The 41,144-nt window shown below is 68.3% G+C and carries 50 protein-coding genes and 1 tRNA gene; 26 read left to right on the forward strand and 25 right to left on the reverse strand.

The window, feature by feature from the left end:
• The first annotated feature begins 160 nt into the window (after positions 1 to 160).
• Positions 161 to 562 (forward strand): PASTA domain-containing protein, encoded by a 402-nt coding sequence (locus tag AC069I_RS43845; RefSeq protein WP_478229950.1) that lies wholly within the window; start codon positions 161 to 163, stop codon positions 560 to 562.
• Here AC069I_RS43845 and AC069I_RS43850 read toward each other — a convergent pair.
• Positions 505 to 1,443: a cation diffusion facilitator family transporter gene (locus AC069I_RS43850; protein ID WP_478268039.1), complete on the reverse strand. Its 939-nt coding sequence runs from the start codon at positions 1,441 to 1,443 to the stop codon at positions 505 to 507. The genes AC069I_RS43845 and AC069I_RS43850 overlap by 58 nt on opposite strands.
• Before the next feature lie 145 nt (positions 1,444 to 1,588).
• Here AC069I_RS43850 and AC069I_RS43855 point away from each other — a divergent pair, with 145 nt between their 5' ends.
• The 4 genes from AC069I_RS43855 to AC069I_RS43870 all read left to right on the forward strand — a co-directional run bounded on the left by AC069I_RS43855 (position 1,589) and on the right by AC069I_RS43870 (position 4,790).
• On the forward strand, positions 1,589 to 2,425 hold the full coding sequence (locus tag AC069I_RS43855) for an ion transporter (protein ID WP_478229952.1): 837 nt from the start codon (positions 1,589 to 1,591) through the stop codon (positions 2,423 to 2,425).
• Between the two features lie 233 nt (positions 2,426 to 2,658).
• Positions 2,659 to 3,621 carry a sporulation protein gene (locus tag AC069I_RS43860; protein WP_478229953.1) on the forward strand — a complete coding sequence of 321 codons (963 nt, stop codon included), beginning with the start codon at positions 2,659 to 2,661 and terminating at the stop codon, positions 3,619 to 3,621.
• 150 nt (positions 3,622 to 3,771) lie between these two features.
• Complete coding sequence (locus tag AC069I_RS43865) at positions 3,772 to 4,185, forward strand: SRPBCC family protein (RefSeq protein ID WP_478229954.1); 414 nt, start codon at positions 3,772 to 3,774, stop codon at positions 4,183 to 4,185.
• 332 nt (positions 4,186 to 4,517) lie between these two features.
• Positions 4,518 to 4,790, forward strand: coding sequence for a GlsB/YeaQ/YmgE family stress response membrane protein (locus AC069I_RS43870; RefSeq protein ID WP_478232554.1), 273 nt, complete (start codon positions 4,518 to 4,520; stop codon positions 4,788 to 4,790).
• Between the two features lie 28 nt (positions 4,791 to 4,818).
• Here the strand turns inward: AC069I_RS43870 and ypfJ are convergent, their stop codons facing one another.
• From ypfJ to AC069I_RS43910, 8 genes are all read right to left on the reverse strand, one after another.
• Positions 4,819 to 5,715: a KPN_02809 family neutral zinc metallopeptidase gene (ypfJ, locus tag AC069I_RS43875; protein ID WP_478229956.1), complete on the reverse strand. Its 897-nt coding sequence runs from the start codon at positions 5,713 to 5,715 to the stop codon at positions 4,819 to 4,821.
• 125 nt (positions 5,716 to 5,840) lie between these two features.
• Complete coding sequence (locus AC069I_RS43880; RefSeq protein ID WP_478229957.1) at positions 5,841 to 6,914, reverse strand: HupE/UreJ family protein; 1,074 nt, start codon at positions 6,912 to 6,914, stop codon at positions 5,841 to 5,843.
• Between the two features lie 72 nt (positions 6,915 to 6,986).
• Complete coding sequence (locus tag AC069I_RS43885; RefSeq protein WP_478229958.1) at positions 6,987 to 7,535, reverse strand: hypothetical protein; 549 nt, start codon at positions 7,533 to 7,535, stop codon at positions 6,987 to 6,989.
• A 59-nt stretch (positions 7,536 to 7,594) separates the two neighbouring features.
• Positions 7,595 to 7,963, reverse strand: coding sequence for a hypothetical protein (locus AC069I_RS43890; protein ID WP_478268040.1), 369 nt, complete (start codon positions 7,961 to 7,963; stop codon positions 7,595 to 7,597).
• 203 nt (positions 7,964 to 8,166) lie between these two features.
• Complete coding sequence (locus AC069I_RS43895) at positions 8,167 to 10,110, reverse strand: APC family permease (RefSeq protein WP_478268041.1); 1,944 nt, start codon at positions 10,108 to 10,110, stop codon at positions 8,167 to 8,169.
• 401 nt (positions 10,111 to 10,511) lie between these two features.
• Positions 10,512 to 10,742, reverse strand: coding sequence for a hypothetical protein (locus tag AC069I_RS43900; protein ID WP_478268042.1), 231 nt, complete (start codon positions 10,740 to 10,742; stop codon positions 10,512 to 10,514).
• 107 nt (positions 10,743 to 10,849) lie between these two features.
• Complete coding sequence (locus AC069I_RS43905) at positions 10,850 to 11,485, reverse strand: HupE/UreJ family protein (protein ID WP_478229962.1); 636 nt, start codon at positions 11,483 to 11,485, stop codon at positions 10,850 to 10,852.
• 100 nt (positions 11,486 to 11,585) lie between these two features.
• Positions 11,586 to 11,936, reverse strand: coding sequence for an ArsR/SmtB family transcription factor (locus AC069I_RS43910; protein ID WP_478229963.1), 351 nt, complete (start codon positions 11,934 to 11,936; stop codon positions 11,586 to 11,588).
• A gap of 48 nt (positions 11,937 to 11,984) precedes the next feature.
• Between AC069I_RS43910 and AC069I_RS43915 the strand changes: the two genes are divergently transcribed.
• The 3 genes from AC069I_RS43915 (at position 11,985) to AC069I_RS43925 (ending at position 13,899) form a co-directional block, all read left to right on the forward strand.
• Positions 11,985 to 13,328 carry an MFS transporter gene (locus AC069I_RS43915; RefSeq protein ID WP_478268043.1) on the forward strand — a complete coding sequence of 448 codons (1,344 nt, stop codon included), beginning with the start codon at positions 11,985 to 11,987 and terminating at the stop codon, positions 13,326 to 13,328.
• A gap of 165 nt (positions 13,329 to 13,493) precedes the next feature.
• Positions 13,494 to 13,787, forward strand: coding sequence for an ion transporter (locus tag AC069I_RS43920; protein WP_478268055.1), 294 nt, complete (start codon positions 13,494 to 13,496; stop codon positions 13,785 to 13,787).
• Complete coding sequence (locus AC069I_RS43925; protein WP_478268044.1) at positions 13,690 to 13,899, forward strand: hypothetical protein; 210 nt, start codon at positions 13,690 to 13,692, stop codon at positions 13,897 to 13,899. Before AC069I_RS43920 ends, AC069I_RS43925 begins: the two co-directional genes overlap by 98 nt.
• A 12-nt stretch (positions 13,900 to 13,911) precedes the next feature.
• Here the strand turns inward: AC069I_RS43925 and AC069I_RS43930 are convergent, their stop codons facing one another.
• Complete coding sequence (locus AC069I_RS43930; protein ID WP_478229966.1) at positions 13,912 to 14,100, reverse strand: hypothetical protein; 189 nt, start codon at positions 14,098 to 14,100, stop codon at positions 13,912 to 13,914.
• A gap of 131 nt (positions 14,101 to 14,231) precedes the next feature.
• Positions 14,232 to 14,792: a CGNR zinc finger domain-containing protein gene (locus AC069I_RS43935; RefSeq protein ID WP_478229967.1), complete on the reverse strand. Its 561-nt coding sequence runs from the start codon at positions 14,790 to 14,792 to the stop codon at positions 14,232 to 14,234.
• A 103-nt stretch (positions 14,793 to 14,895) separates the two neighbouring features.
• On the opposite strand from AC069I_RS43935, the gene AC069I_RS43940 reads away from it, so the two are divergent.
• On the forward strand, positions 14,896 to 16,176 hold the full coding sequence (locus tag AC069I_RS43940) for an MFS transporter (RefSeq protein WP_478268045.1): 1,281 nt from the start codon (positions 14,896 to 14,898) through the stop codon (positions 16,174 to 16,176).
• Here the strand turns inward: AC069I_RS43940 and AC069I_RS43945 are convergent.
• Together AC069I_RS43945 and AC069I_RS43950 are read right to left on the reverse strand one after the other, a co-directional pair.
• A complete protein-coding gene (locus AC069I_RS43945) occupies positions 16,091 to 16,558 on the reverse strand; it encodes an HAD-IC family P-type ATPase (protein ID WP_478268056.1) in 468 nt (155 codons plus the stop codon). The two genes, AC069I_RS43940 and AC069I_RS43945, sit on opposite strands and share 86 nt — an antisense overlap.
• A 334-nt stretch (positions 16,559 to 16,892) precedes the next feature.
• Entirely contained in the window at positions 16,893 to 18,086 is a 1,194-nt protein-coding gene (locus tag AC069I_RS43950; protein ID WP_478268046.1) for an HAD-IC family P-type ATPase, read from the reverse strand.
• A 66-nt stretch (positions 18,087 to 18,152) separates the two neighbouring features.
• On the opposite strand from AC069I_RS43950, the gene AC069I_RS43955 reads away from it, so the two are divergent.
• The 3 genes from AC069I_RS43955 to AC069I_RS43965 all read left to right on the forward strand — a co-directional run bounded on the left by AC069I_RS43955 (position 18,153) and on the right by AC069I_RS43965 (position 20,101).
• Positions 18,153 to 18,527 carry an ArsR/SmtB family transcription factor gene (locus AC069I_RS43955; RefSeq protein WP_478229971.1) on the forward strand — a complete coding sequence of 125 codons (375 nt, stop codon included), beginning with the start codon at positions 18,153 to 18,155 and terminating at the stop codon, positions 18,525 to 18,527.
• Between the two features lie 10 nt (positions 18,528 to 18,537).
• On the forward strand, positions 18,538 to 19,095 hold the full coding sequence (locus tag AC069I_RS43960; RefSeq protein WP_478229972.1) for a hypothetical protein: 558 nt from the start codon (positions 18,538 to 18,540) through the stop codon (positions 19,093 to 19,095).
• Positions 19,096 to 19,246: 151 nt separating this feature from the next.
• Positions 19,247 to 20,101 carry a methyltransferase domain-containing protein gene (locus tag AC069I_RS43965; protein WP_478229973.1) on the forward strand — a complete coding sequence of 285 codons (855 nt, stop codon included), beginning with the start codon at positions 19,247 to 19,249 and terminating at the stop codon, positions 20,099 to 20,101.
• A 736-nt stretch (positions 20,102 to 20,837) separates the two neighbouring features.
• Here the strand turns inward: AC069I_RS43965 and AC069I_RS43970 are convergent.
• Positions 20,838 to 20,911 (reverse strand) — tRNA-Leu (locus AC069I_RS43970).
• 172 nt (positions 20,912 to 21,083) lie between these two features.
• Between AC069I_RS43970 and AC069I_RS43975 the strand changes: the two genes are divergently transcribed.
• Positions 21,084 to 21,695: an ANTAR domain-containing response regulator gene (locus AC069I_RS43975; RefSeq protein ID WP_005157321.1), complete on the forward strand. Its 612-nt coding sequence runs from the start codon at positions 21,084 to 21,086 to the stop codon at positions 21,693 to 21,695.
• A gap of 50 nt (positions 21,696 to 21,745) precedes the next feature.
• On the opposite strand, the gene AC069I_RS43980 is transcribed toward AC069I_RS43975, so the two are convergent.
• Both AC069I_RS43980 and AC069I_RS43985 read right to left on the reverse strand, forming a co-directional pair.
• Complete coding sequence (locus AC069I_RS43980; RefSeq protein WP_478268047.1) at positions 21,746 to 22,963, reverse strand: alkaline phosphatase; 1,218 nt, start codon at positions 22,961 to 22,963, stop codon at positions 21,746 to 21,748.
• Between the two features lie 63 nt (positions 22,964 to 23,026).
• Positions 23,027 to 23,143 (reverse strand): LuxR C-terminal-related transcriptional regulator, encoded by a 117-nt coding sequence (locus AC069I_RS43985; protein WP_478268048.1) that lies wholly within the window; start codon positions 23,141 to 23,143, stop codon positions 23,027 to 23,029.
• A gap of 624 nt (positions 23,144 to 23,767) precedes the next feature.
• Between AC069I_RS43985 and AC069I_RS43990 the strand changes: the two genes are divergently transcribed.
• The 7 genes from AC069I_RS43990 to AC069I_RS44020 all read left to right on the forward strand — a co-directional run bounded on the left by AC069I_RS43990 (position 23,768) and on the right by AC069I_RS44020 (position 27,307).
• Positions 23,768 to 24,232 carry an Asp23/Gls24 family envelope stress response protein gene (locus AC069I_RS43990; RefSeq protein WP_478229723.1) on the forward strand — a complete coding sequence of 155 codons (465 nt, stop codon included), beginning with the start codon at positions 23,768 to 23,770 and terminating at the stop codon, positions 24,230 to 24,232.
• Between the two features lie 41 nt (positions 24,233 to 24,273).
• Positions 24,274 to 24,450, forward strand: coding sequence for a hypothetical protein (locus AC069I_RS43995; RefSeq protein ID WP_185927356.1), 177 nt, complete (start codon positions 24,274 to 24,276; stop codon positions 24,448 to 24,450).
• Positions 24,451 to 24,455: 5 nt separating this feature from the next.
• Positions 24,456 to 24,839, forward strand: a complete 384-nt coding sequence (locus AC069I_RS44000) for an Asp23/Gls24 family envelope stress response protein (RefSeq protein ID WP_478229722.1) — start codon at positions 24,456 to 24,458, stop codon at positions 24,837 to 24,839.
• Positions 24,836 to 25,363, forward strand: coding sequence for a DUF6286 domain-containing protein (locus AC069I_RS44005; protein ID WP_478234602.1), 528 nt, complete (start codon positions 24,836 to 24,838; stop codon positions 25,361 to 25,363). Before AC069I_RS44000 ends, AC069I_RS44005 begins: the two co-directional genes overlap by 4 nt.
• The gene (locus AC069I_RS44010) at positions 25,360 to 25,926 is read left to right on the forward strand and encodes an Asp23/Gls24 family envelope stress response protein (RefSeq protein WP_478268049.1); all 567 of its coding nucleotides are present in this window, start codon (positions 25,360 to 25,362) and stop codon (positions 25,924 to 25,926) included. Before AC069I_RS44005 ends, AC069I_RS44010 begins: the two co-directional genes overlap by 4 nt.
• Before the next feature lie 68 nt (positions 25,927 to 25,994).
• On the forward strand, positions 25,995 to 26,360 hold the full coding sequence (locus AC069I_RS44015) for an ATP-binding protein (RefSeq protein ID WP_478268050.1): 366 nt from the start codon (positions 25,995 to 25,997) through the stop codon (positions 26,358 to 26,360).
• Positions 26,361 to 26,371: 11 nt separating this feature from the next.
• Entirely contained in the window at positions 26,372 to 27,307 is a 936-nt protein-coding gene (locus AC069I_RS44020; RefSeq protein WP_340687776.1) for an SDR family NAD(P)-dependent oxidoreductase, read from the forward strand.
• Here AC069I_RS44020 and AC069I_RS44025 read toward each other — a convergent pair.
• The 3 genes from AC069I_RS44025 to AC069I_RS44035 form a co-directional block, all read right to left on the reverse strand.
• Positions 27,304 to 28,020 (reverse strand): anti-sigma factor, encoded by a 717-nt coding sequence (locus AC069I_RS44025; RefSeq protein ID WP_478234604.1) that lies wholly within the window; start codon positions 28,018 to 28,020, stop codon positions 27,304 to 27,306. The genes AC069I_RS44020 and AC069I_RS44025 overlap by 4 nt on opposite strands.
• Positions 28,017 to 28,613 carry an ECF RNA polymerase sigma factor SigK gene (sigK, locus tag AC069I_RS44030; protein ID WP_340687774.1) on the reverse strand — a complete coding sequence of 199 codons (597 nt, stop codon included), beginning with the start codon at positions 28,611 to 28,613 and terminating at the stop codon, positions 28,017 to 28,019. The genes AC069I_RS44025 and sigK overlap by 4 nt, the downstream gene beginning before the upstream one ends.
• Before the next feature lie 92 nt (positions 28,614 to 28,705).
• On the reverse strand, positions 28,706 to 29,173 hold the full coding sequence (locus tag AC069I_RS44035) for a MarR family winged helix-turn-helix transcriptional regulator (RefSeq protein ID WP_478268051.1): 468 nt from the start codon (positions 29,171 to 29,173) through the stop codon (positions 28,706 to 28,708).
• An 88-nt stretch (positions 29,174 to 29,261) separates the two neighbouring features.
• On the opposite strand from AC069I_RS44035, the gene AC069I_RS44040 reads away from it, so the two are divergent.
• Positions 29,262 to 30,368: a cytochrome P450 gene (locus tag AC069I_RS44040; protein WP_478268052.1), complete on the forward strand. Its 1,107-nt coding sequence runs from the start codon at positions 29,262 to 29,264 to the stop codon at positions 30,366 to 30,368.
• Between the two features lie 48 nt (positions 30,369 to 30,416).
• Here the strand turns inward: AC069I_RS44040 and AC069I_RS44045 are convergent, their stop codons facing one another.
• The 3 genes from AC069I_RS44045 to AC069I_RS44055 all read right to left on the reverse strand — a co-directional run bounded on the left by AC069I_RS44045 (position 30,417) and on the right by AC069I_RS44055 (position 32,106).
• A complete protein-coding gene (locus AC069I_RS44045) occupies positions 30,417 to 30,623 on the reverse strand; it encodes a CsbD family protein (protein ID WP_478229715.1) in 207 nt (68 codons plus the stop codon).
• Between the two features lie 98 nt (positions 30,624 to 30,721).
• The gene (locus AC069I_RS44050) at positions 30,722 to 31,606 is read right to left on the reverse strand and encodes an alpha/beta fold hydrolase (RefSeq protein ID WP_478229714.1); all 885 of its coding nucleotides are present in this window, start codon (positions 31,604 to 31,606) and stop codon (positions 30,722 to 30,724) included.
• Positions 31,606 to 32,106: an ATP-binding protein gene (locus AC069I_RS44055; protein ID WP_478229713.1), complete on the reverse strand. Its 501-nt coding sequence runs from the start codon at positions 32,104 to 32,106 to the stop codon at positions 31,606 to 31,608. Before AC069I_RS44055 ends, AC069I_RS44050 begins: the two co-directional genes overlap by 1 nt.
• 147 nt (positions 32,107 to 32,253) lie before the next feature.
• Between AC069I_RS44055 and AC069I_RS44060 the strand changes: the two genes are divergently transcribed.
• Together AC069I_RS44060 and AC069I_RS44065 are read left to right on the forward strand one after the other, a co-directional pair.
• On the forward strand, positions 32,254 to 32,865 hold the full coding sequence (locus AC069I_RS44060; RefSeq protein WP_478229712.1) for a LysE family translocator: 612 nt from the start codon (positions 32,254 to 32,256) through the stop codon (positions 32,863 to 32,865).
• 11 nt (positions 32,866 to 32,876) lie between these two features.
• Positions 32,877 to 33,524: a B3/B4 domain-containing protein gene (locus tag AC069I_RS44065; RefSeq protein ID WP_340687768.1), complete on the forward strand. Its 648-nt coding sequence runs from the start codon at positions 32,877 to 32,879 to the stop codon at positions 33,522 to 33,524.
• Here the strand turns inward: AC069I_RS44065 and ku are convergent.
• Positions 33,511 to 34,440 carry a non-homologous end joining protein Ku gene (ku, locus tag AC069I_RS44070; protein WP_478229710.1) on the reverse strand — a complete coding sequence of 310 codons (930 nt, stop codon included), beginning with the start codon at positions 34,438 to 34,440 and terminating at the stop codon, positions 33,511 to 33,513. The two genes, AC069I_RS44065 and ku, sit on opposite strands and share 14 nt — an antisense overlap.
• 58 nt (positions 34,441 to 34,498) lie before the next feature.
• On the reverse strand, positions 34,499 to 34,777 hold the full coding sequence (locus AC069I_RS44075; RefSeq protein ID WP_340687766.1) for a YggT family protein: 279 nt from the start codon (positions 34,775 to 34,777) through the stop codon (positions 34,499 to 34,501).
• A 432-nt stretch (positions 34,778 to 35,209) separates the two neighbouring features.
• On the opposite strand from AC069I_RS44075, the gene AC069I_RS44080 reads away from it, so the two are divergent.
• The 3 genes from AC069I_RS44080 to AC069I_RS44090 all read left to right on the forward strand — a co-directional run bounded on the left by AC069I_RS44080 (position 35,210) and on the right by AC069I_RS44090 (position 39,447).
• Complete coding sequence (locus tag AC069I_RS44080; protein WP_478268053.1) at positions 35,210 to 38,116, forward strand: AfsR/SARP family transcriptional regulator; 2,907 nt, start codon at positions 35,210 to 35,212, stop codon at positions 38,114 to 38,116.
• 81 nt (positions 38,117 to 38,197) lie between these two features.
• Positions 38,198 to 38,320 (forward strand): hypothetical protein, encoded by a 123-nt coding sequence (locus tag AC069I_RS44085; protein ID WP_340687764.1) that lies wholly within the window; start codon positions 38,198 to 38,200, stop codon positions 38,318 to 38,320.
• Between the two features lie 53 nt (positions 38,321 to 38,373).
• Positions 38,374 to 39,447 (forward strand): SagB/ThcOx family dehydrogenase, encoded by a 1,074-nt coding sequence (locus AC069I_RS44090; protein WP_478268054.1) that lies wholly within the window; start codon positions 38,374 to 38,376, stop codon positions 39,445 to 39,447.
• A gap of 291 nt (positions 39,448 to 39,738) precedes the next feature.
• On the opposite strand, the gene AC069I_RS44095 is transcribed toward AC069I_RS44090, so the two are convergent.
• On the reverse strand, positions 39,739 to 40,965 hold the full coding sequence (locus AC069I_RS44095; protein WP_478268057.1) for an HNH endonuclease signature motif containing protein: 1,227 nt from the start codon (positions 40,963 to 40,965) through the stop codon (positions 39,739 to 39,741).
• Between the last annotated feature and the right edge of the window lie 179 nt (positions 40,966 to 41,144).

The raw sequence follows: 41,144 nt of genomic DNA on the forward strand, positions 1-41,144 counted from the left end.
CCGCCGCGAAGGCACCTTCGTCTATTACTCCGCCGCGAACGAGCACGTCGGCAGGCTGCTCAAGCAGGCCCTCTTCCACGCCGACCACATCGACGGTGAGCAACCCGGCAGCAAGCCGCGGGCAGCCGCACACTGACACCCTGCACCAGGGGCGGCGTCGATGACAGCCAAGGAAGTCCGGGTCCCCGATCTGGTGGGACTGTCCGTTCCCGACGCCCGCGCGGCGACACACCGGCTGGGGCTCGTCCTCGCGTCCAAAGATCTCGACGGACCGTCGCTGGGAGCGTTGACGTGGCCGGGAACATGGATTGTCGTAGGGCAGGAACCCAATGGCGGCACCATGATCGCGCGCGGAGAGTACGTGCGAATCGAGTTCCGGCGATTACCCGACGGCGGCGACGCGGATGACCGGGAACCACGAGATCCGCTCCCTCGACCACAGGAGCTCAAAGAGGCCGCCGAACCGGCGCATGAGCCCGCGCCACAGGAACGGGCTGCCGACGATCAGCGTGTTCCCGGTGTCCGCTCTTCGGCCGGGCGCCGGAGGTCGGGTTCGAGATAGATGACGCGCGCGATCGGCACCGCGGTCCGCACGCGCTGTTCGGCGGCGTCGATGGCGCGGGCGACATCCGCACCGCTGACCACTGCCGGCACTGCGATCTTCGCGGCCACCAACAACTCCTCGGGTCCCAGGTGCAGGGTCCGCAGATGGATGACGGAGTCGACGCCGTCGCCGGGCAGCGCGGTCTCGATCGCGGTCCGGTGTTCGCGGCTCGCGCTTTCACCGATGAGCAAGGACTTCATCTCCACGGCGAGGATCGCGGCGATCGCGACGAGCAGCAAGCCGATCATCGCGGTACCGGCGGCGTCCCAGCGGCCTTCGCCGGTGATCAGGGTCATCGAGACACCGACCAGCGCGAACACGAGGCCGAGCAGGGCGCCCAGGTCCTCGAGCAGGATGACCGGCAGTTCCGGGGCTTTCGCGGTGCGGATGAACCGCGCCCACGAGCGCTTCCCGCGGATCCGGTTCGACTCGAGCACAGCGGTGCGCAGCGCGTAGCCCTCCATGGCCATGGCGACAAGCAGGACCGCGATCGGGACCCACTGCCAGGTCTCGATCGGATGCGGATCGGCCCACTTGTGCCACGCCTCGTACAGGGCGAACAAGCCACCGAGGCTGAACAGCACGATCGACACGATGAACCCGTACACGTAGCGCTCACGTCCGTAGCCGAACGGATGCTCCGGTGTCGCCGCCCGCTTCGCGCGCTTGCCGCCCAGCAGCAGCAACGCCTGGTTGCTGGTGTCGGCCAGCGAGTGCACGGATTCCGCGAGCATCGACGAGGACTGAGTGAGCAGGAACGCGACGAACTTCGTCACCGCGATCCCCAGATTGGCGAACATCGCCGTGACAACCGCCCGTGTACTTCCCTCTGCAGCCACGCGAGCACCTTAGCGAGGCTCCTGCGGTGCCCGGGCACCGGCGCGTCCGGACGGTTGGCCCCTCTCCTGCCGTGACACCGGCCTCGGGTCACCCGATAGGTTCGCTCTTCGTTGTCGGTCGGCGTGTCGGTGAGGAGTAACGCGGGTGAGTGTGCGGGAACGGTTGCGCGAGGTCGTCGAGGCACCGTTGTTCCAGCGGGTGGTCATCGGCGTGATCATCGTCAACGCGATCACGCTGGGGTGTGAGACGTCGCCGACGCTGGTGGCCGAATACGGCTCGATCCTGCACGTGGTGGACCGGGCCGTGCTGGTCATCTTCCTGCTCGAGCTGATCCTGCGGATCTACGCGCACGGCTGGCGGTTCTTCACTGATCCGTGGAACTGGTTCGACACGGTGATCGTCGCGATCGCGCTGCTCCCGACCTCGGGCGCGTTCTCCGTGCTGCGCGCGTTGCGGATTCTGCGGGCGTTGCGGCTGATCTCGGTGGTGCCGAGCATGCGGCGGGTGGTCTCGGCGTTGCTGGGCGCTCTGCCGGGGATGGTGTCGATCGCGGCGTTGCTGGTCCTGGTGCTGTACGTGTCGGCGGTGATGGCGACCAAGCTGTTCAGCGGTGTGTCCCCGGAGTACTTCGGGGATCTCGGCGATTCCCTGTTCACGCTGTTCCAGGTGATGACCGGGGAAGCCTGGTCGGAGGTGGCCCGCACGGTGATGAGCCAGCGACCGGTGGCGTGGATCTTCTTCGTCGCCTACATCGTCATCACCAGCTTCACCGTCTTGAACCTGTTCATCGCCGTGGCAGTCAGCGCGATGGAAGCCCAGACCTCCCGCCGCACCGACAAACAAGACGACGACGAAGCCGCCACCCTTGCCGCCGTACTCGCCGAACTCCGGGAACTACGCGCCCTGCACGACGCCGCCGCACGACGCGACGAGGAAATCCCCGAACGCGACACTGCGCGACCAGCCGTTTCCACGCTGTGAGAAGTCTGGGGGTTTTGTCCGGAACCATGCGCCGTACAGTTACGTTGCCATGGACGTGGACGACGATCCTGACCTAGCCGCTGCTCCGATATCGCGGGCGCTGATCGGCCCGTAAACCCTTGCTTCGCTTGGTGATGCGCCGCCTCTCGCGGCCGCACCGGCCGTGCCATGCCCCAGAGTCACCACTGTCAGTAGTTGATCGGTAACAAACGATTGAAGGAGAAGAATCTCGGATGGTGTTCAAGAAGATGCTGCAGAAGATCGGCGTCGGAGGCGTTTCGGTCGACACGGTGCTGAACGACCCGCGATGCCGGCCCGGTGCCCCGCTGACCGGTGAGGTGCGGCTGGTCGGCGGCGAGGCCGACGCCGAGATCGAGCACATCGCGCTGTCGCTGGCCACCCAGGTCCACAACGGCCGAGGCGGCCGGTCACAGACAGAGTTCCACCGGGTCGTCGTCGCGGGCGCGACAAGGTTGACCGCGAAAGAACAGCGCACCATCCCCTTCACCATCCCGCTCCCCTGGGAAACCCCCGTGACCGAGGTGTCCGGTCAACCTCTGCCCGGCATGGAACTGGGGCTGCGGACCGAGGTATCGATCGCCAAAGCGGTCGACAAGGGCGACCTGGACCCGGTGATCGTCGAACCGCTTCCGTCGCAAGACGCGGTACTGGAAGGCTTCGGCCAGCTCGGCTTCACCTTCAAATCCGCCATCGTGCAGCAAGGGCAGGCCTACGGGGTGCGCCAAGAGCTGCCGTTCTTCCAGCAGCTCGACTTCTACCCCTCAGGACAGTTCGCCGGCCGGGTCCAGGTGGTCACCCTGACACTGGTCACCACGCCCGCCGAGGTCACAGTGCTGCTGGACGCCGACCAGCACGCGGGTGCGTTCGGCGCCGGTGGCCAGGGGCGGTTCCAGGCCGGGCATGAGGAGGCTGCGGGGCAAGACTGGGCGGCACGCATCCACGAGTGGCTCGCCCAAGTCGTGGAGGCCCGGCAAGCCCACATGATGCAGGCCGGATACGGCCAGCCGGGCTACGGCCAGCCGGGATATGGGGAGCCCGGATATGGGCATCGTGAGCGGCGCGGCCCCGGCATGGGCGGCGTGGTGGCCGGAGTCGCCGGCGGTGTCGTGGGCGGCATGCTGCTCGGCGAAATGCTCGACGGCGACGACGAAGACGGCGGAGACGACGAAGGCTGACCGGCCCGGAACATCGACTGGGGCGAGACCGGAAGCCGGGTCCCGCCCCAGTCGACGTGCAGTACTGGTGAGGCTTATTTCGCGCGCATGCCCCGTGATCACGAACCGCTCGGCTAACCCCGGTCACTCACGAAGGGATCTGTCACCCGGATGAGCACGATCATCAAGTCCGTCGAGGTCGAAGCCGATGTGACCACCGTGTACGACCGGTGGACCCGGCTCTCCGACCTCCCGCGCTTCGTACCAGGCGTGAAACGGGTCGAGCAGCACGATGACGTCCACACCCGCTGGATGATCAGGATCGGTGGCCTGGAACGAACTTTCGAAGCCACCATCACCGAGCAGCGAGCCGACAGCCGGATCGCCTGGGAAAGCCGGACCGGACCGTCTCATACCGGCTCCGTCACCGTGCACCGCGTCGACGACGCCCACACGCGGATCACCATAGAGCTGACAGTCGCACCCACGGGGTTCGTGGAGAAGGGCGCCGACAAACTCGGCTTCCTCGATCGTCACGTCGAAGTCGCCTTGGACAGCTTCAAGACCACCATCGAAAACCGCTGAATCGTGAACTGACCCCGCCGACAGCTCGTCGCGGGCGAAATGGCTCGGTCTCATAGGTGTTACCTGGCTAGGCTTGAGCCATGGGGGTGCCGGTGTGGTCGGGTTTGTGCGTGGTACTACTGGCCCATGGGCCGCCATCCGCCGCCGTGCCCGCGGTGGTGCTGCTGGTGGCCTGCGCATCAGCGCTTCCCGCAACAGCCCGGAGGGCTGCGATGTCTCGATCACGGATACCGTCGCCACGCGGCCCTCATGACTGATCAACACCGGTTGGCACCCAAGCAGTGTTCTTCGTATCGTAAGTCTGTTCACCCGATCGACCACAAGGGGAAGCGATGTTCTGGACCATCCTGGGCTGGATCCTGTTCGGCCTGATCGCCGGTTTCATCGCGCGCGCCCTGGTGCCGGGCAAGGACGACATCGGCCTGCTCCGCACGATCGTCCTGGGCGTCGTCGGCTCCGTCGTGGGCGGCCTGCTGTTCGGCCTGCTCACTGTGGGCATCCGCGGCTTCCAGCCGGCCGGCTGGATCGGGTCGGTCATCGGCGCGATCATCGTCCTGGTCATCTACAACAAAGTGACCGGCCGCAAGTCCCGCCCCCGCGCCTGACTGCACGAAGGCTCAGCCGACCTTCGTCTCATCCGAGGTCGCGGGTGCTGAAGGTGTCACAGCGCGCCGGGTCTCCGGTGGTGATGCCGGTGGTGAACCACTTCTCGCGCTGCTTCGAGCTGCCGTGGCTGAACTTCGACTGGTCCACCCTGCCGTTGCCCAGTTTGCGCTGGATGTAGTCGTCGCCGATGCGAGCGGCTGTGTCCAGGGCGCGGTCGATGTCGTCTTGGGTGATGTCGGCGACCAGCGGCTTGCCGTTCTCGGCCGGTGTGGTCGTCGCGTGCTTGGCCCACACGCCGGCGTAGCAGTCGGCCTGCAACTCCAGCCGCACCGAGTCCGAGGTTGGGCCACTACGGCTGCGGACGCGATTCGACGTGCCGGTGAGGTTCTGCACGTGGTGGCCGTACTCATGGGCCAGCACGTAGGCCTCGGCGAACGGGCCGCCCTGTGCGCCGAAGCGCGAGCGCAGCTCCTGGAAGAACGCGAGGTCGATGTAGATCTCGGAGTCGGCAGGGCAATAGAACGGGCCGACGTCGGAGGAGGCGTTGCCGCAGGCAGTACGCACGCCGCCTCGGAAGAAGTTCGTGGTCGCCTTGCGGTAGGTCTGCCCGGATCGGGCGAACTGCGCGGTCCAGTAGTCCTGGATCGAGTTGATCACCGCGACCGTGGCGCAATCACGATTCCGGTTCGCGTCGGCGCCAGTACGGCACTCCGAGGAGAGCGAGGAGTTGTCGGTCTGCCGACCCGAATCGATTCCGGCCAGCCCAGGCCCGCTCGGCGACACGCCACCGAACTGCGAGAACAGGAAGTACACCACTAGGCCCAGCACGCCGAGCCCGCCACCGCCCATGGCCACCCGGCCACCGACACCACGCTGATCGTCGACCTCGGAGACGTCGAGACTCGCACCTTCATCGAATCGCACGCGTAGAAGCGTAGCGGTCGCAGGAAAGAACAGGCTCGGCCGAACGCGTGCCGACTTGGATGACCACCATGTGGCCAGCCGTGTCCGGATCGGATTTCCCCGCTCCGGACACGGCCTCGTTCGCGTTACCCCTGCGCCGGGCGGGACCGCGGATCCGCGAACCATTCCTTGGCGAAGTCCTTCAGCGCGGGAATGTCCACTGTGGAACAGGTGAGCGTGCTGAACGCGTTCCGCGCCACCACGGTGCCGGCCTGGACGGCCGAGCCGCCGACAACGCGGTTGCCCTCCGGCCCGGTGATGAACTGACGCAGGGCGGCGACCTGATCGACGGGAATCGTGGCCGCGTAGTGCACGATGACGTAGCCGTCACCCATGACATGGCCGAAGTCGTCGTCCGGCGTCTTCTCCGCCGGTTCGTAGAACTTCTTGTCCGGGTGCTGCCCGGCACCGTTCACCGGGAACCGGGTCGGGCCGGTGCTGCACGGCCCGGCCGCCTCCGCGTCGGGGCTGGTCGCCGAGGTGATGGTCAGCACGACGGCCGCGACCAGCCCGGCAGCGACCAGGCCCACGCTGGCCGCGCGGGACGTGGTGTTCTTGACCTTCTCCTGTTTGAGGAACCGGACCACGAGCAGCCCGAGCGCGGTGAGCACGCCGATCGCCAGCAACTGGCCGATCTCGACCCCGACGTTGAAGGCGATCACCCGCCACAGCAGGCCTTCCTCCGGCAGGCCGAGGTCCTGCAGCCGGGTCGAGAGTCCCAGCCCGTGCACGAGACCGAACCCGAGAACCGCGGCGGTGAACAGCTTCCAGTCCCGGGGCCTGCCGAACCAGCCGACCACCCCGACGAAGACCAGGCTCAGCGCGATGACGATGTCGACCACCGTCGCGTTCACCTGCCAGCCGGCCAGGGTCGCGATGATCAACGTCGTGCTGTGGCCGAGGACGAACACCGAGATCAGTTTCGCCGCCCGGCGCCATTCTCCCGCCAGCAGCACGATCCCGGCGATGAACAGCAGATGGTCCCAGCCGAGCAGCATGTGCTCGATACCGAGTGGGATGAACTCCCAGACGTTCTTGTCGGCGGCGGTGCCCCCGATACTGTGCGCCAGTGCCGGGGACGCCGTGACGAGCGACGCGCCCGCCACGACCCCCGCCAGCACCGCGCCACGACGGGCACGGAGCGGAAAATATGCAGACATGGAGGATTCCTGTTCCTGGATCGGGAAGAGCCGTCCTGGCCAGCCGGCCGGACGGTGTAGCGCTCGAACGAATCAGGAACCAGCGGGCGGACCGCGGCGCGTGCGACGCCGGGTCAGCAGAATCCGCAGACCGTGCCCGGGAACGACATCAGGGACGACCGGCACCCACAGCACCGGCCGCACCGGCGCCGAACAACGCGCGGCCACCACGATCGGCGACACCAACCGCAAGATCGCCGACGCCGCCGTGTCCGCCGAAGTGAGAAGAACGCCGGTGAGCAGGATCGCGAGCCCGTGCGCGACGAACATCGCCGAAGGATCTGTCTCGACCGCCGCTTGAGGATGATGGTCGGCGACGGGAGGCACGGAGAGGACGACGTGCATCGCCAGCTGCCCGACGGCCAGCACACCGGTCGTGGCGACCGGGCCACGTCCGCGGCCTGCCGTCGCGGTGGCGACCCAGCCGATCAAGACGGTCAGCAAGACCGTCAAGCCCGCGTCCGGGAACCCTCCCCCGGCCACCCCGTGCGCCGTGACCGCGAGCGCGGCCGACGCAGCCGCGAACCACGCACCACGTGCCAAGCGCAGCGCGCGAGGGCGACGGGAAGCGTGGCGGTCCATGGCGTGCAGCGTAAGGCACGGAGCCACCTCACCCGCAGAATGAGACCGCGGGCACCGAGTCAGTTCCCGCCGAGGATGCCGAGCACGGCCTTACGCGGCAGGGTCCGCGCGGCCGCGGCGAAGAAGGTGTTCCGCCGTCCAGAGATGACCGTGGGTCGTCGGCGCCGCCGCAGGGCGGCGAGAGCCGTTCGCACGACATGCTCCGGGGTCTGCACCAGACTGGCGGGGACGTCTCCGTGCGGCTGGGATTCGGTGGCCGTCACACCCGGACACAAGCCCATCACGTAGACCTCGCGGGCCCCGGCGATCACCTGGTAGCCGTGCGCTTCCAGCTGGCGGGCGAACTTCCTTCCGATCCGGCGGTCGCGCCGGTCCCACCGCTTACAGGAATGAGCAATCAAGGTGAATGGCCGACGCTGGTTCGCCATCGCTCGATCCTCGCGACGGACAGTGAGGCACCGACGCAATTAGTGAGCGGTTAGGCGCATCGATCACCGAAATTGTGGGCACCCTGAGGTCAGGTTGCCGGTCTGCCGCGGACGATCGGCATGTCAGGTCCCGTCGGTTGACTTACCAGCCGACGGGGCCGAAATTTCTGTCTATCTGGGACGATACAGGGGCGCCACTGTGATCAGCCGACGTGGATGCCGGGTCGCCGGGCCGGGTCGCGTTCGCTGGTGCGGATGATCTCGCGGACCACCGGGGCGGTGTCGCCGTGGCCGAGGATCAGGTAGCGGAACAGGTGCCCGAGCGGGTTGCCCTCGCTCCACTCGAAGTGGCATTGGGGACGCACGCCGGTGGTGTCCCGCAAGGCGAGCAGGATGGCGGCGATCGCGTTCGGCACGGCGGGGCTTTCCGCCCGCAGGACCCGGAAACCGTCGACCTCGACACCGCGGATCTTCAGCACGTCGCTGAAGCCGGACGGGTCGATGACGTCGATTTCGAGGAACAGGACGTCGGCGGCGCCCGGCACCGGGTTCAGGCCGCGCTGCTCGGCCTCCTTCGCCCGGTATTCGTCGGCGTCGCCGGCCTGGCGGCGGTTCGCGATGATGGTCAGCGCGCCGTCGTGGGCGATCGACTCGGTGATGAACCGGCGCGCGGGCTCGTCGAACTCGATGTGGTCCACCCGCAGTTCGGTGGTCCGAGTGACCCGCGAAACCAAGGACACGGCGATGATCCCGAAAATGAAGAACGCGGAAATCGTGAGCCCGTCCGGCTTCTCGATGACGTTCTCCACCAGCGCGTAGAGCAGGATCAGGGTCAGGACGGCGAACGCGACTGCGGCCTTGCGCTGACGCCGTTTCGCCGCGGAGATGGCCACCGCGACCGAGGCGGACACCATCATCGCGAGGATCCCGGTGGCGTACGCGCCGGCTTGGGCGTTGACGTCGGCGTTGAAGATGATCGTGACGAGAATGCAGATCGCGGTGTAGACCAGCACGACCGGCCGGACGGCCCGGGCCCACTCCGGGGCCATCCCGTAGGCGGGCAGGTACCGGGGGACGATGTTGATCAGCCCGGCCATGGCCGACGCCCCGGCGAACCACAGGATCAGGATGCTGCTGATGTCATAGGCGGTGCCGACCCACTCGCCCATCAGTCCGTGCGCCAGGTACGCCAAGGCGCGGCCGTTCGCCTCGCCGCCCGGCTTGAACTGCTCCGCGGGAATCAGGACCGTGGTGACGAAACTCGTCGCGATCAGGTACACCGACATGATCAGCGCGGCGGCGGTGAGCAGCTTGCGGGTGTTGCGGATCCGGTTCGCCAGCCGCTGCCCGGCGTTCTCACCCTTCGCCGCCACCAGCGGCATCATGCTCACCCCGGTCTCGAACCCGGACAGGCCGAGCACCAGCAACGGGAACGCCAGGACCGCCGGCCCGACGACACCGCCGAACCCGCCACCACCGGAGGTCAGCGCGTCCAGCCAGCGGTCCAGGGCCGCGGGCTCGGCGAGCACCTCACCGATCCCGGCGACCACGACCACCGCGTTCAACACCAGGAAGATCGCCACCAGCGGGATCGCGACCCCGACCGCCTCACTGAACCCGAGCAGGAACACCCCGCCCAGGGTCAGCAGCAGGATCACCGTGATCAGCACCGCGTGCCCGTGCAGGAACGACGGCACGTTCGGATTCTCCAGCGCGTGCACCGTGGCATCCGCCGAGGACAGCGTGATCGTGATGATCCACGATGTCGCGACGAAACCCAGCAACATCAGGACGAAGAGTTTGCCGCGCCAGAACGGCAGCAGGTTTTCGAGCATCGCGACCGACCCCTGGCCGTGCGGGCTCTCCTTCGCCACCCGCCGGTACATCGGCAGCATGCCGAGCAAGGTGAGCGCGACGATCAGCAACGTCGCCAGCGGCGAGAGCGCGCCGGCCGCCAACGCCGCGATACCGGGCAGATACGACAGGGTGGAGAAGTAGTCCACGCCGGTGAGGCACATGACCTTCCACCACGACTGCGGGGTGGCGTGCTCCTCGTTGCTTTCCGGCCCCACCGGCTGAACCCGGTGCTCCATCAGCCACCGGCCGACCTTGCCGGACGGCGCCGCCTGCCGGACCGGGCTGTCCACCCGCTCCGGAACAGCGAATTCCCCTACCTCGGTCCTGCCGTGCCTCTCCCCCGACGATCGTGCGCGCGCTACAGCATGCCCGATTCGTCCAGCGAGGCTCATCCGGCACACCGCCGCCGTCTCGGGCCGAAGGCGGCCAGCGCCACAGTGTGCCGCCCTCGGAGCTGATGGCTCAGGAAATCCGAGTGAGGGGAGCAGATCCTGCGCTTCCCGGCCAGACAAGCGACCACACCGCAGCAGGATCCGCCTCACGGGACTATGCGCGCGAGTGGCGGCCAGGTAAATGCGGAACACCGACCACCGCCGACAAGCCGCCGCGCGGGACCGTCGTCGGCTCGCGAAGAGCAGGACTTCGATCCCGACACCCGCCCTAGATGTTCCCGTTCTTTGCGGATGCGGTCCTAGCCCTTCTGCCATTCAGTGGTCTGTAGTAAGTCAAATGCCCGTACCATCGCCAGCTGGGCCACCGCCAGAATGCCGACCGTCGCGCTCACTCCGCGGCCGCGGTCCGCCGCCGCGGTGGCGACCCAGCCGATCAGCGCGGTCAGCAGCAGCGTCAAACCCGTGTCGGGGACACCGCCGCCGGCCATGCCGTGCGCCACCACCGCCAGCACGGCCGAGGCCGTCGCCAAGCAGCCCCCGCGCACCACTCGCAGCACCCGGGGGGCGGCGAGAGGCACGGCGGTTCATGGGCGCAGCCTAAGCCACGGCGGGGCCATCACCACAGTGCGAGAATCACTCATAGCGAAGCCGTAGAGACGAGGGCCAGCACCGTAGCCGTGACCAGCCCGGCAACGACGAGGCCGCCGTGGGCAGCGCGAGTGATCAGATCCTTGACGTTGTCCCGCTTCACCAACCGGACCACGAGTACGCCACTCCCCGCGATCACCGCGATCGCCAGCAATTGCCCGATCTCGATACCGACGTTGAACGCGATCACCCGCCAGATCAGGCCGTTCTCCGGCAGGCCGAGGATCTGCAAACGGGTAGCGAGCCCCAGGCCGTGCACCAGTCCGAAGGCCAGAACAGCAGCGGCGAAGACCCTCCAGTCGCGGGGCCTGCCGAACCAGCCGACCACCCCGACGAACACCAGGCTCAACGCGATGACGATATCGACCAGATCCGCGTCGAACTGCCAGCCGGCCAGTGTCGCGACGATCAGCGTCGTGCTGTGCCCGAGCACGAACACCGAGATGAGCTTCGCCGCCCGGCGCCACTCACCGGCCAGCAGCACGATCCCGGCGACGAACAGCAGATGGTCCCAGCCGAGCAGCATGTGCTCGATCCCGAGCGGGACAAATTCCCAGACGCCCTTGGCCGCGTGATCATCACCGATCCCGTGTGCCAGCGCCGGGGAGGCAGGAGCGAGCGTCATGGTCGCCACGGCCCCACTGACCAAGGGGCCACGGGCGCGCCGAAGAGTATCTGAAGACATGAGCGATTCCTGTTCCTGAAGCGAAAATCCGCCCTACCGCTCAGTCGTGGTCGGGGATGCCGTGGATGTGGTGATCGGCCGCGTTCATGACCTCGACCAGGAGACGGCGGACATGCCCACCGCGGGCGCGGTAGAGGATCCGGCGGCCATCGCGACGCTGGCTGACCAATCCGGCGAGTTTGAGCTTGGCCAGGTGCTGTGACACCGCCGGGCGGGCGATGGCGACCGCCGCGGCCAGCGACGCCACGTCGTACTCGTCGCCGCTGAGCAGCCACAGCATCCGCATCCGCGTCGGATCGGCCAGCATCCGCAGCGACGTGGACGCGGCATCGACCTGGTCGCCCGGCGGAAGCACAGACCACTGATCATCGGATTTGTCATGTGCGTACATGAGCACCTATCATGGCAGAGAGTTCACTTATGGCGGGAGAGGTGAAGCGTGTCGCTGTTCGGGCATCGGGACTACCGGCATCTGTTCGGCGCACAACTGGTCGCCTTGTTCGGCACCGGCTTGACGACCGTAGCGCTCGGCCTGCTGGCCTACGACCTGGCGGGCGCGAACGCCGGTGCCGTCCTGGGTACCGCGCTGGCGATCAAGATGATCACCTACGTCACCGTCGCCCCGCTCGCGGGCGCCTACGCCGACCGGGTGCCGAGGCGCCTGTTCCTCGTCAGCCTCGATGCGGTTCGCGCCCTGGTGGTGCTGGCGCTGCCCTTTGTGGACCAGGTGTGGCAGATCTACGTCCTGATCGTCGTCCTGCAATCCGCGTCGGCCTCGTTCACCCCGACCTTCCAGGCCGTCCTGCCCGACATCCTGCCCGATGAACGTGACTACACGAAGGCGTTGTCACTGTCGCAGCTGGCGTCGACGATGGAGAGCCTCCTGAGCCCGCTGCTGGCTGCCGCCGTGCTCAGCCTGGTGTCGTTCCACTGGCTGTTCACCGGCACGTCGGTCGGATTCGTGGCCTCGGCGGTACTGGTGCTGAGTACCCGGATTCCGGACGCGACCCGTAGTGATCGCGGCGGAGTCTGGGATCGAACCCTGGCGGGGATCCGGGTCTTCGCCGCGACGCCGCGCTTGCGTGGAACGCTGGGCCTGGATCTGGTGGTCGCCGCCGTCGGGTCCGTGGTCATGGTCAACACGGTCAACTACGTCCAGGACACCCTCGGCCGTTCGCAGGCCGACGTCGCGCTTCTGCTGGCGGGCAACGGCATCGGCACGATCCTCGTCGCACTCCTGCTTCCCCGTGTGCTGGACCGGATTCCGGAACGCACGGTCATGCTCACCGGTGGCGGCGTCCTGCTTTCCGGAATGGCAGGCGCGATCGCACTGTCCACAGCGGACAGTGGTGGCTGGCGGTGGACCGCGGCACTGGCGGTGTGGGCGGCCATCGGCCTCGGCACCGGACTCGTCCTCACCCCGGTGGGACGAGTCTTGCGCCGCTCCAGCCACGCGAGCGACCGGCCCGCGATCTTCGCCGCCCAATTCTCGCTGTCGCACGCCTGCTGGCTGCTCGCCTATCCGATCGCGGGCTGGCTCGCCACCGCCGCCGGGTTCACCGCGACGTGGATCGTCCTCGGAGTCCTCGGCCTCGCCGGATTCGTCCTGGCGGCGAAGTCGTGGCCACGGCGGGACCCGCACTTCCTGGAACACACCCACCACCACGACACCGACTCCGCCCACCTCAGCGACGCCGAGGATGTCGGCGACGGACTTTGGCAGCACAGCCACGAATTCGTCATCGACCGCGATCACCGACGCTGGCCCGCGGACGCTCGCTGACTCACTCCTCCATCGCGGGAGCGGTCGCGACGACGTAGTGCAGCCAGCCGACGTCGCCCTCCGCCTCCACAACGAAACCCGCGGCGCGCACCATCTCGGCCCAGCCTGGCCCGTCGAGTCGTCCAGCATCCGCGGCCCGGGACAGCAGCCCAGCTGATCGCGAGGATCTACGCGCACGGTCTCCGGTTCTTCCGGGATCCGTGGGACTGGTTCGACACGGTGATCGTGGTGATCGCGCTCCTGCCGACCTCGGGAGCCTTCTCGGTGTTGCGGGCGCTGAGGATCCTCCGCGCGCTGCGGCTGATCTCGATTGTGCCGAGCATGCGCCGGGTCGTTTCCGCTCTTCTTCACCCTCTACATCGTGGTGACCACGTTCACCGTGCTCAACCTGTTCATCGCGGTCGCGGTCAGCGCGATGCAGGCGCAAACGTCGCCCGACGAGGCCCCGCAGCAGGATGAGGATCAGGCGGCCACGCTGGCGACGGTTCTCGTCGAGCTACGCGAATTGCGCGCATTGCACGAGGCGTCTCAGCGAGAAGACGCCCCGGACAAGGCTGCTGCCACTTCCTGAAGTCCGCCGGTGTCAGGCGGCCTCGGCCAGGGGCGGCGCGGTACAGCAGGCGCCCGTGAAGCAGCCGAAAACGACGTCACTGGACTGGTTGGCCCAGTTGTCGAAGCGATCGATCACGAGGTCCGGCTCACTGGCGGTGGCGAGGCCGATTCCCCGGCACGCGAAGAGTGCCCGGACGTTGGCGCTGGCGGTGGTGTTCATGTGTTCCCCCACGCTGTGTCGGTGTCGGATCGGTTCCTCGATCCTGCGCCGAAGGGCTCAAACCAACCAGTACCAGGCCTCATAGCCCGGCTGTGTCTTTCACCTAGTCCGAACGGATCAGTGCTCCGCAGTCACTGCGACTCCTTGCCGCGCGCCCGGAACGCCGCCGCCTTCACGCGATTCTGGCAAGCCGTCGAGCAGAACCGGCGAGTGCCGTTGTGCGAGGTGTCGACGTAGACCCGGTCGCAGCGGACCGCCGTGCACACGCCGAGCCTGTCGCGTCCCGCGCCGCCCAGGACCACGGCGAGTGCGGCCGCGCAGGCGCCGCTCCATTCCGCGGCCACTCCCCCGCGTTGCCCGGCGAAGTGCAGATGCGGCCACGGCTGGCCCTCATGAGTGACGAGCCGCGGTTCCGTCCTCGTCTCGGCGAGCAACTCGTTGATCCGCGAGGTGGCCGTGGCCGGCTCGCCGGCCGAGACCGCCTCGAACACGTCACGAAGCCGGACAGCCATATCAGCGAGCCCTCTGGCCTCCGCGGCACTGACCAGGGAAAGCGTTTCGAACATCTCACTGGCCGAACGCAGCGCCCCGGTCGCCGCCTCCCGCATCGCGGCGCCGACGGGAGGCGAGAGGTCGCGGCCACGTTCCTGGCCGCCGGTGAGGCCGTTCACCAACAGTACGGCGGTCCTCACCGGCCCGTCGTAGTAACTGTCAAAATTCATTTGACCAGTCACGCCTTCCTGTTAGCCTGTCACTGTCATCAGCATAAATGACAGTGATATCGGCGGTGTCGGCATGCGCGAGACCAGTCAGGCGACAGGGCATCGCGGCTTTCGTCTTCTCTGGCTGGGAGAAACGAGCAGCAAGCTCGGCAGTTCGGTGTCCACCGTGGTGCTGCCACTGATCGCGATCACGACGCTCGGCGCGGGTCCGTTCGTCGTCGGCGCGCTCACCGCCGCCGCCTACTTGCCCTGGCTGCTGCTCAGCCTTCCGGCCGGGGTGTGGGTGGACCGGTTACGCCGTCGGCCGATCATGCTCGGCTGCGACGCGGTGTCGCTGCTGCTGTTGGCCAGCATTCCCGTTTCCGCGGCATTCGACGCACTCAGCGTTGCCCATCTGCTTGTCGTGGCGTTTCTGGGCGGGGCGTCGACCGTGCTGTTCGTGACCGCGTACCGGGCCTACGTCCCCGCCCTGGTCCCCGCGGCGAACCTGGTCGACGTCAACTCGAAACTCCAGGGCGGCGAACAAGCCGCCCAGATCGCCGGCCGCGGCCTCGGCGGGCTGCTGGCCCAGGTACTCGGACCTCCGATCGCCGTGCTCGCGGACGCGCTCAGCTTCGCCGTCTCCGCGCTGTGCCTGCTCCGCATCCGCGTGCAGGAACCGCGACCACGTAGCGTTGAGTCCGGCCAGGGCATGCTGTCGCAGATCCGCGCCGGGCTTCGATTCACGCTTCACGACCCCTATCTACGAACGCTGAGTTTGTTCAGCGCCACCGGAAACGTCGCCTACACCGGCTTGCAGACTCTGCAGATCACGTTCCTGGTCCAGGACGTCGCTCTCGCACCGGGAATGGTCGGCCTCGTGGTCGCCGCCACCAGCATCGGCGGTGTCCTCGGCGCCGTCGCCGCGCCTGTCACCGCGGCCCGCCTCGGCACTGCCCGTGCGATCCAAGTCTGGGCAGCGGGAACGGCGCCGTTCTCGATTCTGATTCCGCTGACCACCGCCGGGGCCGGGCTCATCTCGATGGTCATCGGGGTGTCGATGCTGGGCGCCGGTCTGGTCGCCATCACCGTGATCGTGATCGCCTTCCGGCAGGCCTACTGCCCGCCCGCGCTGCTCGGTCGGGTCAGCGCCAGCATGCAATTCCTCAACTACGCCACCATCCCCCTGGGCACGCTCGCCGCGGGAACTCTCGGTTCCCTACTCGGAAACCGTCCAGCGCTCTGGATCATCGCCGCGCTGTTCGGGCTCTACGGCGTGGTCCCGCTTCTCAGCGCACTCCGGCATTCCCGAGATCTCCCGGCGGCCCCACCGCCCGATCCCACGCGGCCCGGCGAAGGAGCCGAAGCCCGTTGAGTCCGACCAGGACGGTGGATCCTTCGTGCCCGGCGACGGCGAGCGGCAGCGGCAGTGTGCCGAAGAGATCCCACGCCACCAGAACGCCGATGAAGGTGGCGGCGATGACCAGGTTCGCGATGACCAGACGTCGTGCGCGCCGGGCCAGACCGAGAACAGCGGGAATCGCGGTCAGCTCGTCACGGGTGACGACCGCGTCGGCGGTGTCCAACGCCAAGTCGCTTCCGGAACGGCCCATCGCGATGCCCATGTGCGCCGCGGCCAGCGCGGGTGCGTCGTTGACGCCGTCGCCGACCAGGACCACGTTGGCGCCGCGCGATTCGAGCTCGCGCACCGCGGCGACCTTGTCCTGGGGCAGCAGGCCGGCGCGAACCTCGGTGATGCCGACTTCCGCGGCGAGGCGGGTGGGGCGCGAAGGTTGTCGCCGGTGAGCAGCACCGGTTCTGCGCCGGTGAGAGCGGTGAGCCGCCTGATCGTCGACGCGGCGCCGGGACGCAGCCGGTCCGAGAGGCCCAAGATCCCGGCCGGGTTGTCGTCGACGAGTACGACGACGGCGGTGTACCCGACCTCCTCCAGCTCGGTCACCGCGGCAAGGGCTTCGCCTTGGGCGTCGTCCAGCAACCGGAGCGGACTGCCGACCTCGATCACACGGCCGTCGACACGAGCGGTCGCACCTCGCCCCGGCGTCGAGCTGAACGTCTCCGCCGGACGTGGAGCTATCCCGGCGTCCCGAGCCGCGGCCACGACGGCGCGTGCCTAGGGGTGTTCAGAGGCGTACTCCGCCGCGGCGGCCAGTGCGAGCAGGTCCTCTCCGGTGAAGCCGACGCCGGGCAAGGTACGGATCTCGGCGACGCGCGGATCGCCTTCGGCGAGTGTGCCGGTCTTGTCGAAGGCCACCTGGGTGGCGGTGCCGAGTTGTTCGAGGACCACCGCGGATTGACCAGCACACCGTGTTTCCCGGCGTTCGCGATCACCGACAGCAGCGGGGGCATCGTGGCCAGGACCACGGCGCACGGTGACGCGACGATCATGAAGGTCATGGCCCGCAACAGGGTGGACTCGAAGGCGGCCCCGGACAGCAACGGGATGACGAACAGCGCCACCGTGGCCGCGACCATGCCGATCGAGTAGCGCTGCTCGATCTTCTCGATGAACAACTGCGTGCGGGCTTTCGTGACACTGGCCTCGGCGACCATCGCGACGATCCGCGCGATCACCGTGTCCTGCGCGGGCCTGGTGATCCGCACCCACAGCACGCCGGTGCCGTTGAGCGTGCCGGCGAACACCTCGTCGCCGACGGTCTTGTCGACCGGCAACGGTTCGCCGGTGATGGTGGCCTGGTCGACCTCACTCGCACCGACGACGACCTCGCCGTCACCGCCGATCCGCTCGCCAGGGCGGACCACGATCAAGTCACCCACGCGCACGGCCGACGCGAGAACGGTTTCCTCACCGGATGCGGTGAGGCGGGTGACCTGCTCAGGAGCCAGGTCGAGCAGCCCCCTTACGGAGTCCTCGGTGCGTTTGGTCGCGAGTGCTTCCAGCGCACCGGAAATGGCGAAGAGGACGATGAGGAGACCGCCGTCGAAGACCTGGCCGATCGCCGCCGCACCGATCGCCGCGAGCACCATCAGCAGGTCGACGTCGAGCTTTCGCTCCCACAGGGCCTGCAGCCCGGCCCACCCCGGTTCCCATCCGCCGGTCGCATAGCAGGCCAGATACAGCGTCCACCACAACCACGACGGGCCCTCGGCGACCTGCACCACCGAACCCAGCGCGAACAGTGCCGTCGCCGCGGCCGCCCACCGCACCTCCGGCACCACCCAGATCCCCGCCCGCCGCTTCCCGTCCCGAACGCCACTGGCCGGGGTGTGGGTCGCGTTCTCGAGTGCTCGCAGTTCCGCAGTCACGAAAGCATCTTATATGCGCACTCACGCAGATACGCAAGTACGTGGGTAGGTGGGTATGCTGTCGCCATGCACACGTCGCTGCCGGATTTCGAGATGCCCAACGACGAGCAAGTACACCTGGCCGCAGAGTCCTTCCGGATGCTGGCCGATCCGACGCGGATCAAGGTCCTGTGGGCACTGCTGCAAGGCGAGTCGTCGGTCGCCTGCCTCGCCGAACTCGCCGGTGCCGCCCCGACCGCGGTCAGCCAGCACCTGGCCAAGCTCCGACTGGCCGGGCTGGTCAAGGGCCGCCGCGAAGGCACCTTCGTCTACTACTCGGCCGCGAACGATCACGTGGGGCGACTACTCAAGCAAGCCCTGTTCCACGCGGACCACCTCGACGACGGGGTTTCCGGGAACGAGTCACCTTCGGAGGAACCGATCAAGTCGCGCAGCCTCTAGGCTTGCGTGCGTGACGCGAGACACGGAGGGGACACCGAGCGCGGTTCGCGCCGCCCGAAGCGTCATGCTGGCCGCCGTGTCCGCGTCTCTCGGCATCGCGGCTCACGTCCTGGGCGGCGGCGTGCTACCCGACGTCGGGATGACCGTGGCGATCGGCGGGCTCATCGGCTGGGCAGGTACCGCCATCGCCGACCGCTACCGCGGATCCCTCGCCGCCATCGGCGCGCTGGCCGCCACCCAGCTCATCCTGCACGCCGTCCTCCTTCTCCCGACACATCTCACGCACCGGCACCTCGACGCGTCCTTCGCCGCGCTCGACCCGCTGCCCGTGCTCGAAATACACGCGGTGGCCGTCGTGCTCCTCGGGCTGCTGCTGACGCGCGCCGACACCGCACTGCTCGCCGTCCGCGGTCTCGTGTGGCGAACCCTTGGCTGGCTGCCGTCGACGACCACGGCGTCCCATCCCCCGTTGTGGTCACCGCTCCCCCAGACGGCCAGGCAAGACGTCGCGACCGAGATTCTGCTGCGCCGTTCTCGACCACGCCGCGGGCCACCCGCCCTGCGCTGACGTTCACGAATCACTCGCCGCGCTGGCTTGAGCGCGGCGGAATTCACCGCGCCTCGCGGAATCCTGGGATCGCCGACCGGTTGACCTCACCCGGACTTCTCCGGGCCTGAACCGGTCCCCGTTCTGGGCACGAACCAGCGAAAGGGCACGCATGTCCGACAGGACCAGCCTCGTCGACGCCGTCAGAAGACGCCTTCCCGACGCACTCTCCCGCAGCAAACGCTTCGCCATCACCGTCGAAGACCACCTGCAGCGCGCACTGGCCACGGCGGGATTCCACCAGCCGGACTCGAGCATCTCCGCGGACGCGCAGGACTACTGGCAACGCCCGTCCGGAGACCGCTGGTCGGCCAACTCCCACTGGCGCGACTCGCCGGCGTTCCACGACAACGATCTGTGGGACCGGATCGGCCGGGAACACCTCGCCCTGTTCGAATCCGGAGCCCGCATGGCCGGGTTCGCCCGCCCCTGGAATCGGATCGTCGAATGGGGATGCGGCGGTGGCGCCAACGCCGCGGCCTTCGCCGTCCACGCCAAGGAATTCATCGGCGTCGACATCTCCCCCGAGTCCCTCACCGAGTGCGGCAAGCAGATCGCGAACGTCTGCGACACCCCCTTCACACCGGTCCCCATCAGCGTCCCGGACCCCGAAGCAGCCCTCGGGCAGATCGACGGACTATGCGACGTCTTCCTGTCCTTCTACGTCTTCGAACTGATCCCCAGCCCCGAATACGGTGAACGACTCCTGCACATCGCCCGGGACCTGCTCGCCCCCGGCGGCCTGGCGCTGATCCAGATCAAATACGACACCGGAACCTGGCACACCAGACCACGCCGTCGTTCCTACCGCCGCGGACTCGCGCACATGACGACCTACCCGATCGAGAGGTTCTGGCAGCTCGCCGAACATTGCGGCCTCACTCCGCACGCCGTCCACCTCGTTCCCCGGAACGAACTCGACGAACGCTACGCCTACTTCTTTCTTTCCAAGCGGCCATCTGCCTGACAGGCGATAGCACTTTCAGGGCAAGAGGAGTTGCTGTGACGCTCTTCGGCACCAGCATGCCGGTGTCACTCTGGACACCGGCCCTGCTGGTCGTCGGCGCCCTGATCAGTGTGCCACTGGCCCCGAAGCTGGCCGCCCTTACCGGATGGCATCGGAAATACCTGCTGACGACACTCTTGCTACTCACCTGCGTACTCGCGCTCAGCCTCACACCCGGCGCAGAGTCCCGGCGAGGCAAGTTTCATCCCTGCCTGTCAGGGAACTCCGAGGACCTGGTCCACGGGACTCCACACTCGACACCAGGCGTGGCCGGACTACTCCTCAACGCACTTCTTCTCGCACCCGCCGCCTGCTTCATGCTTCTGGCGAGCAGACACACGATCCCTTCACCCAAGGCCTCAGACAGCGCTACAACGAGGTCTTCAACGAGCGTAAAACACTCCTCGACACGCTAAGCCGAATCACTGACGGCGCGGACGCCCCAGGCCCATCGAACCTGGACCAAGCGAACCTGCTGGACGCCTTGCCCTTCCTGAAGGCCAACCTGCGCCACGCCCCAGCCGACCTGCTTCACCGCCTGCTAGACCTGACACAACTCACGATCAAAGTCCACTACAAGACCGACCAAGCGACCATCACGGCCACGCTCCCCGGAGACCGGGACTTGATATCCGCCATCAGCGACGCCGCGTCGCAACACCAATGCCCAGGCCAAGCCCAATGTGCATCCTGCGAGTGCCCCCGGTGAGATTCGAACTCACACTGGACGGGTTTTGAATCCGTTGCCTCTGCCAGTTGGGCTACGGGGGCGGTGCCCCGTGAACTTTACGGGATCACGGGACCGCGCCTGACGCCGGGCCTGGAGTGTGACGACCGTCTGACGTGGTGAACGCCATCTAGCCGTCTGGATCGTTCCCGGTAGGCTTCAGGTTCGCGGACAGACCGCGAGCCGAACTGCCCGACGACCTTCAGGAGGACCCCGGTGACCGAGCAGGCTGCCGAGGCCAATGGTGCCGTCGCCGCACCCCAGCGGCGGGTGCTCGTGGCCGAAGATGAGGCCCTCATCCGTCTGGATCTCGTCGAGATGCTCCGTGAAGAGGGTTATGAGGTGGTCGGTGAGGCCGGGGATGGCGAGCAGGCCATCAACCTGGCCACCGAGTTGAAGCCCGACCTGGTGATTCTCGACGTCAAGATGCCCAAGCTCGACGGTATCGAGGCCGCCTCCAAGATCACCGGCGACCGGATCGCGCCGGTCGTCATCCTGACCGCGTTCAGTCAGCGCGACCTCGTCGAGCGGGCCAGGGACGCGGGCACGATGGCGTACCTGGTCAAGCCGTTCGCCAAACGTGACCTGGTGCCGGCCATCGAGCTGGCCGTGAGCCGGTTCGCCGAGCTCCAGGCGCTCGAGTCCGAGGTCGCCGGCCTCACGGACCGGCTCGAGACGCGCAAGGTCATCGACCGCGCCAAGGGGCTGCTGATGAGCCGTCAGGGGCTCACCGAGCCGGACGCGTTCCGCTGGATACAGCGCACCGCGATGGACCGCCGGACCACGATGAAGGCGGTCGCCGAGGCGGTCGTCGAAAGCATCGGCTGACCCGACGCCCGTGAAGGCCACCTCCGTCGCCGGAGGTGGCCTTTTCCGGTTCAGAGGCCGCTTGCCGCCCGCATCACCCAGTGGACGTCGGTGTTCTCGACCGTGCCACCCAAACGGGTGGCGCCAGGGCCTTCGGCGGTGACCGGGGTGTCAGAGCCGGTGTGGTCGTGGGTCGTCCAGTCCACGGTGAACCGGAGCTTCGAATCCGGGACGTCGAACGGCCCGTCCTGGTCGGGATCGGTGTCGGAGGCGTCGTAGTTCTCGATGGCCAGCCCGCCGGTCTCGTGGTCACCGCCGATGATCACCAGCGTGTCGGGATGCGTCCGGACGAACCGCATGACCTCGGCGACGGTGTCGTCGAGCGCGCGGCCGGCGTCGATCACACCGTGCGCGTTGTTCTCGTGCGACATCCCGTCGGTTCCCTCCTCCTCCAGGAACAGGAAGAAGCCGCGCGGGTTCTTGGAGAGGGTGTCCAGCGCCTTGCGCGCCATCTGCTGGAGCGGCACCCGCGGCGCGTACTTCCCGACGCCGTCCGGGCCGTAGTCGACCATGTCCTCGTTCGCGAACAGGCCGAGGATCCGGTTCGCCCGCGTATTCCGCAGTTCGTCGCCGTCACGCACGTAGGTGTAGCCCGTCCGCTGCGCGCGCTCGACAAGGTTGCCGTACGGACTGCGACTCTCCTCCCCCGGCTTGTCCGGCCAGAGCCCGGGGTTGCCCTTCGGATACCACCAGTCCTCGCCTCCGCCGAGCAGAACGTCCGGGCGGCTGTTCTCGATGTACTGCTTCGCGATGTCGCTCTGCGAGTCCCGGCTGGGCACGTGCGCCGCGAAGGCCGCGGGCGACGCGCCGGTCACCTGCGCGGTCGTCACCAGGCCGGTCGACTTCCCCGCCCGCTTCGCCCGTTCGAGGATTGTCTCCAGCGGGCGCCCGTGGGCGTCCACGCCGACAGCGCCGTTGCGCGTCTTGTGCCCGGTCGCGAGGGCGGTGGCCGCGGCGGCCGAGTCGGTGACGATCTCGTCGGGGTCGTCCGAGGACGTCCGCACGAGGCCGGTGACCGCGAGCCCGTCCATCGCCAGCCTGCCGTTCTTGCCCTTGAGCGCCAGCCGGAGCAGGTCACGCTGGCCGAGGCCGAGGCCGTCGCCCTGAAGGTAGATGATGTTGCGCGCCGAGCGCGCCCCGGACCCAGCCACTGTCGTGTCCGCGACGGCGGCCGAGCCACCGCACAGGACCACCAGAACCGTCGCCGCCGCCAGCCCACGTCCGCGCACATCGCCTCCCGTTAGTTAGGAACCTTTCCTAACAGAGAAGCCGCGTGAAGGCCAGAGGCCCGCTCAGCCGCGCAGGATGCCCGCGTCGTGGGCGGGGATCGCGGCCTGGACACGGTTCGCGCAGCCCAGCTTGGCGAGGATCCGGCTGACGTGGATCTTCACTCGCCCCGGCCAGGGCATGGCTTGCCGGTCCTGGTGGCGCACTGTTTCGCATAGGTGAGCAGGGGTCTTCCACCCCCTTCGCCTGCTCGACGGTGTCGGCACGCCAATCGAGATAGGTGTTGTCGACGCCGTCGAGCACCATGACGCGGATCTTCTTCTCCGTGTCGCAGCGCAGCCGCGGTTCGCTGCCGCCGATCCCCCGTGGATCGAAGCCGACCAGGTCGAACCGTTCCCGGACCACGGCCGGCCACGCACCCGCGATGTCCTTGACCATGGCGACGCCGGACTGCCCGGGGCCGCCGGCGACGAGCGTGCCGAGCGGCCCCGGCCGGGTCGCGCCGCAGGAACGACGTCAGCGCCGCCCCGCGCTCCGGTTCGTCCACTTTGGTCACCGGGCAGGACTTCCCTGCGATGTCGTACATCCGGTGCAACCCCGCCGCCGCTCCGCGCACGACCTTCGACAGACTGAAATGACGGCACCGTCGTCGGCCGCGGGGACCAGGCCGAAAGACATACCCACGATCGGTGAGATCCAGACCACACGATCGGGTCGTGACGATCTTCGCGCGGCTGGGTCTATGGAGTGTGGAAGCGAAAGAACTTCCACCGCAGGCAAAGGAATCCGAACCCGAGGAGATCGCGATGACGAACACCGCCACCACCGCCAAGCCGAACTCGAACTCCGCCGCCCCGGCCGAGAACAGCGCGCTCGTCTCCCCGCAGGGCGTGACCACGATCGCCGACACCGTCGTGCAGAAGGTCGCGGGCCTCGCGACCCGCGAGATCACCGGTGTCCACGCGCTGGGCGGCGGCGCCGTGCGGGCGTTCAACGCGCTGCGCGAGCGCATCCCCGGCGCCACCGCGTCCGCCGGTCAGGGCGTCTCCGTCGAGGTCGGCGAGCGCCAGGCCGCGGTCGACCTGCAGATCGTCGTCGAATACGGCGTCGCGATCGCGGATCTCGCCAAATCGGTGCGGCGCAACGTGATCGGCGCCGTCGAGCAGATGACCGGGCTCGAGGTCGTCGAGGTCAACATCAACGTGTCCGATGTGCACATCCCCGGCGATGACGACAGCGACGAAAGCACCGAATCCACCCGCGTCCAGTGACCATCGGCGCCGGTTCGCGCCCGACCACAAGGAGAACGTTCATGAACGCCACCCATCTCGGCCTGTTGACCGGTCTCGTGCTCGGCGTGGCCGGCGCGTTCGGCGGCTTCGGCGCCTTCCTCGTCGTGCTCGTGCTCGCCGTCCTCGGCCTGCTGGTCGGCCGGTTCCTCGACGGCAAGCTCGACCTTTCGGCCCTGTCGGGCCGCGACAGGGGCTGATCGCCATGACGACCATGACCGCCGCGCCCGGAACGGACGGGCGCGGCGCCCTGACCGTGGCCGACGGCGCCGTCGAGCGGATCGCCGCACAGGCGATCACCGAACTCGACGGTGTCGGCGGCGCGGCCTCCCGGGTGCTCGGGATCGCGGTCGGCGGGGAAGACCCCGATCAGGGCGCCAAGGTGAGCGCGCACGTCACCGGCTCGACGGCCACTTTGGACGTCCGGCTCTCGGTGAAGTATCCGCTTTCCGTGCGCGCCACCACCGAAAGCGCGCGAGAGCATCTGATCCGCCGCGTCGGCGAGCTCTCGGGCCTGGCCGTCACGCGGGTCGACATCACCGTCACGGCCCTGCATTCCACGGAGACCGAAACGAGGAGGGTCCGATGAAACGGCGCCCCCGCCGCAGTGTCCCGGCCGTGCTGGTCGCCCTCGTGGTGCTCGCCGGATGCGTAGTGGCCGCCACCGTCGCGGTCCAGACGATCATCGGCGAGAAACCGTGGATCAGCTACGACACCGTCGCGTCCGCCCTGCACGGCACCCAGTGGAGTGACCCGCTTCCGGCGATCGCGGGCGGCGTGGTCGCGCTGCTCGGCCTGGTGCTCCTCGTGGCCGCGATCGTGCCGGGACGGCCCACCGTGCTGCCGCTCGAAGGCGGCACGGATTCCGGGGCCTCCCGGCGCAGTTACCGGTCGACGCTGCGCACCGCGGCGTCCACTGTGGATGGTGTCTCGGCGGCGAAACTGAAGGTCAAGCGGAACAAGATCGTCTCGGTGGTCACCACCGGGCGGACGAACACCGCCGGACTCGCCGACGCCGTCCGCGCCGCCATCGAGCACCGCCTCTCCCAGATCGGCCCCGCCGCCGTCCCTGCCGTGCGGGTCCGCGTCAAGGCCACGAGGAGCGCGTCATGACCGACCTCAACCGTCCCGCCCGCCTGAACCGCACCCTGCTGGTGCTGATCGGGATCGTGCTGCTCGCCGTCGGCGGGTTCGCCGTCGGCACCCATTTCGGCAGGATCCCGCTGCTCGATCCCGGCGCCACGCTCGTCCCCGGCACCGCCATGCCGCCCGGATGGGTCTGGTACGCCGTCTCCGGGGGCGCGGTGGTCGTCGGGCTGCTGGCGCTGCGCTGGCTCATCGCGCAGCCTGTCCGCAAACCGAAGTCCCACACCTGGCGTTTCGACCAGGACACCGGTCAGACCGCGCTGGCCGCGAGCACCGCGGTGGAACCGTTCGCCGCGGAGGTCGCGACCTATCCCGGCGTCCACGCCGCGCACGCCACGCTCGGCGGATCCCAGGACGCGCCGGTGCTTGCCGTGGTGCTGAGCGCCGAACAGGACGGCGATGTGGCCGCCATCCGCGAGCGGATCACCGAGGAGGGCCTGCCGCGCTTGCGTCAGGCGCTGGATCTCACCGAGCTTCCGATGACCATCGAGTTCCGCTTCACCGCGAAGGCCGGTTCCCGCATTCAGTGACACCCGTCCGCGGCCCCGTCCGCGCCGAACACCTCGCGAGAGGTGTTCGGCGACGGGAGCTGGGTGCGGTGAACGGTGATCAGGCGGAGCTGGAAGCGGAACTCGAGCGACTGTGCCACCGGGTGGCCGACGCCGCGGAAGTCACGGTCGACCTGCGGAATCGTCCCGATCTGCGCCGTGTCCGTTCCGTGGTCGCCGACCGCATCGGCTTCGGGCGCGGCGCGGACGAGCCGGGTGAACCACGCGTCGTCCGGCAGCTTCGCGGCTTCCTGGTCGAGGTTTCCGACGACGGCCCGGATCTGGAAGGGTTGCGGTCCTTCCCCGCTTCGGCGCATTACGGGCTCCGTCTGATCGGCCGGCTCGCCGTCGACTGGGGTTTCCGAACGGAGCGGACCGGGAAATCGGTGTGGGCACTGGTCCCCCACGATCGCTGAGGAGCGCCCCTATGTCCACCGTGACCCGAGCCGCCGACACCGTGCTCGACCGGACCCTGCTCGGGTACAGCAGCATCGGGCACTTCCTGCGGCGGCACTGGTGGCCCGAGGATCCCGCGCCGGACGCGCTCGCGGGCAAGGTCGCCGTGGTGACCGGCGCGAAAGCGGGGTTGGGGAAGGCGACGGCCATCGGGTTGGCGAAGCTGGGGGCGACCGTCCGGATCGCGATCCGCGGCGACGGCGACGCCGCCCGCGCCGAGATCGAGCGCGCCGTGCCCGGCTCGCGGATCGTCGTCGACCAGTGCGATGTCAGCCTGATGTCGTCCGTACGCGACTACGCCAAGGACCTCGACGGCGAGGTCGACATCCTGGTGCACAACGCCGGGGTCATGCCCGCGGAACGCACGGAGACGGCCGAGGGCAACGAACTCATGCTCGCCACGCACGTACTCGGCCCTCATCTGCTCACCGCGTCGCTCCGCCCGAAATTCGGCGAGGGCGCGCGGGTGATCTGGGTCAGCTCCGGTGGCATGTACGGTCAGCCGTTGCGCGCCGACGACCTGCAATACCGCCGGGACGAGTACAAGCCCGCCGCCGGATACGCGCGCACCAAGCGGATGCAGGTGGTGCTCGCCGAGCTCTGGGCGGACCGGCTGGACGGCTCCGGGGTCACCGTGCACAGCGCGCACCCCGGCTGGGCCGACACTCCCGGAGTCGCGACCTCCCTGCCGACGTTCCGGAAGCTGACGCGGCGGATCCTGCGCGACCCCGGGCAGGGCGCGGACACGTTCGTCTGGCTCGCCGCCGCCGAGGAACCGGGCCGGTACAACGGCATGTTCTGGCACGACCGCGTCCAGCGGCCGACGCACTATCTCGGCAAAACCCGGGAAACCGCCGCGCAGCGCCAGGAACTCTGGCAGGCCTGCGAGCGGTTGACCGGACGCTAGACCAGGTCCACCATGGCCACCGCCGGAACGGTCGGGGCGGGCGAACCTCCGGCGGGTTCGGCGGTGATGCCGACGCGGTCGATCCCGCCCGGCAGGTCCGCGAGGACCGGGTGGGTCCGATGTGGACCGTCCGGCGCCAGCAGCCCGGCGGAATGCACGCCGCTCGCCCCGATGAGCCAGACCTGATACGCCTTTCCGGGCGCCAAGGGCGGGAGGTCGCCGGCCACTACGACGATCTTGCCCTTGCTCCGCGAGGTCACGACCGTGGTGGTCCCGCGTTCGGCGCCCTCCTTGACCGTCGAGGCGTCGGGCGCGGTGAGCACGGCGTTCACGGAGGCCAGCTGTTGCTGTGCGGGGTCGGCTCCCGGATCGGTGGACGTGGTGACCAAGCTGAACACCAGCGCTCCGACGGCGGCCGCCGCGGCACCCCAGAGGGCGATCCTCGTCTTCGCCGGCCCACCTCGGCGCGCGACAGCGACCAGCGGAGGCCACTGACGGGTGCGGGCGACCTCCGTGAGCGTCGCTTCCCGCAGCCTCGGCGGTGGTGGCGTGGCGAGGGCTGCCCCCAGACGCGCGGCGGCCTCGCGGAGTTCCCGGACCTCCTGGCCGCACGCGGGGCAGCCCCGCAAGTGCCGTTTGAAGGCCGCGGCCTCTTCCTCCGGGACGGCGTCCACGGCGTAGGCCCCGGTCAGCGTGTGCAGCTCGGCCGTCATTGCCCGACCCCCAAGCAGTCACGCAACCGGATCAGTCCGTCGCGGATGCGGGTCTTCACCGTGCCGGGCGCGGTCTTGAGCACTTCCGCGACTTCCGGGTACGTGTAGCCGTTGTAGTAGGCCAGCACCACCGATTCCCGTTGCAGATCGGTCAACGCGGACAGGCACTGGCGCACCCGTTGCTGCTCCAGGTTGCTGATCGTCGACTCGGCGACCTCGTCGAACGGGCGGCGGAAGTCGAGCCGTCCCGCGCGATCGTCCCGGTCGAGCGCGGCCTGATGCGAACGCACCCGGTCCACCGCCCGCCGGTGCGCGATCGTGAGCACCCAGGCCAGCGTGCTCCCCTTGCCCGGTTTGAACCGGGCGGCCGTCCGCCACACCTCCACCAGGACCTCTTGGGTGACCTCCTCGGCGAACGTGCCGTTGCGGACGACCCTGTTCACCACTCCCCACACCGGTCCGGCCACGACGTCGTACAGGTCGGCGAACGCCTGTTCGTCACCTGCCGCGACCCGTTCCATCAAACTCGCCTCGGCAGGCACCGCTCCGGTGCCGCCGCTTCCGCGCGGACTCGTCCGCACACCCTCGACCATCAAGCCGCCTCCACCTCACCCGACGCCCGGCTACGCGGTTCCGTGGCGTCCGGGAGGGATTCGGTGCCGAGAGCGGATCGGACTGGTCCGGGCTACCCCTGTTCTTCGAGCAAGCTGTCCATTGTGGACTTGAGCTGCCGCAGGAAGGCCTCGAACCGTTCGATCTCCTCCACCGGGTACTCCGCCACCAGCGCCGCGAGCCCGGCGCTGAACGGGCCGAAGAACTCACGCGCGGGCCCCTGGATGTCCGGGCCGCTGCGCAGGGTCACCCTCCGCCGGTCGCTGTTCTCCCTGGTCCGCACCACGTAGCCGAGGGTTTCCAGCCGGTTCAGCAGATTCGTGGTCGCGCCGGAGGTCAGCGCGATGCGTTCGCCGAGCCGGGCCGGGGACAACGGCGATCCGGTGTCTTCGGCGTAGAGGATCTCCACCAGCGCGGCGGCGTCGGTGGCGTGCAGGCCGAGCCAATCCGCGAAACGCCGGGTGAACTCGGTGTAGTTCGCCCCGAAGCTCCGGAGGCCGTCCAGCAGCGACGCGCTCCGCGCCGCGACGTCGTCCTCCATCACCCCTCCTCGGATCCGTGCGCTTTGACAACCTACCGGCTCCGAATATACCTTCACTATGAAGATACTTTCTCATGAAGGAGTTTTTGTGCTCCCCGATCCATTCGCCGCGACGACCCGCGGCATCACCGAACCCGACCCTGTCCGTCCAGCGCTGCGGGCCGCCGGTCCCCTCGTCGAAGTGGCCGCCCCCGAGGGCGGAAGCGCGTGGATCGTGACCGAGGAGAAGCCGGCCCGCGAGGTGTTGGCGGACCCGCGCTTCGCGAAGGATCCCGCGCTCGCCCCCGAGGGATGGACCGGCCTCGAACAAACCGCCGCCGAACAGCCGTCCCTCACCACGCTGGACGGCCCCGACCACACGCGACTGCGGCGAGCGCACGCTCCTCTGCTGAGCGCCAAACGGATCCAGGCGCAATCCGACCGGATCCACCGGATCGCGCATGCACTGCTGACGGACCTCGGCGGCGGAACGGTCGACCTCATGGACGGGTTCTCCACCCGTTTCCCGCTCACCGTGCTGCTCGACCTGCTCGGTATCCCACTCCACCTGCTCGACGTCGCCGTCGACGCGTGCCGCCGCATGTCCGACCCCGAGCCGGGCGCCCAGGGCAAGGCCATCGCCGCGATCGCGGACCTCGCCGCCGCGGGGCTGACCCCGAACCGAAAGGGACTCGCGACGGAACTACGCGACAACCTGCCGCCCGAGACGTCCGAAGAGGACCTGCGGTATCACCTGTTCGCGTTGATCTTCGCCGGGCAGCTGACCACCGACGCCTCGATCGGCTTCCTCGTCTCGCGGCTCCTGGACGGGGACACCACCCCCGAAAGCCACCTGGTCCGGGAAACCCTCCGGATGCACCCGCCCGCACCGTTCACGCTTTGGCGGTTCACGACCTCGGAGGTCGTTCTCGCCGGGACCCGGCTCCCCGCCGGGGCCACGGTGCTCGTCGACATCCAGGGCATCAACACCGACCCGGCCAGGAAACCGGGCCCGGACCTGACCTTCGGCGCGGGCCCGCATTTCTGCGTCGGCGCCCAGCTCGCACAGCTCGAACTGCGGGCGGTCGCGACGGTTCTCCGCACTGACTTCCCCGAAGCCCGGCTCGCGGTGCCCTATGGCGAACTGCGGCAAACGTTCCTCGGCGGCATCCAGGGAACACGGCTCACGAGCCTGCCGGTGGTCCTGCACGACTGAAAACGGGCCGGGGCGCGGAAATCCGCCGCCCCGGCCCGGAAGGAAACGCTATTTCTTGAAGGTGTCGCGGATCTTGTCCGCCGCGTCGCCGACGGCGTCCTTCACGTTCTCGACCGCGCCCTTGAGACCGGCCTTCGCCTGGTCCGCCTGGCCTTCCGCGCGCAGTTCCTCGTTGCCGGTGGCGTCGCCGGCGGCCTCCTTGGCCTTACCACCGAGCTCCTCGGCCTTGTTGCTGATCTTGTCGCCCAACGACATCGGGTCCTCCTCCGTCCGTGGCGCCCGGATCGTGCGCCTTACGTCCGAAGGACAAACGAAGATCGGGATTCGTCACGCGCACGGACGGGTGATCGTCCTCACCCGAGCAGCGACGCCACAGCGGCCGCGAACGCCTCAGGGGCTTCCTGCGGGACGTTGTGGCCCACCCCCGGCAGAACCCGATGCTCATACGGCCCGGTGAAGTACTCGCGGTCGCCCTCCGCGCTCGGGCCGCCGATACCGTCGTCCCCGCTTTCCAACACGACCGTCGGCACCGTGATGGCCGGCTCCTTCGCGATCAGGTCTTCGAGCGCCTGATACCGCGGATCGCCTTCCGCCAGGCCGAACCGGTGCCGGTAAGAGTGGATGACGACGTCGACGAAGTCCGGGTTGTGGAGGCTGGAGGCGCTGGCCGGGAATGCCGCCTCGGCGCCCGTCCAGGTCGGCGACCAGGTGCGCCACAACAAGGCGCACAGCTCGTCGCGGTTCTCCGCCAGCCCGCGCCGTCCGCGCTCGGAGTGGAAATAAAACTGGTACCAGTACGTGCGTTCCCACTCCGGCGGAGCGGGTTCCCCGGCGTAGGCGAGATTCTGGACGTTGTAGCCGTCCACCGAGACCAGCCCGCGCACGCGCTCGGGCCGGAGCGCGGCCGCGATGCACGCCGCGCGGCCGCCCCAGTCGTATCCCGCGACGACGGCCTTCTCCAGCCCGAGCGCGTCCATGAACTCGAACAGGTCCTGCGCGAGGGCGGCCTGTTGTCCGGAGCGGGGTGTCGCCTCGTCGAGGAAGCGCGTCCCACCGAACCCACGGAGATACGGGACGTACACGGAGGCTCCGCCCGCCGCGACGAGCGCGGCGACCTCGTCGTAGGCCCGCACGTCGTACGGAAAGCCGTGGAGCAGGACCACCGGCGGCCCACCCGCTTCACCGGCGTGTTCGTACTCGATCTCGAGCACCGGCGTGGTGACCCGCCTCGTCCCCATCAGCCGGACCAGCCGCTCAGCCGGGTCAAAAGCCGTTCCAGGACTTCGGGATCGGCGCCGACGGGCTCACCGGAGACGGGTTCGTCCACCAGGGTGCGACGGTCGCCCCGCCTCGGCAGCCGGACCTGTCCGGCAGACAGACCACCAGGCAGCGGCAGCTCACACCAGAGGGTCACGCCGCCGGTCTCGCTCGGCGCCACCCCGGTCCGCTCTCCCGGAGCGGGCGTCGGCACGGGGAGTCCGTCCAGCGCGTGGTCGACCTCGATGACCAGCACGTCCGACCGCAGGCGCAATCTCAGCGTCAGGAAGGGCGGCTCCTTCGGATCGGCCGCGTCGACCAGCGTGCCCACCAATCTGGCGGCGGCGGTCTTCGCCTGATCGAGCAACGGCCGCAAGGACCAATCCGACAAGATGAGACGGACGAAGAGCTCGGAACACAACATGGCATTCGGTTGTGCCACCAGCCGGAGGTCGTCCATCTGGGAAGTGCGCGCGCTCAAACCAAGGCCTTCCTCGTCGACGTGCGAGCGTGCATCATGCCACTCCTTCCGGTGAACCCTCACGCCGCCTCACGCAACGCTTTGGTCCTGTGGAGTCACTCGTCTTTGGTCCTGTCCATCAGACCAAAAAGCGCGCACAGTGATCCAGTGAGCATCGCCTTCCTGGTCACCACGCTGGTCGTGGTCGCCACGCCCGGCACCGGCGTGGTCTACACCCTTTCCGCCGGACTGGCCCGGGGCAGACGCGCGAGCGTCGTCGCCGCGCTGGCGTGCACCCTCGGCATCATCCCGCACATGGTCGCCGCGATCACCGGTCTCGCGGCGCTGCTGCACGCGAGCGCGGTGGCGTTCGAGATCATCAAGTACCTCGGCGTCGCCTACCTGCTCTACATGGCGTGGGCGACCCTGAAGGACCGTGAGGCGATCGTCGTGGACGGCGATCCCGAACCGGCGTCGACCCTGCGGACGATCACCTCCGGCGTGCTGATCAACGTCCTGAACCCGAAGCTGACCTTGTTCTTCTTCGCGTTCCTGCCCCAGTTCGTCCCGGCGGGTGAGCCTGGTTCGATCCCTCGGATGCTGCTGCTGAGCGGGGTGTTCATGCTGGCCACCTTCGTGGTGTTCAGCGTGTACGGCGTCCTCGCCGCCAGCGTGCGGCACCACGTCCTTTCCCGGCCGCGCGTGCTCACCTGGCTCCGGCGGATCTTCGCCGGTTCCTTCGCCGCGCTCGGCGCCAAACTCGCGTTCACCACCCAGTAGACAGGTTCAGCATGCGACTCCAGCACCACCCGGAAATCCGCGCCGCTCATCCCGCCCTCGCCGTCGGCACACTGCGGGCCACCGGCATCACCCCGGAAATGCCAGTCGACGTCGAGAAGTTCCTCGCGCGGGCGACGCGGCGGCTCGCGGACGGGCCCGAATCGGAATTCCCCGAGATCCAGGCCTGGCGGCGGGCGTTCGCCAAGATGGGCCTGAAACCGACGCAGTACCGCTGTGCGTCCGAGTCACTGCTGCGCAGGCTGCGGAAAGAAGGCACGCTTCCCCGGATCCACCCGGTGATCGATCTCTGCAACGCGGTCTCGGTCGCCTACGCCGTCCCGGTCGCGGTGCTCGACGTCGCGAAGATCAGCGGCTCGCTGGAAGTCCGCCACGCGCGGGGCGACGAGAAGTACGTGACCTTCGCCGGCACGGTCGAGCAGCCGAACCCCGGCGAGGTGATCTTCGCCGACGAGGACGGCCAAGCCCACGCGCGCCGATGGACGAACCGGCAGAGCGGGCACTCCGCGGTCTCCGCCACGACGTCCGACGTGCTGATCGTTTCCGAAGGGCTGCACGCGACAGCGGGCGAGGACGTCCGGCTGCTGATCGAGGCCATCGCGCGCGAACTGGCGACGGCGGGGGTCGTCACGAGGCCTTGAGCGCCTTCTCCAGGCCGGCGCGGGTCATCTTCGACCGGCCCTTGATGTTCCGCTCCCGTGCCAGCTTGTCCAGGTCGGCTTTCGACAGCGAAGAGAGGTCCTTCTTCGCTGTCGGCTTTTTCGCCCCGGACTTCTTCTTGGCCTTCCCGCTCTCCACGCTCTTCGAAAGCGCCTCGAACAGGTCGACGACCTTCGTCGGCTCACCGGGTTCGGTCGCGGGCGTGATGGTGTCGCCCTTCTTCTTGGCCTTGATCAGGTCCCGCACGCGGTCGGTGTAGGTGTCGCGGTAGTCCTCGGGCCGCCAGTCGTCGCTCATCGCGTCGATCAGGCTGACGGCCATGTCGAGTTCCTTGCCGCGCGCCTTCGCCTTGCCCGGCAGGTCCGGCAGCTGCTCGGCGGGATCCCGCAGGTCGGCCGCGAAATGGAGGGTGTTGAGCACCATCACGCCGTCACCGGAGCGCACCAGCGCCAGGTACTCGCGGTTGCGCATGACGAACTTGGCGATCCCGGCCTTGCCCGACGAGTCCATCGCCTCGAGCAGCAACGCGTACGGGCGCTCGAACTCGTCCTTCGCGGGCGCGAGCCAGTACGTCTTGTCGAAGAACATCGGGTCGATCGCGTCCAGCTCGACGAAGCTCTCGATTTCGAGCGACTTCGACCGGCCGGGGGCGATCTCGTCGAGCTCCTCGGGTTCGACGACCACGTACTCGCCGTTTTCGAGCTCGTAACCCTTGACGATGTCTTCGTAGCCGACTTCCTTGCCGGTGCGCTCGTTCACCCGCCGGTACCGGATGCGGTCCTCGGTTCCGCGCTGGAACTGGCGGAAGTGCACCGTATGGTCCTCGACCGCGCTGTACAGCCGGACCGGCACCGTCACCAGACCGAGCGAAAGCGAACCGCTCCAGACCGGACGCATGGGCACACTCCTCTCCTCCAGCGGGCTGGTACCCGGAATCCCGGCGGATCACACCTGGTCAGAGGCTGAACGCGAGGGACTGCAGGAGAACGACCCCGAGGAACACGAGGGTGAAGGCGAGGTCGAACGCGACCCCGCCCGCCCGCACCGGGCGCACCACGCGGCGGACCGGCGCCAGCACGGGCTCGGTCAGCCGATGGGCGATCCCGCGAGCCCGGAAGGCCCAGCCGGGCGGACGGGTGGCGAGGTTGACGACCCAGTCGAGCACCATCCGGACGATGAGCACGATCAGGAACAGGGTGAGCAGGAAGCCCAGCAGATCACCTAGAGCACTCATGGCGGCACACTCCTCTTCGGTCCAGTGTGCCGCGCTTTGCTGGGAGCAACCTGTGACAGGAAGAAAGGGCTACCAGGGCGGTTGGCCACCCCCAGTTCGAAGGCCAACCGCCGCGGAGCCCCTACACACGGTTCGGCGCGCTGCCCCGTCGCGCCGACCCGCCAGCTGATGTCTTCAGCTTTCCAAGGCCCTGCATCGGAATTACATCGGCACTCCACCGCCGGGCATCCGCGCAGTTCAGGGGCGGCCGGGCGTAGAATCGAACCGGTTTCAGGGCAGGCCCGCGCGCGCCCGTTAGGCCGAATGCCGTAGTGCGTCGCCCGCGCTGATCTGGCTGGAGGCCGAAGCGGTGGGTTAGGGTGCCGGTCAGCCGGCGAACGGACTGGAGGTAGTGCGTGAGCACGCTCACGGCCTCGGACGACATAGTCGCATATGACCGCTGATCGTTTACCCGATTCGGCGGGATCGCCCACCGGCCGGCCCTCCCAGCTCAGCTTCTCCGTTCTCGGCCCGCTCGAAGCCGAAGTCGACGGTGTCCCCGTCCGGCTGGGCGGACGCCGCGAACAGCGTCTCCTCGCCGCCTTGCTGATCAACGCGGGCAGGCTGGTCCCGGTGTCGTACCTGATCGGCACGATGTGGCCGGAGAATCCGCCGAAGACCGCGGTCCGCCAGGTCAGCAACGCGATCGCGCGGCTGCGGCACGACCTCGGCGTGGCCAGGTCCGCCGTGGTCACCACCGGCTCGGCGTACCGCGTCGCCATCAGCAGCGCCTCGCTCGACTCGGTCCGCTTCGAAGCGGACTACAACCAGGGCGCCGAACTCCTTTCGGCCGGGCTGATCTCCCAGGCGGCCGCCAAGCTGGCGGACGCGCTCTCGCTCTGGCGCGGCCCGGCGTTCGACGGTCTCGAAGGCGACGCCATCGAACAGACCGCGCGACGGCTCGACGAAGAACGCCTGGCCGCCTGTGAGCTCTTGATCGGCGCCAGGCTCCGGCTCGGCGAAACCGAAGCGGCGGCTCGCGAGGCCTTCGACCTCGCCGCCTGGCATCCCACGCGCGAGACCCTGCAGTGCCTCACCATGCTGGCGCTCTACCGGGCGGGCCGCGGCGCCGACGCGCTCCGGACGTTCGACCGGACCAGGGTCGCGCTCGCCGAGGAGCTCGGAGTCGACCCGAGCGCCGAACTGAGCGCGCTCCACCAGCAGATCCTGCGCGCCGACGCCGAGCTGATGACCGACAGCGCCCTCGTCCGGTACGGCGTCGGCGGGCTCCGGGCCGGAATGGACACCGGCGGACGTCGCGAGGACGCGGACGCGCAGAAGGCGCTGTTCCCCCGCCCCGCGCAGCTTCCCGCGGACCTCCCCGCGTTCGGTGGCCGTGCCGCGGAACTGCGGACCGTCCTCGAGATCGGCCAGGCAGGCTCCTCGGCGGGGCCGAGGCTGATCGCGATCGACGGGATGCCCGGTGTCGGCAAGACCGCGCTGGCCGTCCACGCCGCACACCGGCTCGCGCCGCTGTTCCCCGACGGGCAGCTCTTCGTGAACCTCGAAGGGTTCTCGCCCGCGGGCGACCCGGTCGACCCTGGGGCCGCGCTCGAGGCGCTGCTGCGATCGCTCGGCATCCAGGGTTCGGACATTCCCACCGGGACCGAACAGCGTGCGGCGCTCTTCCGGAGCTGCCTCGCCGGCAAACGCGTGCTTCTGGTGCTGGACAACGCCATCGGGGCGACGCAGGTGAACCCGCTGCTGCCTGGTTCGGCGAGCTGCTGCGTGCTGATCACCAGCCGCACCCGGCTCGTGGACCTCGACGGCGCCGAACTGCTCTCGCTGGAACCGTTCAGCCGGGCCGACGCCGTGGAACTGCTCGGCCGGATCGTCGGGCCTTCGCGGTTGAGAAGGGAATCCCCGGACGCGGCCGACCAGGTCGCCAGCCTGTGCGGTGATCTCCCGCTCGCGCTGGCCGTCACGGCGAGCAGACTGCGCGCGCGGGCATCGTGGACGCTCGACTTCGTCGCCAGGCAGCTGCGCGACGAACGGAACCGGTTCGGCGAGCTCACCGCCGGGGAACGCGACGTCGCGGGCGCGTTCCGGGTGTCCTATCTGAACTTGACCGAGACCGAGCGCCGGGTGTTCCGCCGGCTGAGCCATCACCCCGGCGCCGCTTTCGATCTCCACTCGACGGCGGCCTTGGCGGAAGTGAGCCTCGGCGAGGCCCGCCGCCTCGCCGAACGCCTCGTCGACGTGAACCTCCTGCGCCAGCCGTCGATGGACCGGTACGAGATGCACGACCTGCTCCGCAGCTACGGTCGCGAACTCCTGCTCGCCGAAGAGCCCGAGCACCAGCGCGAGGCGATGATGCGGCGGCTGTTCGACTACTACCGCAGCACCGTCGCGGCCGCGATGGAGTTCATCGACCCGGACTCCGAAGACGAGCCGGGAGGCCTCGAGGTCCCGAAGAGCGAGTTCGGACAGTCCTTCGCCGACTACGACCAGGCTGCGCACTGGATGGACGCGCAATGGCAGAACGTGCTGCCGGTGGCCGTCGCGATGAACAACCACCAGCAGTACTCCGACCTCGTGCCCTTCTGTTCGGCGGTGTGGCGCTACTTCGACAACCGCGGCTACTACCGGCAGGCCAGGGAGCTGGAGACCCTCGCCCTGTCCGCGGCGCGGGTCACCGGGAACGTGGTCCTCGAGTACCAGGCCCTGCACATGTACGCGCTGACCCTGTGGCGGCTCAACGAGTTCACCGAAGCGAACCGGCTGTTCAACGAGGTGTTCGAACTGGCCGCGACCACCGGCGACATCCGGATGCAGTGCCGGGCCAGGGGCAACTCGGGGGTCACCCACTGGCTCAAGGGCGAGTCGGACGAGGCCATCGAACACCTCGGCTGGGTCCGCGAGACCGCCCATGCCCATGGCAGTGTCCTCATCGAAGCCCGCGCCAGGCACCGGATCGGGCTGATCCACACCGAGAACAGGCGCTATCCCGAAGCCGCCGAGGAACTCGACCAGGCACTGAGGCTGGCCCAGGAGAACGAATCACCTGATCTCGAGGCGGAATGCTTTCTCGCCCTCGGTATCAATTCGCGCGGACTCGGTGACGGCGCGCTCGCGGTCAGTCAGTTGACGACCGCGGTCGAAGTGCTCGAATCGACCGGGAATCGCAGCATGCTGCCCATCGCCCACAAGGAGATGGCGTTCGCGTTCGACATTCTCGGTGAGCGACTGAATGCGGACCGTCATCGCCGGTTCGCATTGCGCCTCTACACCGATCTCGGCATTTCGGAGTTGCCAGAGGTTCGCGAACTCAAACAGCGCCTGAGCGATTACTCGGCGTAATTCTCCGTTTCGATCCGGTACTCTGTTGGCGTAGGTATATTCGCTTGACCGGAGTAACCGCTCACGGAGAGGATCGGCGACATGCACGATGAAGACGACGACGAGTTCTTGTACGAGCTCGAAGCGGAGTACAAGGCGCAGAGCACCTGGGGCGGGTTCGAGCCGCCGCCGCACGGCGGGCCTCCTTTCCGCTCGCGACACTGAATGACCAGACGTATTCGGAAAGTATTACTGGGGACTGGGGCACAAGACATTCGATGCTGGTCAGGGTTTCCTCATGCGGAACGCTTTATTGGTCCGATGGTGACGTCGTCTGGGACGACCACCTCGGCCATCGCCAGCTGAAACTCGCCGAAGGAACCGAACGCGTCCTGCGCTGGTTCAGTTCTTGGCGAGAACCGGAATCGATCCGCACCGCGGACGAGAATCCCGAGACCGGGGAAAGGCTCGTCCGTATCGCGCGAGCGATGATCCGGTACGACGTGCTGGTGGTCAAAGGTTCTTCCCGGCAACAACGGGAAGAGGAGATCCTTCGGGATTGGGGGCCTTGGGGAACGTCCGCGCGGGCGTTTCACTTCGGTACCCGCTCCTTGCGGGAGACCGAGTTCACGACCAGCGAAATGACGGCGAAAACCTTGCTGGAGAAGGCGAAGGCCAGTCCTCCGCCCTCTCCGGTGAGGCCTTCCGGCGAGCACGACGCGATAGCGCTGCCCGAACCGTCACCGGAACCCTTGAACGCGATCGCATTGGGCGACGCGCTGAACCAACGCAGAAGTGTCCGCGAGTTCGGCGAAGAACCCTTGCGGCTGCGCGATTTGAGCGCACTCCTCACCGCGGCCCGGCCGACGAGGCCGGAAACGCATTCCGACATCCCCGCCACCGGGAACGTCTTCAAGACGAGCCCGTCGGGCGGAGCCCGGCATCCGACAGAGGTGTACGTCTACGCGAGGAACGTCGAGGGCCTGGATCGGGGGGCCTACCACTACGACGGTTTCCGGCACAGCCTCACGCCACTGGACGCCAAGATCGACGACGACGAACTCACCGCGCTCGCCGGCGACCAGCAGTGGACCCGGAAGGCCGGCGCGCTGCTGATCTACACCAGCGTCATCGAGCGGAACCAGTGGAAGTACCCGGTGAGCCGCACCTATCGGGTGCTGCTGATGGACGTCGGCCACCTGAGCCAAACCGTGTACCTGATGGCGACTGCGCTGGGACTGAACGTCACGTTCACCGCGGCGCTTCGCGACGAACTGGTCGAGGATCTTCTCGGCTGCGATCCGGCCAACGAACTGGTGCTGGGCATGTCGGTGCTGGGCACTCGTTTGTGAGTACCTGAAGGGCTTTGCCACATTTCGGCGACGGCGCTTCGGGGGTACTGCCGGCGACAGTCGCCGCTGCGAACGTCGCCGTGTCGCGGCCGCAGTCGCACTGAGATCCCGGGTCCTGCACACACGCGGCCGAGCCGTGGCCGAATTTCGGCGACGCCGCTGGACCGCACAGCCACCTAGCGAGCGCTGCGACCACAGTCGCTTTGAGATCCCGGGTCCTGCACACACCGCCAAGCCGTGGCCGAATTTCGGCGACCGCACCGGCACCGTGGCCGTTTTTCGGCGACGGCCTCAGAACGGTGGCGGTTCCTCGTCGAGCGGTGTGCGGGGTTCGTGTAGTGGTGGTGGTGTGCTGTCGTAGCTGTGTCCGGTGGGTGTGGTGATGGTGAGGGTGCCGTCGGCGGCGAGCCGATAGACCCAGCCGGGTTCGTCTTTCAAGCTGTGGTCGCGGCGGCAGAGGTCGATCAGTTCGGTGTCACTGGTGTGGCCACCGAATTGCCAGGGCACCGAGTGGTCGAGGTCGCAGGCTTGGGCGATGCGGTGGCAGCCGGGTCTTCGGCATTCCCGGTCTCGCACCCGCACGAACTCGCCCAACCCCGCCGTAGGCCGATACCGGTCCCGACCCAAATCCAAGACCTGCCCGGACAAGGGGTCGGTGATGATCCGCCGCAACACCGTGTCCGGCCTGGACGCGATGTGCCGGGCCAGCGACGCCGGGATGTGCCCGTGCCCGGCCAGCTCGGCCGGGACCTCGTTCAGTCCCAGGTAAGCGTTGAGGTCCATGTAGAGGAACACTTCGGATCGTTCGGTTTTGCCGCCTTGGCCACCGAGGAGGAGGTCGAGGGCGACGTCGGCGCGCAGCTGGTCCAGGGTGCGGTTCTCGCCGCAGGTCTTGAGCGCGCGTGCCTCGCGGTCGATCCGGGCGTAGGCGGCGGCGACCTTCTCCACGGGGCCGTCCTCGACGTCGATCGAGGCTACCCCGGTCTCGCCGTGCCGGATCGACAACCGACGCCCGGCGCGGTGCCGCTCCGCCCGGCGGGCGGCGCCGTCACGGTCGGCCAGCATCGCCGCGTGATTCGCCGCCTTCCGGATCTGCTCGGAGTTCCGGCCCGGTAGCCGGTCCTCCAGCACCGCGTCCACCGCACGGGCATCCTCGTCCGACAGCCACGCCGTCGCGGTAGCGACCTTCATCGCCCCATAACCGCCCACCTGTCCGCGATCCAGCAGCCCCAGCGTGCGCGGCAGCCGCGTGGTCAACGCCGCCGCCGTCGACACCAATCCGGCCGCGTGACCGTCCACAACAGACAACGCGAACGCGACCTCCTGCACCACACTCGACGCACCGTCACGGTGGCGGTTCAGCTGCGCGAGTGCACGGAATCGGACGGCCTCCAGCCGTGCGATTCCTTCTGATGCCGCGACAGCGGCGTCGACAGCATCCTTGTCCTCCAACGAATCCAGTGCGGCAGTGACCTCCTGCAAAGCATCAGGTGAGGTGATTTCCTTGAGTAGCGCCACAGTGGCGTTGCGGGTATCCACGCACAGAAGCTACATCCGACCACCGACAGTTTCCGGGCCAGCGCAAGTTTTCGTTACACGGCAACGAAGAACTGCGTCGCGCCGCAGTAGGCGCCGCGCTGATCGGACCGGATCGTCTCGACCTCGGTGCCGCCGACGAGCCGCGTCATCCGCAGCGC

It is taken from the genome of Amycolatopsis sp. NPDC043885 (assembly GCF_056435685.1).

Bases quoted from the DNA above. Each gene is read 5' to 3' on its own strand.
- AC069I_RS43990 (WP_478229723.1), top strand. From the start codon at position 23,768: ATGACGAACACCGCCACCACCGCCAAGCCGAACTCGAACTCCGCCGCC.
- AC069I_RS43995 (WP_185927356.1), top strand. From the start codon at position 24,274: ATGAACGCCACCCATCTCGGCCTGTTGACCGGTCTCGTGCTCGGCGTG.
- AC069I_RS44025 (WP_478234604.1), bottom strand. From the start codon at position 28,020: ATGACGGCCGAGCTGCACACGCTGACCGGGGCCTACGCCGTGGACGCC.
- AC069I_RS43930 (WP_478229966.1), bottom strand. From the start codon at position 14,100: ATGAACACCACCGCCAGCGCCAACGTCCGGGCACTCTTCGCGTGCCGG.
- AC069I_RS44090 (WP_478268054.1), top strand. From the start codon at position 38,374: ATGCTGGTCAGGGTTTCCTCATGCGGAACGCTTTATTGGTCCGATGGT.
- AC069I_RS43965 (WP_478229973.1), top strand. From the start codon at position 19,247: ATGTCCGACAGGACCAGCCTCGTCGACGCCGTCAGAAGACGCCTTCCC.
- AC069I_RS44065 (WP_340687768.1), top strand. From the start codon at position 32,877: ATGCGACTCCAGCACCACCCGGAAATCCGCGCCGCTCATCCCGCCCTC.
- AC069I_RS43890 (WP_478268040.1), bottom strand. From the start codon at position 7,963: ATGGCGAACCAGCGTCGGCCATTCACCTTGATTGCTCATTCCTGTAAG.
- AC069I_RS43940 (WP_478268045.1), top strand. From the start codon at position 14,896: ATGCGCGAGACCAGTCAGGCGACAGGGCATCGCGGCTTTCGTCTTCTC.
- AC069I_RS43880 (WP_478229957.1), bottom strand. From the start codon at position 6,914: ATGTCTGCATATTTTCCGCTCCGTGCCCGTCGTGGCGCGGTGCTGGCG.
- AC069I_RS43860 (WP_478229953.1), top strand. From the start codon at position 2,659: ATGGTGTTCAAGAAGATGCTGCAGAAGATCGGCGTCGGAGGCGTTTCG.
- AC069I_RS44035 (WP_478268051.1), bottom strand. From the start codon at position 29,173: ATGGAGGACGACGTCGCGGCGCGGAGCGCGTCGCTGCTGGACGGCCTC.
- AC069I_RS43985 (WP_478268048.1), bottom strand. From the start codon at position 23,143: ATGCCCTGGCCGGGGCGAGTGAAGATCCACGTCAGCCGGATCCTCGCC.
- AC069I_RS43905 (WP_478229962.1), bottom strand. From the start codon at position 11,485: ATGACGCTCGCTCCTGCCTCCCCGGCGCTGGCACACGGGATCGGTGAT.
- AC069I_RS44075 (WP_340687766.1), bottom strand. From the start codon at position 34,777: ATGAGTGCTCTAGGTGATCTGCTGGGCTTCCTGCTCACCCTGTTCCTG.
- AC069I_RS44045 (WP_478229715.1), bottom strand. From the start codon at position 30,623: ATGTCGTTGGGCGACAAGATCAGCAACAAGGCCGAGGAGCTCGGTGGT.
- AC069I_RS44020 (WP_340687776.1), top strand. From the start codon at position 26,372: ATGTCCACCGTGACCCGAGCCGCCGACACCGTGCTCGACCGGACCCTG.
- ku (WP_478229710.1), bottom strand. From the start codon at position 34,440: ATGCGTCCGGTCTGGAGCGGTTCGCTTTCGCTCGGTCTGGTGACGGTG.
- AC069I_RS43955 (WP_478229971.1), top strand. From the start codon at position 18,153: ATGCACACGTCGCTGCCGGATTTCGAGATGCCCAACGACGAGCAAGTA.
- AC069I_RS44050 (WP_478229714.1), bottom strand. From the start codon at position 31,606: ATGGGGACGAGGCGGGTCACCACGCCGGTGCTCGAGATCGAGTACGAA.
- AC069I_RS44010 (WP_478268049.1), top strand. From the start codon at position 25,360: ATGACCGACCTCAACCGTCCCGCCCGCCTGAACCGCACCCTGCTGGTG.
- AC069I_RS43910 (WP_478229963.1), bottom strand. From the start codon at position 11,936: ATGTACGCACATGACAAATCCGATGATCAGTGGTCTGTGCTTCCGCCG.
- AC069I_RS44000 (WP_478229722.1), top strand. From the start codon at position 24,456: ATGACGACCATGACCGCCGCGCCCGGAACGGACGGGCGCGGCGCCCTG.
- AC069I_RS43865 (WP_478229954.1), top strand. From the start codon at position 3,772: ATGAGCACGATCATCAAGTCCGTCGAGGTCGAAGCCGATGTGACCACC.
- AC069I_RS43885 (WP_478229958.1), bottom strand. From the start codon at position 7,535: ATGGACCGCCACGCTTCCCGTCGCCCTCGCGCGCTGCGCTTGGCACGT.
- AC069I_RS43870 (WP_478232554.1), top strand. From the start codon at position 4,518: ATGTTCTGGACCATCCTGGGCTGGATCCTGTTCGGCCTGATCGCCGGT.
- sigK (WP_340687774.1), bottom strand. From the start codon at position 28,613: ATGGTCGAGGGTGTGCGGACGAGTCCGCGCGGAAGCGGCGGCACCGGA.
- AC069I_RS44005 (WP_478234602.1), top strand. From the start codon at position 24,836: ATGAAACGGCGCCCCCGCCGCAGTGTCCCGGCCGTGCTGGTCGCCCTC.
- AC069I_RS44080 (WP_478268053.1), top strand. From the start codon at position 35,210: ATGACCGCTGATCGTTTACCCGATTCGGCGGGATCGCCCACCGGCCGG.
- AC069I_RS44085 (WP_340687764.1), top strand. From the start codon at position 38,198: ATGCACGATGAAGACGACGACGAGTTCTTGTACGAGCTCGAAGCGGAG.
- AC069I_RS43845 (WP_478229950.1), top strand. From the start codon at position 161: ATGACAGCCAAGGAAGTCCGGGTCCCCGATCTGGTGGGACTGTCCGTT.